This is a genomic window from Prosthecobacter gellanilyticus (assembly GCF_007992435.1).
Classification (GTDB): domain Bacteria; phylum Verrucomicrobiota; class Verrucomicrobiia; order Verrucomicrobiales; family Verrucomicrobiaceae; genus Prosthecobacter; species Prosthecobacter gellanilyticus.
Genome location: NZ_BKAG01000047.1, coordinates 1 through 57671 on the forward strand (window position 1 = coordinate 1; position 57671 = coordinate 57671).

Genomic DNA, 57671 nt, shown 5'->3' on the forward strand with positions numbered 1-57671 from the left:
ATTCGGACCCCAGGGACGCGGAGAGAGCAGAGTGGGCCTGCGGTAGAGGAGGGGGATCCGGGTGAATCCGACCGGATCGGGGTGGGGGGAGCGGGAGCCGTTGACGGTGGTTTACAGTCGTTGACGATGGTTGACGGTGGTTTCCAGAGAGATGGCCGATCAGCAGAAGACGCGGAGGGGAGTGAAGAAGCTATCTTGAGCGAGATGGAGGAGCCACGCATTCTGGCGAATGCTCCTACGTCTGAGGAGATGACGTTGTTTTAGGTTAGGCCAGGTGGTTGTGCGCTGGCTTCCAGCGTTCCTCCGGAACGCGTGCTTGAATGGAGATCCGTGTGGTTGGCGGACCGGCGGTTCTCGGTCGCTTCGCTACCTTCACCGCCGGCTACAGGCCAGCGAGCCTCCGGCTCGCGATGCAGGGGGTGGGTGATTTTGCGAATGGCTTGTTCAAGCTGGGGAGCTCATTCTGCGCAGGGAGTGTTTTGATCTTTGAAAGTATTTTGCGTGCGCGCACAGCGGTGTCGCGCTTGAGCGCTTCCCACCGCATTCCACGACGCTGCCGCGACTTTGAGAGAGTACTGGCTGGCTCAGTGCAGCGTTTTTCGAAACTGAGTTTTGAAAAGATTGACGCTCAATGCGCGGAGAATATTTGGTTATACGAGAGCGCGGTGTGCGCACGCTAGCGGTGTCGACGAGGCAAGGATTGCTCCTTGCCTCTCTGCCACCGCACTCCGGGACGCTTCGCGACTTCGGGGCTTATTCGGCTTCGCCGACGCGCATTTTTTGGAAGGGGGCGCTTTCGATGACGGCGAGGAGCATCTCCTGGAATTTGTAGTCGGCGGCTTTGGTGCGGCGGACGATCTCGTGGACCGCGGGTTTGTCGCTGTAGTTCAGGCCGCGGCCGAGGGCGTAGGTGAGGAGGTTTTCAGCGAGACTGCGGGTGAAGTCGTCCGCCATGTCGCGGGCGAGGATGACGCGGAGTTCGGCGAGGTCCTTGAAGGTCTGGCCGCGCACAAGCTGGCCGGAGGCATCAATCGGGTGCTTCTTCTCCTCGGTGCGGTAACGGCCGATGGCGTCAAAGTTCTCGAAGGCGAAGCCCATGGGGTCGAGGAAGGCATGGCAGCCGGCGCAGGAGGCATTGCTTCGATGCTCAGCGAGCTGCTCGCGCAGGGTGACATTGCCAAAGCGGGCCTTTTTCTCATCCAGCGGAGGCACGCCGCCAGGGGCTGGTGGCGGTGGGGTGCCGAGGATGTTTTCGAGGAGATACTTGCCACGCTTCACGGGCGAGGTGCGGGTTTGCTCGGAGGTCAGGGTGAGGATGCTGCCCTGGGTGAGGATGCCGCCGCGCGGGGTGCCCTGGAGGGAGACTTTCTGGAACTTGTCACCCTTCACGCCTCCGATGCCATAGTAATTGGCGAGCTTGGAGTCGAGGAAGGTGTAGTCGGCGTTGAGGAAGTCGATCACGGGGCGGTTCTCACGCAGGATGTGATCAAAGAAGGCCTGGCTCTCGCGCTTCATGGAGTAGCCGAGGCCGCCCTTCCATTCAGGGAAGCGCTTGCTGTCCGGAGAGACGATGTCCATGTCACGAAGCTGCAGCCACTGGCCGGCGAAGTCCTCTGTGATGGCATAGGCGTGCCAGTCACCAATGAGGCGCTTCATCTCAGCGGGGAGATTTTTGCGCAACTCTTTGTTCGCGGCGAGCTGGAGCAGGCGGTCGTCAGGCGGAGCAGACCAGAGGAAATAGGAGAGGCGGTTCGCGAGGCTGAACTCATCAATCTCGGCGATGCCGTCCTGCACGGCACCGGCAGGCTGCGGGGAGATGCGGAAGAGATAAGCAGGAGAGACGAGCATGCCCTCCAGCACATAGCGCAGCGCGCCAAGCGGAGTCTCGCCTTCTTTCATGGCCAGCTCGGCAAAGGCCTGCCACTTGGCTTTTTCATCGTCACGGATCGGGCGGCGGAAGAGGCGTGTGCCGAGCTTTTCCACCAGGGCAGGGACCTCGGCGACCTGGATGCCTCCGGCTCTGTTGAGCGGGCCTTCGATCTTTACCTGATGGACCCAGAGATTGCGGTCCTGCTTGCTCTTCTCATCGTAGAAATCGTTGGTGAACCAGACCTGCAGCTCATGCGCGCCGACGGGCAGGTCAGCCTCGACATTGAACCACTGGGCCGCTTGATTTTTCGCAGTGACGGAGAAGGCGCCGATGGTCTTGCCAGCGATGCGCAACTCGGTTTTGGCGGGTTCATCGCCAGCCTGCTGGGCGCCAGCCTTGAGGGTGAACTTGTATTTGCCTGGCTCGGTGATCTGGACGGCGCGCTTCACATAGCCGCTGCTGGCCAGCACGATGCCGCCGGTGTCTGGTGCGGCATCGCCCTCGCCCTTGTCGAAGTCCTCACCCGTGAGCAGCATGGTGGGCAGGCCCACAGGCTTGTCATTGAGCAGCCAGCGGAGGAATTTACTGCCGCGAGGGGAAAGCAGACCGGTGGGACCCTGCACGTCGATCTTGTCGAGGGCCACATTGCGGTCGCGCTTGTCAGGATCTGGGTTTGCGGGATCGGCGTGATCATTGAGGAAGGCCACGGAGATGGTGGAGTCACCGCCATTGAGCTGGACGGTCTTGATGATCTTCTGCCAGGGGCCTTTGTCGTCCTTCCAGCGGGTGGTGACATCAAAGGTGGAAACATCCTTGCCATTCACGCGGAGGGCGATCTTGGCGGGCTCATTGCCAGATTCCGTGGCGGCGATGTGCAGCGTGACGAGGTAATTGCCGCCTGCGGGTGCCTTGACCTTGGCGGAGGCTTCAGAGGGGCTGTAAAACCAGCGGATGCCGCTGTGCTCCTCAGTCTTGCCCTTGCTGTTCCACATCTTGCCAGCGCCGATTTCCACATCTGTGTGATCAGGGATGGAGACATCAAAGGCATCCTCGGCCACGGCGCGCGAGGCGCGCAGATACTTCTCCATCAGCATCGGCGAGAGGCTGAGCACATCAGCGATGTTGTCGAAGCCATAGCCAGTGTCATCCGGTGGGAACTCCTTGGCCGGACGGGTGTCCACGAAAAGCAGGTCGCGGATGGTGTTGTTATACTCGGTGCGGTTCAGGCGGCGGGCGGTGATGTGACCGGGATCGGGCTTGGAGGGATCAAACCAGAAGACGGCGTCGTCAATCCAGGCCACGAGCTCGTCACGCTGCACAAGGCTGGGCTTGTCCTTCTTCTCGGGAGGCATCACGTGGGTGATGAGCTGCTGGCGCACATGGTCCCACATCTTGAAGTCGGCGCGCATGGAGGCGTAGTCCTTGTGGTCGTCCATGAGGAAGTTGCCCTTGTCCACGCCATCGGAGTGGCAGTCATAGCAGTACTGCTCCAGGAGGGGCTTGATCTTCTGCTCGTAGACCGCCTGGCCACGCGTGGCCAGATTTTCCGCCGCCATGGAGGGCAGAGGCAAAAGGAGGGCTAGAGGGAGAAGCAGGCGGGGGGCAGTCATGTGGGGGGAAAAGAGTTACGCAGGAAGAGGTGGCAAGATTTCGCGGTAACGCAGGGGGAATGGGTGATCCTGGGCGGGGCAAGATGCAGCCTTTTTAGCGGTATGCCAGCGGGGGCTGGGGCGCAGCGGTTTCGGGGGGAAGGGTTATTTCCAGCAGATTCAGGCAGGCCAGCAGATTTTTGAAGAGGGTTTTAATAATCTGCTGGCCTCCCTGAGTCTGCTGGAGATGTGCGTGCCATCAGGTTTCTTTTGGGGGGTGCAAGTGTCAGGGTGGCTTCCGTGATTGCCAGGGCGGGGAGGTTTCGTTAGAACCCATCACCCGATGACCGCGAAAATCCTGTTTCTACTGCTCGCCGCTTCCTCCATCGCCCAGGCTCGTGAGCCGTGGACGACCTCGCGCATCCAGGGGGCGCCTGAGACGGCGAAGCCTTTTATTTCGGAGGAGATCTGGAAGCAGTATGAGGTGGACGATTTGCTGGAGATCGTGGCGCTGCCGGGAAAGGCTTTGATGGTGGAAAGACGAGGGGAGGTCTGGTGCATCCCCCGAGATTTCAAGTCCACGGGGAAGCGGCATCTGCTGGTGGCGATGAAGACCATTCACCCGGATCTGGATCACCTCTACGGGCTGGCTTTTCATCCCAAGTGGGAGACCAACAAGGAGGTCTATGTCACCTACACCACGGGGCAGAAGATCGCGGATGGCACGAAGCTCTCGCGCTTCAAGCTGAGTTCCATCGATCCCCCGACCATCGACCCCTATAGCGAGACTGTGCTGCTGACCTGGCTCTCGGGTGGTCACAACGGTGCGCACATCCAGTTCGGGCCGGACGGCATGTTGTACATCTCCACCGGAGATGCGGAGTCACCGGCACCGCCGGATCAACTCAGCACGGGGCAGGACAACACCGACTTCCTGAGCAGCATCCTGCGCATCGACGTGAACAAGCGGGACAAGGGCAAAAACTACGCCGTGCCGCCGGACAATCCTTTCATTGGCCGGAAGGATGCACGTCCGGAGATCTGGGCCTTTGGCTTTCGCAATCCTTGGAAGATCAGCTTTGATGACAAGGGCCGCCTGTGGTGCGGTGATGTGGGCTGGGAGATGTGGGAGATGATCCATCTGGTGGGCAGAGGCACGAACCATGGCTGGAGTGCCATGGAGGCCAGCCAGCCGATCCGTCCGGAGCGGCTGAGTCCGCTGGCACCCATCACGCCGCCAGTGGTGGCGCATCCGCACACGGAGGCGGCGAGCATCACGGGCGGGTATGTTTATCATGGCAAGGCTTTCCCCGAGCTGGATGGAGCTTATGTCTATGGTGACTACGAGACGGGCAAGATCTGGGCGCTGTGGCATGATGGGACGAAGATCACGCGGCATGAGGAGATCGCGGACACGCCGCACAAGATCTCCACTTTTGGTAGGCTGGATGATGGCGAGCTCGTGTATGCGCACTGGGGCAGGCCGGGGAGCGTGCATCATCTGGTGCGCAATCCGGCGGTGAACAAACCGTCCTCATTCCCACGCAAGCTGAGTGACACAGGCCTGTTTGCGGATGTGAAAAAGCAAACGCCGTCCGTCGGAGTGCATGAGTTCACGGTGAGTGAACCGATGTGGCAGGACCGGTTGGTGGGGAGGCGCTTCATTGGTCTTCCTGGAGATTCTAAAATCGAGGCGACAGTCAAAAAGAAGCCTGATGGGACGGTTGAATCCAGCGCTGTCGTATGGCCGAAGGATGCGGTGCTGGCGAAGACGCTGAGCACTCCTGGCGCCGAGGCGCGACTGGTGGAGACCCAGGTGCTGCACTTTGATGGCGAGAGCTGGAACGGCTACAGCTACCGCTGGAACGAGACGCAGACGGATGCTGACCTGGAGGTGGTGAATGGAGGCGAGCAGGAGATTGCGATTCCCGGTGCTGCGCCGATTCAGCATCGCTTTCATGCACGTGCGGAGTGTGTGCGCTGCCACACGCCGTGGACGGGCTTTTCGTTAGGCTTCCAGCCGCAGCAACTCGCGGGGATCAATGGAGAAGCTTCAGCCCGTGAGACCGCGCTCAAGCTCGGGCTGGTGAACGAAAGCTTCTTTGAGTCGAGCGCTGCGCGTCTGGTGGCCAGCCATGATGACAAGGCTGATCTGGAAATGCGTGCGCGCTCCTGGCTGCATGCGAACTGCGCGCACTGTCATCGTTTGCATGGTGGCGGGTCGGTGGCCCTGAAGGTGAACATGGAGCTCTCGCTTCTGGAAACGGAGATGATCGGTGAAAAGCCGCTGCGTGGTGACTTGGGCATCGAGGAGGCGCGGATCATCGCCCCGGGTGCGCCCTGGCGCAGTGCGCTGCTGGCACGCATCGGGCGCACGGGTTCGGGCCGGATGCCGGTGATTGGATCCCACGAGGTGGATGAGCATGCCTTTGAGCTGCTCTGGAAGTGGGTGGAGGATCTCGGCAAACGGACTCCTGCGGTGGTGGAAAAGGTTCCTGCCACTGAGGCAGCGAGGGCATTGGATGAGAAACTGGCAGCAGGCGTGGGCTTTTCGAAAGAGATGAAAACGGCTTCGGAGGTCCTGGCGGCGCTGCATGACCACAGCAAGACGGGCGCGGTGCCGGAGCCGGAAACCTGTCTCTCGCCTGACCCGAATATTGCGGGGCTTTTGGAGCGCTTCTTACCCCCGGATAAAAGGCGGAAAACCGTCGGGCCGGCTCCCGATGTGCAGCAACTGCTCAGTTTAAAAGGGAATGCGAAGCAGGGGGCGGCCCTGATTTCGCCATCAGGTGCCCTGGCCACCTGCCTGGCCTGCCACTTCGTGAACGGCACCGGGAGGGACTTCGGACCCGACCTTTCCAAGGTGGGTTCGCGCCTGACCAAACCGCAGCTTTTGGAGAGCCTGATCCATCCGTCGAAACAGATTGCCGAGGGGTATGGCGCCCAGGTGGCCGAGCTGGGGGACGGCACCCTGCAAATGGGCTTTCTCCTGAAGAAAACGAAGGCGGAGACGGTGCTGAAGCTGGCCACCGGGCAGTCCCTGGCGGTGCCTGCGAATGACCTGAAATCGCTCAAACCTCTGCCTGCCTCCCTGATGCCTGAGGGGCTGCTGCAATCCCTGACCAGCAGCGAGGTGGCGGACCTCCTGAGCTTTCTCAGTTCCTTGAAATAGAGGGAGTCATATACTCCTGTCGGGTCATTCATTACTTCGAAAGTATTTCTTGCCTAAAAATTAGGAGATTTGGCACTCTATGCGCCTTCCATGAAAAATTCATCTCTCGCCCTTTCTGCGCTGATGGCCTTTTCGGCCACGCTTTGGGCGGAGACTGCGCATGACTCGATCGCGGATGCGAGAGCACGGCTGGCACGGGGTGAGAATGCACGGGTGTGTGTCTCCGGCCGTGTGACGTTTAGCAACATGCGGTTAGGCATCGCCTTTGTGCAGGATGACACCGGCGGCATCGCCTATGATCCGCGCACTTCGCAGAAGCCGTTTCCGATCGCCGGGGATGTGGTGGAGGTTTCCGGTGTCCTGACACGGCGCCAGGGCATGGTCATGATCCTGCGTGACAAGGAACTCTTTGGCCCGCCGAAGGTGGACCGGCAGGAGAGCTCGCTGATGCGTGTGCGGCCAGTGACCTTTGAACTGGAGTCAGCGGCGGAGATGCGCATCGACGGTCTTCTCACACAGACCACGGGCGTCGTGCGGCGGGTGATCGTGCCAAAGGTGGACAATGTGCCCATGATTGCCGAGGTGAGCACGCCGAGTGGTTACGTGCTGGCGCGCCTGCCATGGCGGGTGGCGCAGGCAGAGATCGACACCTGGATCAACTCGCCCGTGCTGATCAACGCCGTGCTGGTGTGCCAGGGGCAGCCGCCGCTGCTGCCGCGTGATGCGGATGCGATGCTGTTTGTGCCAGGGAAGGGAGCCTGGACTCTCCAGACGCCTGCCTTGGAAGAAGTATTTCAGCGCCCGCCGGCCACACTCTCTCCCGAATTGATGGTGGCCAACCGCAGCACGCAGGACAAGCGCCTGCACATTCTGGGCATCGTCACCTCCTCACGTCCGCGCCAGTGGATCACGCTGCGCACCAGCACCGGGAGTGTGCAGGTGATGACACGTCAGGCGGACACTTTTGAGCCGGGTGACATCCTTTCCGTGGCCTGCTGGCCGCAAAACAACGGCGGGCGGCTGGTGATGCTGGATGGTGTGTGCCGCAAGCACTCCCGCGCCACGGCGCCTGAGCCGCTGGAGGTGGTTTCCAGCTTCATGCCGGCGTTGTATCACCCCATGGATCTGGTGAAGGCCACGGGGACGATCAAGGTGCAGCAGATTTCAGGTGGCGCGCCACGAGTCATGCTAAGGCTGCCGGGAGGTGAGACCTGCCTCGTTCAATGGGCCACTTTCCTGACCTCCAAGCAATCGGACGAGCTCATCGATGGCAGCACCATGTCGGTCACAGGCATCCTCTCCGCGCCCCGTGATCCAGCACTGCAAGAGTACGGCACCATCCATGCCATCCAGCCACGCAGCGTGGCGGACGTGAAGCTGATCAAAGGACCGTCTTGGTGGACCACCTCACGCCTGAAGGGGGCCATGGCGTGGATGTCGCTGCTGGCCTTCCTGGGCATCAGCACCACGCTGGTGTCACGCTGGCAGGTGAGGCGCCAGAGAAAGCTCATTCGCAGCATCGAGGCGCGGACGATTGCCGAAGAAGAGAGGAAGCGCATCTCGCGTGATTTCCATGATTCGCTGCAGCAGCAACTGGCCAGCGCGGCCCTGCATCTGGAGACACTCAAGGGTGCGGTGGAGGCAGCGCCCGACATGATGCCGAGCTTGATCGATGACACGGCGGCGATGATCCGGCATTGCCAGATCGAGGCGCGCCACTGCATCTGGGATCTGCGGAGCGAGGGCGGCGGCCGGGAAAACCTGGCCGAGACGCTGAAGGAATGGCTGCACATGCGCGCCAGCCAGCCGGGCAAAGGCGGTCCCGACCTGTATTTCGAGCAGCGGGGCGAGATGCCGCCTCTGGATGAGGACACCTGCTTCCAGATCCTGCGCATCGCCCAGGAGGCGGTGAACAATGCGCTGGCGCATGCCAATGCGCGCCGCGTGACCGTGATCCTCGAAGGCGCACCGGAACGTTTTTCCCTCCTCGTGGAGGACGATGGCAAAGGATTCGATGCCACCCAATCTCATCGCGGCCGGTTCGGACTGAACGGCCAGCGGGAGCGAGCGCACAAGATAGGTGCGCAGCTCCACTTTACCAGCCCCCCCGACAAAGGCACGCGTATGATCCTATGCCTGCCCACCCAAAAAACCAACCATGCACTCATCACATGACTGCTCGATTCGTGTCCTTGTCGTGGACGACCATTTTTTTACCCGTATCGGCCTGAGCGCCGCCCTGAATCTGGAAGCTGACATCGGTGTGGTCGCCGAGGCCACCTGTGGCCGCGAGGCCATTGACCTTTTCAATCAGGTGCAGCCAGACGTGGCCATCCTGGATGGTCATCTGCCTGACATGCACGGCACCGAGGTGGCAAAGCATATCCTCAGCCGTTTCGAGCATGCTCGTTTGCTGCTCTTTTCCGTCGATGAAACCGAGGAGGATATCCATCGCGCCGTGAGCGCCGGGGTCAGCGGCTACCTTCCCAAATCAGCGCCACGCCCGCAGGTGCTCTCCGGGGTGCGAGCCCTTGCCGCAGGCCGGCGCTTCTTCCCGGAGCCTATCCGTGAAAAGATCCAGCAACGCCGCTCTCACGCCACGCTCTCCGAACGCGAGGTCGAGGTCGTCAGCGGCATGGCACGCGGCTTGTCGAACAAACTCATCGCGGCTGAGCTGGGAGTATCTGCAGAGACGGTGAAGACTTTTGTGGCTCGCATTTTGGAGAAGCTGGGGGTCGAAGACCGTACACAGGCCGTGATCGCCGCGATGAACCGCGGACTACTGAAAGGGAAGTAAGAGAGCCCAGTATTGTGCCATTCGAGGAGTGCTTTGACCTCATCCTGCAAAAGGCCGGTGCCATCCGCGATCCGCTGGAGTGCTGTTTTTTCCTCATGGTGCAGATGCCCTATCTGCAACCGTTTGAGGATGGCAACAAACGCACCTCACGGCTCGCGGCGAACATTCCTCTCATCCGCGGGAACATGTCTCCGCTGTCCTTTGTGGACATGCCGGTGCGGGACTACACAGATGGCATCATCGCCATCTATGAGCTGAACCGCATCGAGCTGCTGCGGGATGTGTTTGCCCATGCGTATGAGCGCTCGGCAGGCCGTTATGCGGCCATCCGGGATGAGATCGGCGAGCCTGAGCCTTTGATGGTGCGCTACCGTCAGGAGATCAAGGACCGCATCCGGGACGTGGTGGTTCACGGCCTAACCAAACCTGATGCTGCCCACTATCTCCGCCGCTGGGTGACGCAAAACATCACCGCTCGTGATCGCGAGAAGTTCATCGAGATCGTCGAGGAGCGCCTGCTCGCCCTCAATGAAGGCAGCATCGCTCGCGTGAGAGTGCGCCCATCGGAGTTCGAGGCCTGGTGGCCGGTCTGGAACGGCAACGTGAAAGCCTGAAAACAACGTCGCCGCTGGATCGTGAGATGCGGCGGCGACGTTTCTTTTAGTTAGGCTATTCTTATGAGTCGCGGCGGAAGACGCCCGGAGTGCTCATCGCCGTCTTCTTGGGCTTCGGCGCGGCTTTGGGGTCCATGTTCTCACCGAGCTGGGCATCAGTCACCGTGGACTCCACACCGCCAGCAGGCACTTCGACCTTCGTGACCCAGAGCAGGGCATTGAGGACGGTTTTACGGAAGTCGGCATTGCCCCAGTTCTTGTGGAAGTGACCGCCAGTGAAGCCGAAGCCACGGCCGCCGTCTGTGCGCTCAATGCTCCACATGGTGGCTTCGGGTGCGCCCTTCTCGGCCTGGATGTGCGCATAGGGTCCCTTCGGGTAAACATACGGGCCGTCACGCGTGGCATCAGACGGGATGGCGACGAGGATGGGCACGAATTTCGCACCAGCATCTTCAGCGGCGACAATGCCGTCCTTGAAGGCAGGGCGGAAGCGCATGTTGAAATACCATTCGTCGTTGATCTGAAAAGGCTTCACGCCGCGAGTGATGGGATGCTCCGGGAAGCTGGTGAAGTTCGGCTCCCAAAGTGGATTGCAGGAAAAGGCATTCTCGTAGTGACCGCCGAGCCAGGACTGAAACTCCTTGCCGCCGAGTTCGGGCACCACCTCGACACCGTAGTGCATGCAGCCGAAGCCCACGCCTTTGTCGATGAGCTTCTGGAGTGTCTCCAGATGATTTGCCTGCACGGCGGGGTGGCCTTTGCCACCGTCCGCATAGATGACGACGGCATCAGCATCCGCAAAAGTGGCCTCGTCCTTCACCCAGCCCATCTCATGGCGGTCTACCACGAGGTTTGGCACGGAGGCCAGACACTTCTCCAGCAGCATGGAACCTGCGCGGAACTCATGCATTCCGGGCGGGTGGGAAGGTTTGCCGGCGATGAGGACAAGCTTGTGTTTGCCGTCTGGCGTGACTGCCTGGGCAGTCGCAGCGATCAAAAGGAGCGTGGTGATGGCGAAGCGCATGGTGATGGTGGGGAAATCAGGTGGGGACGGAGAACTCGGGTCAGGTGAGGTGAAAAGCAAATTCTCCCGTGCTTGGCAAGCCGCGAGTGGCGTTTCCCCCTTTGTCAGGCGCTCATCTTGCTATTGGACAGTTTTCTGTCCGCAGCCACGTTTGGACAAGATCACCATGAAACGTTTTTCCACTCTCTTCGCCGCTCTCGCTCTTCTGACCGGCATTCATGCCCAGGAGCCCAAGCAAGCAGCCGGGCAGGTTCCCCAGGAACTGATGCAGCGCCTTTTCAACCCGGGATCCACCGAACAGGAACTGACGGATGCCATCAAGGAGGCGAACAAGGCTGGGGTGCCGCGCCAGCAACTCATCGAGGCCAAGCTCATCTGGGGCCTGCGCACGCAAAACACCGCCTGGCTGGGCAAGATCCTCCCCGAGCTGGAAGTGCTGGCGGGAAATTTTGATTCGGCTCAGTCCGCAGGCATCAAGTCGGCAGACGACATCCGCTCCTTCGTCGAATACATCAAAGGCCTGCAGGCGCAGGAGAAGAAGGATGATGCGGGCTTCAAGAAGCACATGCAGGAGGCCTTCTGGCTGGCTCCATCGCAGGCGCAGCTCTACGCGCAGACGATCGACAAGCTCCGCCGTGAGTCCAAGATGGCCACGACCAAGATCGACCTGCAGCTGGTGCTGGCGACCTCAAACGGCGAGACCACGACTCTACAGGATCAGATGGCTGGCAAGAAGGCCGTGCTGATCGACTTCTGGGCCTCCTGGTGCGGTCCGTGCATGCAGTTGATGCCTGAGCTGAAAAAGAAGGCCGAGCACCTCAAGAAGCACGGCATCGTTGTCGCAGGCATGAACAAGGATGACGAAAAGGCCGAGATGGTGGCGGAAAAGGTCAGGGGAGAGCAGGGGATCGAGTTCCCCTGGTTGATCGAACCCACAGACCGGCCTTTCACCAAGATGCTGGAGATCGACAGCATCCCCCGCATGATCCTCATCGGTCCGGACGGCAAGGTCCTCTACAACGGCCATCCCCAGGACCCCGGCCTCTGGTCCGCCCTGAAGAAGATCGACCCCGAGATCAAAGAGCCCGAAGCTTGATCTCTTCTCTGGAAGGATTGGATTCGTCATTCCTTCCACCACCCCCACGAAAGTGAGGGGACGGAAAGCATGAAAAGGAGGCGGAGACGGCGTTTGTAGCATTAGCCATGAACCGCCGCTCCTTCCTCGCCCACACCGCCGCCCTCGGCGCTGCGCCGCTTTTCGCGAACAATACACCCGTCCACACCCCGAAGGGAAAGGCGGAGCACTGCATCTTCATCTGGCTCGGCGGTGGCATGGGCCAGATCGATACCTTTGACCCGAAGAAGCTGGGTAATAACAAGGACAAGCAGAAGGTCGCAGGGTCCCTTTACAAGGCCATCGACACCACCGTGCCCGGCGTGCAGCTGGTGGAACATCTCGGCCAGACCGCGAAGGTCATGGAGCATGTGACCGTGATGCGCACGGTGAATCATCAGGTCATCGATGAGCACGCCTTCGCCACGAACATCGTGCACACGGGCCGCATGATCTCGGGCAACACCATTTATCCGAGCATCGGCTCCATCATCTCCCACGAGAAGGGCGCGGCGGATAAGGAAGTGCCGCCTTATATCCTTATTGGTTATCCCAACGTGAGCCGTGGTCCGGGTTTCCTGGGGGCGAAGGCTGGTTATGTGTACCTGACGGACACGAACACCGGTCCTGCAGGTTTCACCCGTCCTGATTTTGTGGATGAGAAGCGCGCGCTGACCCGCGAACAACTTTTGCAACCTCTCATGGCCCGCGCTGAGAAGGGCTCGTCCATGGCCGACTACCGCACTGCCCAGGAGCAGGCGCTGAACCTTTCCGGGCCGCAGTTCATGAGGCACTTTGATCTCAAGCAAGAGCCTGAATCCCTGCGCAATGAATACGGTGGCGAGTTCGGCCAGCGCTGCCTGCTCTCACGTCGTCTCGTGCAGGCAGGCGTGCGCTTCATCGAGGTGTCTCACAACCTCAATTTCATGAACGGCACCGGCTGGGACATTCATAATGAAGGTTACCAGAACCAGCACCTGCTCATCCAGGAGCTGGACACGGCGCTCGCCGCGCTGATCCGTGATTTGAAGGACAAAAAGCTGCTCGACAAGACCCTCATCGTCGTAGGCACGGAATTCGGTCGTCCGCCGGAGTTTGATGGTCGTGGTGGCCGTGGTCACCAGGGCACTGCCTTCTCCATGGTGTTGGCCGGGGGCGGCCTGAAGCACTGCGGCGCTTATGGTGTCACGGATGAGCTGGCCAAGAAGCCGGTCGAGAACCCCGTGCCGCTCGTCGACTTCCACGCCACCATTCATGCGGCGATGGGGATTGATCCCGCCAAGGAACTCATGGACGGCACCCGTCCCGTGCCGATCACGGATGGGGGCAAGCCTGTGATGGCCCTTTTTGCCTAACCGAAAGCGTCAAAAAAAATCCCGTGCGGCGAAAGCCACACGGGATTTTTGTTTGGGGGAGAAGTCAGGTTATGGAACCACTTCAAAGATCGGGTTCAGCGTGAAGCCGCTGAGCTGGCCCTTGAGCTTCACATTCATGCCCTCGCGGTAGAGGATGCCGGTGATGGTGCGCTTCTTGCCATTCTGGTCATAGATGCTGCCAGTGACGAGGCCGTTGGCCTTGTTCAGAGCCAGCACAGGCTTGCGCTGCAGAGGGCTGGTGAATTTGAAGACGTTGTTGGTGCCGAGGGTGAGGTTCTCGGTGATGGCAGGAGTGATCTCCGGGTTCTGCATTGCGATGGTGAGCTTGCCTGCGCCCATGCTGCCGTCGAGGAAGCCAAGCGCCCTGGCATTGGCCATTGGCGGAATATAGGTGCTGCCAACGACGCTGAGGCTGGTGGAGATGCCTGCAGGGTAGAAGGTGGCGCCTTGTTTGGCTGGGCGCTTGTAGTAGGCAAGGGCATTTGACTGTGTCAGGGTGTCCGTCGCGCCTGCTTCCGTGATCTGAAGGTAGGAGTAGAAGAAGCCAGTGTTGGTGTGCAGCGGAGTGTAGGTGGGCACCAGGCAGGTGGTGGCCGTTTCTTTGCACAGGAATGAACCAAAGGTAGCCTTGGTACCGTCAAGCATCACGGCGGCTCCGTTCACAACACCGAGATTGGACACGTTGAGACTGAGTGTTCCGGCGCTGCTGACTGTGGCCGTGTAGAGACCCTTCATCGCCGAAGGCTGGATGGCCGTGAAGCGCTGCACCGTGCCGAGATTTCTCTCCATGTTGGCGGTGCCGGAGACCACGCCGAACATACCGTTTTGCGCTCCGTCAAGAATCAGTGTCAGGGGCGGCAGCGGTACGCTTCCGACCGGCACCTTCCGCTCAAATGAGATCGTAAAATAGCCGTCCAGACCGAACACCCCGTTGAAGGGATAAAGCTTGCCTGCCAGATTCAGCTTGGCTGAGAAGGCGTGGGTGGCGGTCCTGCTCAACTGGATGGAGCCGTTCATGCCGACGTCCGTTGATGAACCGAAAGTGCCGTAGCGGGTTTCGGGTGTGGCGGGCAGGTGGCGCAGGCGGAGTGATACCTTCTGGCTGTTTGCGGTGATCGAGCCGGCACTCCACCCGTCCACAGCGATGCTGTAGGTTGTGCCCTGGGTGGCATAGAAAGTGGTGCTTGAGTAAAAGTGGGCGGCGTTGTTGATGCTCAGGTGGTGGTCGTCATTCGCGGACACCCGGGTCAGGTTGTTGACAGCCGCACCGGTGTAAACGGCGATGATGGTGTCGGTCAGACTATCGACATAGTCTCCGCCAAAGGTGTCCACGGTGCAGAAACCAGCGGAGGGGGCGGTCCAGCGCCACCACGCTGTCTTTTGGGCACCTGTGCTACCACTGGCGAAGTGGCCGGGCTCACCGGCTTCCGCGTCATAGTTCAGGAGGACGGCGGAGCCGTTGCTCTGGTTGCTGTCCGTGATCACCGTCGCGTTGGCAAAGGTGTTGGCGTTGGCACGGGCTACTTGAGGAGCTGCCGCCAGCGCGAGGGCCAGCAGGCTGAGGAATGTGGTTTTGGTCGTGGTTTTCATGGGTGAGTTGTTGGGCTAGGTGTTTTGGGGGCCAGTAGCGCAGCGGCCGTTCTGGATGTCCTAGCCTTCACTCATTTCCCGAATGTGGGTATTGGACCTCGGTCCTACGACCTAGGTCGGATTTTTGAGGTGACGGAAAGGCTTCCATATCCGCCTTTCGTCGGATAGGCAGCCGGGGCCATGGGTGCCAGTATCGCTGCATGAAAGTGTCCCTAGCCATGAACTCTCCTTCCCAGCCGAGCCTTCCAGGCGTGGTGGATGTGCTGCGCGTGAACGAGCGCCTGATCATCGCTCTGGCCATGCTGGCGGGCCTGCCCTTCACGCTTGCGGTGGTTGGCGTCATGATGCGCGTTTGTGGAGCCTCTTTGAAGCCGGAGGTCTTCGCGGTGGGCGTGGCGGCCGCCTCGATCATCGCGGTTGTTGCACTTTTTGTTGCGCAGTGGGTGCGCGCCCGCATTCCCGTTCGTCCGGAGGAGCCGGGACCTGGGTTTGCCATCCAGGGCGGCAAGTTCGCGGATCGTGAGAAAGTCTTTGGTGCTGATGTGCCTGCCTTCCTCATCAGGGATGCGAAAGCGGTGATGCCCGGAGTCTTTGACGAGGCCGAGGTGGCTGAGTCTGGATTCACCGTGAATGTCGAGACGATGCTGGTCGCCCAGTTTCCCACCCCTCGCGAAGCCAGGAAGGCCGCCCTTGCCTATCATCGCGCCTTCTTCCTTCAAAATGTGACTGGAGACGAGGCGCTGGGCTGGAAGGCCAGGCGCAGCCTTCAGGGAGACTATGTGGAGATGGTCCGCCGTGGCCGGGTGCTCTTCGTGTGGGCCTGCCTGAGTCCGGAGGCCTGCACAGAGCGCCGGCAGCAGTGTGACATCGAATCTCTCCTGCCGGGCTGCTCCGTGGAGAAGTCCGCCCCTCATTTTTCCGCACTTCAGCCGGTCACCGAAACACTCAGCAGCCTCGGATGGCTGCTGGGCCGGAAAGAAGACCGGTCCATTGGTTGAGGGAATGGCCCGTTGGTGCCATTGCCAGCCAGTGTGAATCATTCATCAAATCGCTGTCATGAATCACAAGACCTCTTCAATCCTTCTGAGTTCAGTTATCCTTTTGGTTAGCGGGGCCGCGGCACAGGAGCCGAAACCTTTTGCCACCTTCATGGAGCTGCCCTGGCGTTATGTCATCGGCGGCAGTGCCGGAGGCAAATGGCTGAGCAGTGAGAACGCTGGAAAGCGGCTTGCCGCCAAGACCACCTACCGCGTCTTCACGCTGGAGGGCGAGAAGGCCAGGATCACCGCTGGCAAGGCCGCTCCTGAGGCGGACGTGTGCATGGATGTCTACATGCATGCCATCACGCCGCAGCCTGATCCCGAGTCCCCGGACGCCATCGGCGTGAATGCACCCTGGAATCCGCAACCGCGCCAGCCTGTGCCGCTGGACATCGATAAAGCCAGCCTGGAAAAAGCGCTGGGCGACCTGCTGAATGGCAAAGGCATCAAGAAGCCCAAGGTAAAACTCACCCAGACCCTTCGCGTGGATCTGGATGGTGATGGCAAGCTCGAGACGCTGCTCACCGGGCAGCACTTTGATGATGAGGTTGAGCACCTCTCCGTGAAGGCCGGTGACTACAGCCTCGTCTTCATGCGCCGGCTTGTGGAGGGACAGATCAAAACCCAGCTCCTGGCGGGCGAGGCCTATCCAAAAGCAGATCCAGAGAATGCTCCCAGCACCTATGAGCTCGCTGGCGTGCTGGATCTGGATGGTGATGGCAAGCTCGAGGTGCTGGTGCGCACGGGCTACTACGAGGGTGGAGGCATGCAGGTCTGGCAGCTCAAGGGCGACCGCCTTGTCAAGGTGCTCGAAATGGAGTGCGGAGTGTAGTTTTTCCCTGGGAAAAGGGGTCTGAAGTCGAGGTCGTAGGCCATTCGTCGGATACCCGGTTTTTCAAATTCGTGACAAGTTGATGACGAAACAAAAAACTATGTTCAAACACGTCATGAAACCCCTGGCCCCTCTTCTGGCGCTCACCCTGGCCTATGCGGCCTTTACCACAGGCCGTAGCCCTGAGGAGCGCCTGGCACCGATCAGCGATGCCGCGAAGACATTTTACACCACCCTGCGCGCTGAACGCATCAGCGGACTGCCCTCTGAAGAGCAGATGAAAAAGCTGTCCGGCCTCCTCACTCCTGGTCTGCATGCCGCCATCCTGAAAGCCCGTGCAGAGCAGCAGGAGCAGATCAAAAAGCATCCGGATGACAAGCCGAACTGGATCGAGGGAGACCTCTTCGGCAGCCTCTTTGAAGGCGTGACCCAGTGGGAGCTTGGCAGCGCCTTTTTTGCCCCGGGTGTGGACGGCACCGTGAAGGTGAATCTGACCTACCAGGAGGCCACCGAAAAACCCACGAAGTGGACAGACATCCTCGTCTTCAAGCAGCGTGAGGAGAAGTGGCTGCTGGATGACATCCGCATGGGGGGCGAGTGGGCCTTCAAGTCGGCTGATTCTCTCCGCGGCCGTCTCCCCGGCGGCTGGCAGGCCCGTGAGGACCATGACTCACCGGATGAAAAATGGCATGTGACCTTTCAGCGGGATGGCGAGGTCGTCTCCAACATCTCCATCCAGGCGGCGGACAAGTCAGGCCTGCCACACCTTTTGTTCGGCGCTGAATCGAGCCCGGCAGGCGGGGTTCCCAGCTGGGTGCTTTGGAATCCGGACAGCGACCTGCTCGCCGTCCGCCTGGGGGACAGCCCGCGCTTCACCCGCACCCTGATCTTCCGCCTGGTCGGCCATGAGTGGAAAAAAGTGGAGATGCCGGTCTTCTATGCCGAGGAAAAAAAGACCATGGCCGGGAACGGCTTCCGTGAGACCGACAGCCTCATCGACGCGGATCACTGGTATGACGCGAACACCCTGGTGGTGAAGTATTTCAGCAGCTGGGCCAACGGTGATGATGGTGATGGCTACTCCAAATACATCAGCGTGCAGATCAGCGCGGATGGCAAGGCCAGCGTCACGGAAGCGGTGGACACTCCCGGAAAAGATTGATCAGGTTTTGCGCTATCCTTTCAATGCCAAACCATCTTTGTGTCCACGGGCTTGCGCACGCTGCGCGGCCAGTTGAGGTCCGGTCTCGGCCAGCCGAGGTAGATGAGTCCCACGCAACGGTCTTCGGCACGAATGCCCAGCCACGTCCGGAAACCGGGCGCATCCAGCACGAGCCCGGATGACCAGTAGCAGCCAAGGCCGGCTGCGGTGGCGCTGAGCTGGAGATTCTGCAGGGCACAGGCCACGGCTTCGATCTCCTCGATCTCCGGGATCTTGGTGCCGCCGTTCCTCTCCATCACACAGGCGATGACCACGGGGGCCAGGAGCGGGTTCTCTCCCATCTTCCTCAGCTTGTCCTCGCGGAACTCCGCAGGCGGGGTGCTTTCACGGTAGGCCTCCTGCATCTGCGCGGCCAGTTGCTGGCGGGACTCGGCGGTGAAGAGATGAAACTTCCAGGGCTCCGTCATGCCATGGCTCGGTGCCCAGGTAGCATCCTCCAAAATTTGTGAGAGCAGGCTGCGGTCCACATCCCGTGAATGATCCAGGTCCACCGGCTTGATGGAACGACGGTGGCGCAGCAGGGCTGAGAGCTGGGAATGGCTGGGAAGCATGAAAGGGGAGGGGATCAATTGTCGATCTGCGCGCCGGGGTAGAGCCGCACCAGCACGCAGCTAAGGCAATCGTAGATCAGCGCATGGGCGGCCTTTGAAACTGCGTCAGGCAGGGCATTCGCCTCCACGCCGGACTTCCACACCCGGGTGATGCCGTCCGCATGCTCATCGATGATCTGTCCGCAGATGCTGTTCCAGTGCGCGGGCTCAGCGCTTTCCTGCCATTCGCCACGGCCACGGCCGAAGTGGGAGATCGCCAGATAGGTCAGCATGGCCAGGCGCACCTGCTCGCGGAAATGCTCGCAGGACCAGTGCAGGCGGTGGTCGCTGCCACGCACGAGATTGTAGCTCTTGATGAGCGCGTAGGCACCGATGCCAGCGGCGATGCCACCCACCAGTGCTCCTCCGCCGAAAGTCATGCCACCCATCTTCAGGTCGGCGATCAATCCACCCATCGCTCCTCCGGCCACGCTGCCGACGACACTCCAGATGGTCTCGGAAACCTTCACAGGCACATGAAACTGGTCCTGCGCCAGCTGGCCCAGCCTCCGTGCGGCCTCACCCTCCAGCCCATGCAGTTCGATCAGACGGTTTGTGGAGCTGAGAAGCCGGTCAGCCAGACGGGTGGCCAGTTGCTCACGCGCATCCCCATACTCTTTGTTCAGGTCACTGCGGCCGATGCCGATGCGCTCCCACAGCGTCTCACTGCGGACCTCGATGCCGTCCACGACAGCGGCGGTGAGCAGCTCGGAAAGCACCCGGCTGGAATCATGGAAGACATCCTGGTTGCGTTGATGCCAGGCACGCTTGAGCTGCTTGAAGGCCTCCGCCTTCGTCTCGCTCATCAGCGGGCTCAGCGCATGCATCAGCCGGTCTTCCTGCACCCAGCAGCGGGCAAAGGCATCCAGGCAGATCACATCGCGGATGATGGGCCAGGCCTTCAGGTGATCCCGCCAGGCCTGCACCTCGGCCTCCTCCACGCTGGCCTCCTGCGCAGGGCCGGTCTGGTTCAGCAGCACTAGCACAGGCTTGCCCACCCAGCCCAGGATCTCCATTTCAGGCGCGATGTAGGCGGCCACCTCGGGCGGCTCCGTGGCATTCACGAGGTAAAGCACCACGTCCGCCTCCTCCCTCACATTTTTCAGCGCCTGCTGGCTGCACCAGAGCGGCTTGTCCGTCAGGCGGTCCCAGGTCTGGGAGATGAGCCAGAAGATGGGGTTCCGCTCGCGCTTCAGGCGCTTCAGCAGGCGGGCGCTGTCGCCAAACCCCGGCGTGTCCCACAGGCGCAACAGACGGGCATCATGCTCCAGCAGCGGGTAGGACTGGTTGTACAGCGTCACATGCGCCGCGTCCCGGACCTCTCCCACATCCTGGCGCAGGAGCGTGCGTGCCAGAGTCGTTTTCCCCGCATTGGTGTGGGAGATGAGACTGAGGGTGACGATGTCCGATGCGGGTGGCTGGATGCCCGGGGGAGGCGGCATGCCCTAGACTTAAGAGAGCGTGGCGGCGGCGCAAGGAAGGAAAGCGAAATGACTGACAAGACTCTTCCTTGATCCTTCCCTGGCGCTGACTTAGGGACACCCTGTGAAACTTTCCAAGAAGGCCGAATACGCGATGCGCGCCCTGCTCTGCATGGCGCGTGACACGGAGACGTCGACCTTCGCCATTCAGGACATCTCCACGCGTGAGCGCATCCCGCTGAAGTTTCTGGAGCAGATCCTTCTCGCGCTGAAGAATGGCGGCCTCCTGCGTAGCAAGCGCGGCGTTGGTGGCGGCTATCAGTTTCACAAGGCACCCTCCCGCATCACGCTCGGAGAGGTCGTCACTCTCATTGACGGTCCGTTTGAGCCCATCGCCTGCGCCTCGCCTGAGAAGCATGGCGGCAGCTGTGAATGCGGAGTCAGCGGTGCCTGTGGTCTGGGGCAGACCTTCTCCCTGCTGAAGCAGCAGGTGGACGGCTGGCTGAATGCCACCACCCTGGCTCAAGTGCTGGAACGAGAGCGCCGTGAGACGGTCAGCTTCGACATTTAAGTGAGCTGGGCTTACCTAGCCAAAAGTGTGAATTTCTCCGCCGGGTTGTGAAAAACTCCCTTGCACTCTGGAGGGGTGAGGGCATTGATGGAGGCCGAACACTGTTCGTTTGCTGAGCAATGAGTATGGAAATGCAGCGCCACCCCTGTGGCATCATCTACACCCGTCAGTTCGCCGACTTTCTGCGCACGAAGCAGCAGGCCGAAGGCGAACGGCATCCGGGTGAGCTGCTCTCGCTGGAGTACACCCACTGTGCAGAGGGAGAGAAGGCCGGATCCTCCTGGTGGAACCTGGAATGGATCTCCCTGTTCTCCGTTCCTGCGGATGAGAAGTTCGACATTGGCGAGACCCCGGTCTTCATCCACAAGCAGACCCGGCGCGGTTTGAAGAACCGCCTGCTGCATTTTGTGAACGGACAGGTGCTGGTGAAGAACTAATGCATTCCCTCCAGCGGGGGCTTTGCCCTCCTGAATAATTCATTTCAAACCTGTTCCCATTTCAGGGTCGAGGGAGTAAAATGACCCTCCCCAACCCCCCACTGTCAGCGCGCCTTGCTTACCAGTCAGAACATTGATCCCTCCCAGGCCGGCAAACCGAAGCCCTTCATCCTGCTGCGCCCGTTCATCGCGGCCTGGCAGTGGCTGGTGCCACCCACGCAGGCGCATCGGGACCGCCAGTCCACCACCGCGCGCATCGTCGCCATCAGCCTGCTCGTGGGCATCTGCGGCACCGCCATCGTCCTCGGCTTCATCTATGCCAGGCCCATGCATGACAAGTACCAGGACTGGCAGGCTAACAAACTTTATGACGAAGCTCGCGAGCTCGTGAATGACGGCCAGGGCATGCAGGCCTTCCAGAAGGTGCAGCAGGCGGTGAAGCTCTCGCCGGAGAATGCCAGGGTCGTGCGCATGAACGCGGAGATCCTGACCCTGGCCAAGAGGCCCGAGGCGCTGCACTACCTGGACCAGCTCGACCGCATCGGTGCCACGAAAGTGGACGACAAAGTCCTCCGTGTGCATGCGCTGATGAACCTGCAGCGCCCGAAGGAAGCCTCGGAATTGCTGGAGGACATGCTGAACAAGCAGATGCCGACGGACATGATGATGAAGCTGGCGGAGAATGTCTGGGGCAAAAGCCAGAAGGACGAGATGCTCGCCAAGTCCATGCGGAATTACGCCGCGAGCCACCCCGAGGATCGCGAGCATGCGCTGCGCCTCGCTCGAGTGGAGATTCTCTCTGGCAAGACGCTCGAACATTCCAGCGGCCTGCGCCGCGCCTGGTCCGTGGCAGAAGGGCAGGATGACGAGCTCAGCCTGCGCGCCTTGGAATTGCTCGACTCCGCGCCCGACATGCCGCCGGATGAGACCAAGAAGCTCATCGATCGCCTGCGCACCCACCCGAAGGGAGACGGCTGGCATCTGGTGGCTGCTTTGCGCCGTCAGGTGAAGCTGGAGCCGCTGCGTCGTGACGAGCTCATTCTGGAAGCCGTGCAGACCGCCAGAGGCCGCAAACGCGAGGACTTGGTGCCCATCATCCGCTGGCTTGTCGAGCCTCCTCAGAACGAGTCTCTCAAAGTCCTGGCTCTCGTCCCTGAGTCGGAAGCCGTGGCCTACAAGCCGCTGCTGGACAACTACCTCACCGCACTCACCGTCCTGCAGCGTCATGCCGATCTCGAGCGCCTGGTGGAGTCACCGCAGGTCAGCGGCATCCTCAGCCACACGGAACTTTCCTTCTACCGGGCTCACCTCGCCTATGTGACGGAGAAATCTCCGGAAGAGACCCGCAGCACCTTGATCGTCGCGAAGAGTGCCTGTGACGTGGAGCATCGCTCGGATCTCCTTCAGCGCATCGCTCGTTATGCCGAGGAGCGCGGGCACTTTGACATCGCCGAGGAGGCCTTCCGCTCAGTCTCACGGGATCCGAAACAGGAGCGCGTGGGCTATGACGGCCTCATTCGCATGACCCGCTCCAATGGCAACACTGAGGGCCTCATCGCCGCCTCAGCCGAGGCCGTCCGCCGCTGGCCGGACGACAGCCAGTACCAGGAGGATTTCTTGTATGCGAATCTGCTCGCCGGACGTGACATCGAACTCGCACTGAATCAGGTGCACAAGCTGTATGAGATGCAGCCCAAGGACTACCAGCGTCGTCTCATGGTGGCGCTCGCCTGCTGGCGCCTGAAGGACATGAACACCGCCACGCTCTTCCTGAATGAGATGGACCTGAGTAACAACCATCTCACTCCAGGACAGCAGGCCGTCTACGCCGCGATCGCGCGCGACAGCACCGCTGAGAACGCCTCCGACGTCGCCAAGATCGTCCTCAAAGACATCGACCCTCGCGCCCGCATGCTCCCCGAGGAGCGCGCCTGTTATACCAAAGCCGCCCGCTGATTCAGCGCACGAGAAGTACGTCGTTCACGCTTCAGCGTGTCAGGCTGTGCATCCGCCCCACAAGGCCGAATGCCCAACTCCGACCGCCGACCTCAAAACTCCGAACTTATCCGAGCGCCGTGACCAGCTTCCCATGAATCCCGTCAAAGCCGCCATTGCTGAAGATGATGATCACGTCCCCGGACTTCGTTTCACTCTTCAGGCGTGAGATGATCGCATCGGTATTCGCTTCATGGAAACAAGGGTGTCCGCTGGCAGCCACAGCCGCCGCCACCACACCCACATCCAGCCGCTGATCCGCCGCCACCTTCTCAGGATTCGCCACGGCTGCGACCACGCTGCCATCTGCTTCCTTCAAGGCTTCGATAAGCTCGTTTTGCAGCACATTGCGACGGCTCGTGTTCGAGCGCGGCTCAAACACGGCCCACAAACGGCGGCCCGGATACTTCTGACGGAAACCGCGCAGCGTCTCGCGGATGGCCGTGGGGTGATGACCGAAGTCATCAATGATCGTGATGCCATTCACCTCGCCACGAATCGTCTGGCGGCGGCGCACACCCCGGAAACTTTCCAGGCCGGCGCGGATCTCATCATCGGTTAGGCCGGCATGACGAGCCGCGCACACGCACATGGCGGCATTGCGCGCATTGAACTCACCGATCATCGGGACGGTGAAGGACTCGCCATTGATCGTGAAGGTGGTGCTCTCCGGATCCGCGGAGGTGATGACGATGCGTTCGCTGCAGCTCTCACCCAGGCCCACGGTCTTCACTGGCGCATAACTCTTCAGGGAGAGGCAGTTTTTGTCATCGCCATTCAATAGCACCACACCATTGCGCGGCACGCTGTTCAGCAGGCGCTGGAAGGTCAGCTTGATATCATCCAGCGTCGGGAAAATGTCCGCGTGGTCGAACTCGATGTTGTTCACGATCGCGCACTCCGGCAGGTAGTGCAGGAACTTGCTGCGCTTGTCGAAATAAGCGGTGTCATACTCATCGCCTTCGATGACGAAGAGATCGCTGTGATTGAAGCGCGCACCGCTGCTCAGGTTCTCCGGCACACCGCCGATCATGTAACCTGGATTGCGTCCCGCGTTCTCAAAGATCCACGCCAGCATGGTCGTGGTGGTCGTCTTGCCATGCGTGCCGCTGACCACAAAGCTGCGCTTGCCCTGGATCACCTCGCGCCGCAGCATCTCCGCCATGCTGATGTAAGGCAGACGGCGCTCCAGCATGCTCTCCAGCTCCTCATTGCCACGGCTGATCGCATTGCCCACCACGAAGACCTCCGCCTCTGCGGGCAGGTTCGCCGCCTTGTAACCTTCCGTCACCGTGATGCCTGCATCACGCAGCACATCCGACATCGGCGGATACACCTTTTCGTCCGAACCGGAGATCGTGTAACCAAGCTGGCGCATGGCCACCGCCGTGGAGCCCATGGCGGTGCCGCAGATGCCGATGAAGTGAAGGTGTTTGGACATGGAGCTGAAGTGCTAAGATGGAAAAGCGTTAATCTGATCTGGAAAGGACTGTGTAGATGGCCTCATAGGGACTGTAGCTGAGTTGCTCTGTCAGGTCTCGTTTTGGAGCAGGCAACCCCAACCATTGTACTCAAGACCGAATAGTTCAGCAAGGCAGACGAAAAGCCCATTCAATGAGCAAATGACATGTTTGGTCGCGGGGGTGTGGATGACGGTGATGACACGCCAGATGGTTTCGCCATTCTCAAGATCCACACGCTGAAACGACGGCCTGCCATAATGGTTGTCGACGATAAAACTGCACATGAGAGACGCTTTCCCCTCGGTTTTAGCCTCAAGAACGAAATCCACATCACGAGGAACTTCAGAATGATCGCCCTTTTGCTCGTTGCTTGCGATTAACTCCACGTCACTTGCCGACGAATTGAGCAGTGCGTCGACAAGTGACATGGAAAGTGAGAAAGCGTGAGATGAATTAAAACTTGTTAGCCTGAATCACATCCGCCTCGCCCTTGAGGTAGTTCACAAGATTCAAGGTGGCGCGCATGGCCTGACGGGGCACGCTTTCATAGGTGCGGCTGCCGATGTGCGGCGTGATGAGCGCCTTCGGATGCTTCAGCAGCGGATGATCAGCCGGTGGCGGCTCTTCATCGAGCACATCCGTTCCGTAGCCACCGACAGCGCCGGAGTTCAGCGCCTCGATCATGTCCGGCATGTGCACCAGTTCCGCACGGGAGGTGTTGACGACCAGCAGGCCCTTCTTCGCGAGGGCGATGCGATCCGCGCGGACGAGGTGCTTCGTGCTCTCGCTGAGGTTCGCATGCAGGCTCAGCACATCCACCTGGGCGATGAGGCTCTCGATGTTGTTGTGACGGGTCACACCGTTATCAGCAGCGAACTTTTCCGGCCAGTAGATGTCCATGCCATGCACTTCCATGCCGAAGGCCAGCGCGCGCTTCGCCACTTCCTGACCGATGCGGCCGAGACCCACGATGCCGATCTTCTTGTTCCAAATTTCGTTACCCGTCACGCGCTTCCATTTGCCCTCACGAACGGAGTTGGCGCTGTCCACCAGATTGCGCACCAGTGCGAGCAGCAGGCAGAAGGTGTGCTCCGCCACGGTCGTGTGGTTCACGCCAGGAGTGAAGAGCACGGGCAGCTTGCGCACGGTGCACTCTTCCACGTTAATCTTGTCCAGGCCGATGCCGTACTTGCTGATCACGCGGAGGCGGGGCAGGGCCTTGTCCAGCACGGCCTTGGTGATCTCGTCATCACCGCAGAGGAAGGCATCAAAATCACCGGCCAGCTCCAGCATGCGGCTTTCGGGCAGGGGGCCGCGCTCGCGATGGATGTCAAAGCCCTGGGCTTCCAGGAGGGCATGATGATCGCCGGGGGTGTCTTGGTAGGAGGTGGTGGTGAGCAGGACGCGCATGGGGTCGCGAGAATGGACGGGAGACCCCAGGCAGCAAGGGGAAGATGGGGCAGGGAATGACGAATCCCGAAATCCGAATGATGAAACCTCCCCCCCTGCTCAGGGACATCTGCGCCCATCTGTGCCATCTGCGGTTAAAATCCCCTCAGACCGGCTCCAACTGATCCGCACATTCTTCGGCCGGGTAGGTCCAGATCTCGCTCAGGGTCGGGTGGTAGTGCGGGATGAGCATGAATTCCTGCACCTTCGACCGGTAGTGCATGGCGATGACCACCTCGTGGATCAGTTCCGTGGCATGCGGCCCCACGCAGGTCGCGCCCAGGATCTCGCCCGTCTCCTTGTGGGCCAGCATCTTCACAAACCCCTCCGTTTCGCCCATGACAATGCTCTTGCCATGGTCATTGAAAGGGTAGCTTGCCGAGACAAACGGCACGCCTTTCTCCTCCAGCTCCTTCTCCCCGGCTCCTACCGCCGCCACCTGCGGATGTGAAAACACCCCGAAGAGCAGCAGCCGGTAGTCCATCTGCTCGCTGGCTACCTCTCCCCGTGAAAGCCGGGCCGCATTGCGCGCCGCGATTTCCGCCTGCTGGATGGCCACGTGCACCACATCCAGCGGGCTGCACACATCTCCCGCCGCAAAGATATGCGCCTGGCTGGACTGCATGGTCGGCGTGACGCTGATCTTCTTCCCGCTCAAGCCCACATGCGCGTGGTGCAGATCAAGTCCCTCCGTGGCCGCGTATCGTCCCATCGCGACGAGGATCTGATCCACCGTCACACTCGTCTCCTTGCCCGCGTGCGTGTATTCCAGATGCTTGCGCCCGTTCACCAAGGTCACGCGATGGATCTTCGTGTCCAGATGGCAGGTGATTCCACGATGCGTGTAAGCCTGTTCGACCACCTTGCTGCACTCTGGATCCATACCCGTGAGGAACTGTGCGCTCCTCTGAATCAGCGTGACCTTCCGGCCGATGCCTTCCAGATAATGCGCCATCTCCAGCGCAATCGCACCGCCCCCGAGCACCGCAAAACTTTCAGGCAGCTGCTCTGCATCCAAAATCTCATCGCTCGTCCAGTAACCCGCTTCCGCGAGACCTGGAATCGGCGGCACCTGCGCCACGGAACCCGTGGCGATGCAGAAGTAGCGCGAGGTCACACTGAAGCTCGCGGTGCCATCACGAGGAGTGACCTCCACCGTGTGCGCATCCGTGAAGCGAGCATGCCCGCGATAGAGCACAAAGCGCCCGTCCTCGAGCTGTCCCTGCCGATACCCCGCAAAGTCTGCGATGAGCACCCGCTTGCGATCTCGGATGGCCTTCACATCCACGCCCAGCGGCTGCGCCTTCAGCCCAAACTCCGCCGCCCGCCGCACACTGATGTAGCGGTCTGCGGACTCGATCAGCGTCTTGCTCGGCATGCACCCGCGCAGAATGCACAGCCCGCCGAGTTCAGCGGCTCCATCAATCACCGCCACGCGCAAGCCTTCGCCGTGTGCCGTGCGTGCCGCCGCGTATCCAGCACTGCCGCCGCCGATGACAATGAAATCAAAATGAGTGTCGCTCATGGCTGTGACTCCAATACGAGTCAGGTCGTGACGCAAGGTGAAGTTGCTTTTCTCATCGGAAGCCTAGTTCCGCCAAGTTGGAGTCAAGCCTTTAGGTGATCTGGACTCTGGGGGGAGCGCGGCTTCATTGATCGGCTAAAGCCTAGACTCCAACAAAAGCTGCGCAGCCACTCGTTGGAGTGAAGCCTTTAGGCGATCAATGGCGCTGCGCACCCCCCACGTCTCAGCCACCCCAACTTCATCTTGACGCGAGATCACGCATTTTGTTTCCTGCGCTCATGTATCGCTGGCGGAGGCTCGACGATGATGAACGCCGCCACGTGCTCGCCTGGCGGCAACGGATGCAGCGACCGCTGCACAGCCCGCGTCATGTGGACAGCGGGCAGAGGCACTATCTAATCACTGCCACCTGTTTTGAGCACTCGGTACACATCGGCTATTCGTTGGAGCGAATGAATGCATTTACAGAGGAATGGCTGCAATGCCTGGAGGCAAACTCAATGCGCGTTGCCGCCTGGGTGGTGCTGCCCAACCACTACCACGCGCTTGTGGCCTCGAATGAAGTCGTAGTGCTTCTCCAAGCTCTCGGCAGGCTGCATGGTCGGACCTCCTTTGAATGGAATGGTCTGGAACAAACGCGTGGCCGACAAGTGTGGTGCAATGCGGTCGAAACAGTGATGAAAAGCTCTGATCACCACGCAGCCACCCTCAACTACATCCATCACAATCCCGTAAAACACGACTATGTGCTGAAATGGACTGACTGGCCTTGGTCAAGCGCCACCGAGTATCTGTCTGAAGTAGGTCGCGATGAAGCCGAACGTCTTTGGAAGCTGCATCCCATCGAGCGCTACGGTGCAGGTTGGGACGACCCAGAGCACTAATAAGCAAATCAAAGCCACGCAATCTCACGTTGGAGTATAGCCTTTAGGCGATTCTGGGGCACGCGGGAGTTCGAAAGAATCCTTCACTTCAACTCCGCCAATCTGCCACGCAGCTCCTTCAGCACCTCGGCATGCTTCGGATCATTCGCCAAGTTCGTGTACTCATGCGGATCGGCGTCGTGGTCATACAGCTCGATCCCGTTCTTCCCCGCGTCCCACTCGGTGCAGCGCCAGCGGGCGGTGCGGATGGTGCGGCCCCAGAACTCAGCATCCTTGCCACGGCGTGCCTGAGTGAAGGCCGCATCGTGAACGACAACAGAAGTGTCATTGAGCTGCGGACGGATGCTCTTGCCCTGTAACTGCGCAGGCGCAGGCACTCCGCTAAGGTCACACAGCGTCGGAAACACATCGATCAACTCAATGAGGCCGGCGCTCTGCTGACCACCCGTCTTCATGCCGGGCATGGACATGATGAAAGGCACGCGAGCGCTCTCCTCAAACAGGCTACGCTTATGCCACAATCCATGCTCACCGAGATGCCAGCCGTGGTCAGCGGTGAAGATGATGATGGTGTTGTCATCGAGACCCATCTCCTTGATCGAAGCGAGCAGACGTCCCACCTGCGCATCCACATAACTCACGCAGGCGAGATAAGCACGGATGGCCGCGCGACGTTGCTCAGGAGTTGAAGAGACCGCGTATCCAGGCACCGCACCATTGCGCGCAGGCTCCGGGACATCCGCCTCATCATTCTCCGGAGCCTCTGGCAGGGTGATGCTCTCAAAGGGATGCAGATCAAAATACTTTGCCGGTGCCACCAGCGGCATGTGGGGGCGATGGAAGCCCACCGCTAGGAAGAAGGGTTTTTCTTTATCGCGCTTGCCCAGCCACTCGATGGCCGTTTTGGCAAAGTTTCCGTCCACCAGCTGGTCATCACTCCCCGGGATCTCCTGCCAGGTCAGCCCCTGCTTCTTGCCGGTCTTCACCTTCACCACACTTTCCTGTTTTGGCGGATAGGGCAGCTCATTCTTGAACTCGGTGCCAAAGTCCCAGGCCTTCGGGTCATCCATGCTCTCCAGACCGCTGGGTACACCGAGGTGGAAAATCTTCCCGCAGCGTGCTGTGGCATAACCATGATTGCGGAAGTGATGCGGCAGTGTCAGCACATCCGGGATGTTCGTGTAGAGGTTGTCCTCGTTGTTCGTCACCTTCGTCGTGCCAGGACGCAGTCCGCTCATCATGGAGGAGCGGGAGGGATTGCAGTGCGGGAACTGGCAATAAGCCCGGCTGAAGAGCACACCGCGCTTCGCCAGCGCATCCAGGTTCGGCGTCTTCGCCTGCGGAAACCCATAGCAGCTCAAAGTCGCCGCTAGGTCATCCGCCATCATCAAGAGGACATTCGGGCGCTTCGTCTCAGCCGAGAAAGCTGACCACGGAAAACACAGAAGGAGGATGAGGAGAGCTTTCATCGTGGGATGCGGATCGTGATGGATGAGTCGGCGGATTACTTCTTCTTGCCTCTCTTGCCTTTGCCCTTTTGCATGGCGCTTTCCGCAGGTTGCTTGAACTCCTGCACGGGGAATTTCTCCCGCAAACGCTTGCTCAGCGCTTCGATCACCTGCGCATGTTCGGGCTTCGCGGCGACGTTCTGATTGTTCTGCGGATCATGGACCATGTTGTAGAGTTCGCGCTGCGTTTCCGCGCCGGTTTTGGTCCATTCGACATAGCGCCATTTGTCCGTGCGCATCGCCACGCCGAGATAGCCTTGGCCTTTGGGATACCAGCTGAAGGCTGCGTCATTCACATGCGCGGTGGGTTCTTCGAGCACAGGCTTCAGGCTGCGACCTTGAAAGCCGCTGTTCTCGGGCAGGCCGCAGAGCTCGGTGAGTGTGGGCGCGAGGTCCACGGACTGCGCCAGCGCATCCGTCTTCTCGCCCGCATGCTTCATACCGGGTTGGGAGAGGATGAGGCAGTTGCGCGTGGCGCCCTCGTAGTTGTTATGCTTGGCGCCCCACCAGGTGTGCTCGCCCATGTAGTAGCCGTGATCACTCCAGAAGACGATGATGGTGTTTTTTGCCAGACCGGTTTGCTCCAGCGCGGCCATCAGGCGGCCCACCTGCGCATCCACATAGCTGATCGCGGCATAGTAGCCGTGCAGGCACTCGCGGGCGAAAGGCTCCGGCAGTTCGCCCTCAGGCACACCGGCATACCAGCGGAAGTCAGCGCCGGAGGTCGCGGCGAATTCAGGTGCATCTTTGGGCAAAAAGTTGTTAGGCGCGAGCGTGAACTTCGACCGATCGTAGAGATCCCAATACTTCTTCGGAGAGATCCAGGGCACGTGCGGATTGGCAAAGCCCACCGCCAGGAAGAAAGGCTTGTCGGGAGTCTTCGCATGCTCCTGAAGCTGCTGGATGGCATTCGCGGCGGTGTCACCATCCAGCAGATCGTCATCACCACAGTCCACGGATTCAAAGGCGGGCACGGCCGCATTGCGGCTGCCTTTGCCCTTCTGCGGCAGCGTGATGCCCTTCGCCTTGGCATCGCCCAAATACTTCTGCACCGCAGCCTGCGTGGCAGGGCTGATGCGCGGCTTGCTGCTGTGCCAGGCGGGAACAGTCCATGAGGCATCATCATCAATGCCCACATGGTAGATCTTGCCCAGGCTGCGGGTGTGGTAGCCGTTGTCTTTAAAGTGCTGCGGCATCGTGGTGATGTCCGGCATGGTGGTGCGCAGGGTGCGACCGATCTCAAAGATCTCCGTCGTGGCGGGATACCGGCCCGTGAGCATGGAGATGCGCGAGGGCGAGCACAGCGCCTGCTGCACGTAGCTGCGCTGAAACACCATGCCGCGCTTCGCCAGTGCATCGATATTCGGCGTCTTCACCGTCGTGTCCCCATAGCAGCCGAGCTGCGGGCGCATGTCGTCACTGGCGATGAAGAGCACGTTGGGGCGCGTCTCCGCGGCCAATGACGAAACCAGAATGACGAATGACGAAAGGCAGGGAAGGAGAGTCCAGCGCATGGCGGGCTGCTAAACGAAGCGCGCGGCCACAAGTTTCAGGGAGAAGCTGAATGGAGGGACGACAATGGCCTTGCCGACCGGCGGGTCCTAGGATGGAATATGCGGATGCTCCCCCCAGCCGCCCGCTCCGTTCTGCTCACCCTTGCCTGCCTGCTCATGGCGGTCTCCTGTCGACGTCAGGAAGCGGAAAAGCCGCAGCAGTGGTCTTTCAGCGAGGAAGGGGTGACCTTCAGTGCCGACTTCCCCAGGGCTCGCCTCACGGAATGCAAGCGCCTCGCCCAAGGCGAATACGACCTGGCCGTGCGCCCGGAAGACCTGCCGGTGAACAACAGCCCCTGGTTTGCCTTCAAGGTCACCGCCACCAAGGAAACCTCCATCGTGGCGCATCTCCGCTGTATCGGCGGCACCTTACGCTATCGCCCAAAAATCAGCACAGATGGCAATCAGTGGGTCATGCTTCCCGAGGAAGCCTTCACCGAAGGTCCGCAGGAACACGAGTGCACTCTCAAACTCGAAGTCGGCCCGAACCCCTTGTGGGTCGCCGCCCAGGAGCCGGTTTCCACGGCTGAGATGAAAGCCTGGGGCCGCACACTGGAGCGCCTGCCCTTTGTGACGATGAGTGAATTCGGCAAGTCTATCCGTGGCACGGCTCTGTGGAAGCTGGACATCGGCAAAGCGGACGCGAAGCGCCATGTCTCTATCATTGGCCGCCAGCATCCGCCCGAGACCACAGGCTCATTGGCGCTCATGCGCTTCATTGAGGAGCTCGCCGGTGATTCAGAAATGGCGCGCAAGTTTCGCGACGAGTTCCATGTGCTTGTGATCCCTCTCATGAATCCGGATGGCGTGGATGCCGGCCACTGGCGGCATAACCTGGGGCATGTGGATCTGAACCGCGACTGGGGTCCCTTTGTGCAGCCGGAAACGAAGGCGGCGTCGGAGCAAATCAGCGCGCTGAAGGACAAGGGCCGCATCTTTCTGCACCTCGATTTCCACTCCACCTTCAACGATGTGTTTTACACGCCTCCTGATGATGCTCCTGCGAATCCTCCCATGTTCGCTGCGACCTGGCTGGATCGCCTGCAAAAGCGCGTACCGACCTACAAGGTGAATCGCGAAGCCTCACACACCCCCAAGACCGTCACCTCCGCCTACTGGGCCCACAAAACCTTCGTCATTCCCGGGATCACTTATGAGATCGGTGACAACACCGACCGCGCCACGCTGAAGCTCGTGGCATCTGCAGCCGCGCAGGAGATGATGGCTTTGCTGATGGAACTGAAGGACACGCCTTGAGCTTTACTCACGAGTTACGACTTTCGAGTGAGTCCGGAACAGAGGTGCAGCCGCGTAGCGGCGACTCGGTCAATAGCCGTGGGAGAGCGCAGCGAGCCCACGGAAAAAAGCAACGCACGCAGCCTCCAATCGGAGCCACGTAGTGGCGACACCTGTGGACACGATGGCGTCGGCCTATTGGGGGAGTACGAATCTGGTCAGAGGTCGCCGCTACGCGGCTGATATCCAGAAGGTGGACGTTGGTGTGATGGTCCGTGGGCTCGCTAAGGCTCGCACACGGCTATCCACCGGTCGCCGCTACGCGGCTAAGAGAAGGCGCTTGGGGGCAACGGCCATCACTATGGTGATGAGCTGCACTGTCACGTTGTAGACCAAGCTCAGTCACTGGCCCGCTGTCTGCAAAAGCAGCAGGGCATCACGCCCGCTCATGCCCTCGGTCACACCGGCTTCACGAGCGCGATCACTGAGCCGGACGATGGGGGCCGCGAGCAGGTCATCAATGGTCTTCACGCCTGTGACGATGGCCACGGCATCTCCCACACGATTCGCCACCGCGATGTCAAAGTAGCCGCAGCCGACAAAGCCGCCTGCCGCTTTAACTAACAGGATGTTGGTTCTTTCCGTCGGGACATGGACGGATTCAAAGGTGGCGCCGTCGAGGTTCAGTGTTGCCATGGAAGTTTGTCGAGGTCGAGGTTTCCGCCCGTGAGAATGAGACCGACATGACGCCCAGCGAAGCGTTCGCGATGCGCCAGGACCATGGCCAAAGGAACTGCGCCTGATGGCTCAACCACGATCTTCAGGTAGCGCCAGATGAGCTTCATGGCCTCGATGATGGTTTCTTCGTCCACCGTCAGGATGTTTGTCACGCGCGAGCGAATGATGTCAAATGTGCGGGGGCACAGCGCCGCGCGCAAACCATCGGCGATGGTGTTTGAATGCAGCAACGGCTGAATGCTGCCCGCGCGGATGGAGCGGTAAGCATCGTCTGCATTCACCGGCTCTGCTCCCACGACCCGGATGGCTGGCCGTAGCGAGGTGGCGGCGATGGCCGTGCCGGAGAGCAATCCTCCGCCACTGACCGGCGCTGAGACGATCTCCAGCCCGGTGATCTCCTCCACCAGTTCCAGGGCTGCTGTGCCTTGTCCCGCGATGACATCATTGTTGTCATAGGGATGCACCATGGCGGCACCGGTACGCTCCTGAATGTCATCCACCATTTCCTGGCGCGCTTCCAGGGTCGGCTTGCAAAGGCTGATCACACCACCAAAGCCAGCCGCCGTGTCGATCTTGGCCTGTGGTGCGTTTTCAGGCACCACGATGAAGGAAGGCACACCACGATGCCGGGCCGCGCAGGCCACCGCAGAGGCATGATTGCCCGAGGAATGGGTGACCACACCGCACGCCGCCTGCTCATCCGTCAGGCTCATGATGGCATTGCTGGCCCCACGGATCTTGAAGGAACCAGTGCGCTGGAAGTTCTCGCACTTGAAAAAGATCCTCGCACCGCAGAGCACGTCCAAGCTGGTGCTGGTGAGCACGGGTGTGCGATGAACCAGAGGCGCAATGCGAACCGCTGCGGCGCGGATGTCAGCCAGTGTCGGGACCGGGGTGGAGGCGGGAGCAGTCACGAGCCGGAGGCTAGCGAGTGTCCAAAAGCGTGGCAAGCCACACCTGCTACTACTTCAGTTCCTTGATCCGCACATTCCGATACCAGATCGGCAGCGCCTCGTCCTGGAAGGCGATGTAACCTTCGTTAGGCCGGTCGGCCATCTTGATGTCATCGAGAGAGGCATCGATGACCTTCTCGCCATTGAAGACGACCGTGACCTGACGGCCTTTGACGGTGATCGTGTAGCGGTTCCACTCGCCTGCGGGTTTCACCATGTTCTTGGACGGGCCAGTGCCATGCACAATGCCGCCGCAGTCATGATGCCCGGGCTTCTCCAGGCCATAGGTGTCCAGCACCTGCACCTCAAAGCCGCTCTTCACATGATCCTTCAGATCACCCACGCGCATGAAGACACCGGAGTTCCCCTTGGCATTGATCTTGAATTCCAGGTCGAGCACGAAGTCACCATACTTCTTCACGGTGGAAAGGTAGGCGCTGTAGCGCTGCCAGCCCTTTTCGCCCTCACGCGGATGCAGCGTGATGCTGCCATCGGTATCGACGACCCAGTTCCCGGTGGTCTGCCAGCCGGTGAGATCCTTGCCATTGAAAAGCGGCACAAAGCCCGCCGCATCCGCTGCCGGATGCAGATCCTCCGCAGACAAGGTCAAGGTCGTGGCGAGAAGGGAGAGCAGAAAAGCAAAGCGGCGCATGGTGATCAAACAAACGGCTCTTGGGCAGCCTTCTCGCACACAATGCCATTTCCAATCACCAAACCTCTTTAACCGCTGATAGGACGCTGATTGAACGCTAATACCCAAACCAAAATGGTTTTTTATTAGCGTCCTATCAGCGTCTCATGCGGTTAATCATCCCCCGTTCCCCAAACGCAAAACCGGCGAACCCTTTCGAGTTCGCCGGTCATGTTGAATGAGTCAGTTCAAGGCAGGATCAAGCATCCAGCTTGGTCCAGGCCGCATTCTTCTTGGAGGAAGCGACGACGGCTTCGATGAAGGCCATGCCACGCACACCATCTTCGATTTTCGGGAAGTCGTTCGCGGGATCGTCCTTGGCCAGCTTGGTCTTGCTGATGCGGGCGCGGATGGCGTTGGCGAAGTTCTTGTAGATGTTCGCGAAGGCCTCGAGGTAACCTTCTGGATGCGCCGGAGGTGTGCGGCCTGCGGCCAGGGCGCTCTTGCTGAGGTAGCCATTGGCGGTGCGGTAGACCTGCATCGGCTGGTCTAGCCATTTCACGAGCAGGGTGTTTGGCTCCTTCTGGTGCCACTCGATGCCGCCGATCTCGCCATACACGCGGATGTTGAGGTTGTTCTCCTCACCCACACTGATCTGGGAGCTGTGCAGCACGCCCTTGGCACCGCCCTGGAAGCGGAGGAGCACGTTGGCATCGTCATCAAGCTTGCGGCCTTTCACGAAGGCGGTGATGTCCGCGGCGAGTTCCTTGATCTTCAGACCGGTGATGTACTCGGCCAGGTTCTCGGCATGCGTGCCGATATCACCCACGCAGCCACCGGCGCCGCTTTTCTTCGGATCGGTGCGCCAGGCAGCCTGCTTCTGGCCGCTCTCCTCGAGACGTGTGGCCAGCCAGCCCTGAGGGTATTCCACCACCACCTTGCGGATCTTGCCCAGCTTGCCTTCCTTGATCATGTCGCGTGCCTGCTTCACCATCGGATAGCCGGTGTAGTTATGCGTCAGGCCGTAGATGAGGCCGGTCTTCTTCACGATGGCGGCCAGTTCTTTGGACTCCTTCAGATTCAGAGTGGCGGGCTTGTCGCTCAGCACGTGGAAGCCATGCTCCAGGGCCATCTTAGCCGGCGGGAAGTGCATGTGGTTCGGCGTGACGATGGCGATGAAGTCCATGCGCTGGTCGGCTGGCAGGGCGGCCTCGGCCTTGATCATCTCCTCAAAGCTGCCGTAGCAGCGGTCCGGAGGCAGGAAGAAATCCGCGCCGCTGGCTTTCGACTTCTCGGGGTCGGAGGAGAAGGCGCCGCAGACGAGTTCGATCTGCTGATCAATCGCGGCCGCGATGCGATGCACAGCGCCGATGAAAGCGCCACGTCCGCCGCCGACCATGCCATAACGAATTTTCCGGCTCATAGACAAAAGGGGGTCTGGGTTGGTTTGGGGTTCGGGTTGTGTTGAGGAACGAGCGGCGAGTCTGGCGCAGGGGTGGCGGGCGGGTCAAGGGCCGAGGCGGCATCCTGCATGTGAAATTCCGAGGCTGTCTTTGACTTTATGGCTGGCGGCGGCATGACATCCGCTCTCATCTCCCCCATGCCTAAAGCTCCTGAGAAAAAATACTGGGTCGTCCGCGGCTCCGCCATTCACAACCGCGGCATCTTCGCCCGTGTGGACGTCCCGAACGATGTGCCCATCATTCAGTACGTTGGCGAAAAGATCACCAAGGGCGAGAGCAAGCGCCGTGGTCTGGCCCTCGAAGAGAAGGCCAAGAAGACCGGCTGCGCCGCTGTCTACATCTTCACGCTGAACAGCCGTCATGACATCGATGGTGGCTTCCCAGGCAATCCGGCCCGCCTCATCAATCATTCCTGCAATGCCAACTGCGAGGCCTACATCATCAAAGGTGAGATCTGGATCTACTCGCTGCGCGAGATCAAAAAGGGCGAGGAACTGACCTACAACTACGGCTTCGATCTCGAAACCTGGGAAGACCATCCCTGCCGCTGCGGCAATTCCAACTGCGTCGGTTACATCGTCGACCGCAAGCATTGGAAGAAGCTCGGCCGCATCCTCGAGAAGCGGAAGGAGAAGGAAAAGAAGATCGCCGAGCTCGAAGCGCGCGCCAAGATCCTGCAGAAAGAACTGAAGGAACTCGACAAGCCCGTGAAGGCCAAGAAGGTCGTCAAGAAGGCGAAGAAAGCGGCGTGATTTTTGGAATGGCCTGAGTTCAGGCACCTCTCCAATCTTCGTGGATGCTTCAGAGTTTCATTGAGTGGTGGGCCGACATGAGTCGGCGCTCCAAGTATTTGTTATCTTTGGGTATTCTGACCCTAGATCTGATCCTGCTCCTTAATGGACGAGTTTGGATTGCTGGCTGGGCTATCGGCGCAGTTCTGCTCTTCTGCACGTTCTTCAGAGTAGCTGAGAACTGGGACTGAGACTCTTTGATATGGCACGCACAAAGTCGCGGTAGCGTCCCGGAGTGCGGGGGCAGAGATGCAAGGGCACCCTTGCATCGTCGACACCGCTCCCGTGCGCACGCCTCGCCATCTAACAACAATGACATTTCTGCGCACACAGCGGTGTCGCGCTTGAGCGCTTCCCACTGCACTCCACGACGCTTCGCGACTTCGGGGCTGGTTAGCCCAACAGCGCCTCCAGCCTTTTGATGCTCACGGGCTGCGCGGTGCCGAGTTCCTGGGCGAAGATGGAGACGCGATACTCTTCATATGCCCAGCGGAAGACCTCGTGATTGGCTTCGCTGACTTCACGCTGCCAGTCGGCAAAGTCGGAAACGGCGAGTGCTTTGTCCTTGTCCTTGGTGGCGTTCAGCGTGGCGCGCTCAGCACGCACTTGAATGGCTTTCAAGTAACGTGGCAGGTGCTGAAGCTGTGCATGTGGCGTGACCAGCAGCACATTCGGTGGCAGCAGACGAGCGAGATCCTGATCCAGGCCTGGATAACGATGCTTCGCGGCGATGATCTTGGTTTTCAGATCCTCGCAGCTTTTCAGCAGATCACGTACACGATGCGCTAGCAGCGGGAAATCACGCTTCGCATTCTCACACATCGTGTTGAAACGCTTTTGGTTCAGCGGCAGCACGGGATCCAGGCGCAGGGCATGGGCCAAAATATGTTCATGGGCCTGTTGGGAGAGAGGCGGAACCGTGCCTGCTGGCGCTGGTTTGGTGGCGATGGCATCCAGAGCGGAGAAACCTTTGATCGCAGGGATCACTCGGCCATTGTCCATGCCCCGCAGCTCCTTCTCCAGCCAGGCGATGTCCTTCCCGAGCGCCATCTCGGCAAGTTTCCGGATGGCAGCCGGTGAGGCGCGCAGGGCTTCATCAGGTGTGCGGTAAAGGCGCACATCGACCTCGCGACCTTCGCGCAAACTCAAACCTGGGTAGGCCAGCACTGGGGCTCCGGCGATTTCCTCAACAATGAGTGTCTGCGGCAGGTCGCCAAAGGTCCAGCCGGTGACACCATAGCGCTCATGCTGTTGCACGGCCTTGGCCCAGGCATTGGACTTAGGGGCCTCCTTCTTGATCTTGCTCTGCACCTCGTTCAGGTCACGGCTGGAGAGCATGGCCTTGTTGTCCTTGGCCATGACTTCTAATCGCGGACGAAGATGCGGGGGGATGCAGTCGGCGGGCCAGTCGCTGACTTTGATGTCGGCGCGGAAGATGAACTGCAGGTGCTCGGCGAGAGCGTCGAGGAAGTTGCCACGCTTCGGCTTGAACTCGCGGATGATCCTCTTGGCCGAGTTTTCCAGCGGCATGAAGACCGTGCGCTTCTGCTTCGGCAAAGCGCGTAGCAGCGTGATGATCAGTTCTTCGCGCAGCCCGGGCACGAGCCACAGTACTTCCGCATCCGTGATCTGGCTGGCGACGGGCAGGGGAACCTGCACGGTCACGCCATCATCTTCCTGGCCGGGCTTGTAGGCGTAGGCGATCGGTAGCACGCTGTTTTGCACCTGGGCCTGATCCGGGAACTGCTGAAGGTCCGCGCTGAGGTCATCACCTCCGGTGAGATCTTCCTCACGGGCGACGAGGAAGTTTGGCTCCGTCTTGATGCGCTCGTTCACCAGTTTGTTCAGGTCATGAACTGAGGAGAGTGAGAGCCCGTGAAGCTTCACGCGATAAAACTCGAAGAGCTTTTCCTCGATGGCATACACGCGTGAGCTGCGTACACGGGTCAGCGCGGCCTCGAGCCGAGCACGAAGCTTTTGGTTAAGCTCAAAGAAGCGCTGCGGCACATAGGCGCCTTCTTCCAAAAGGGCTCCACGAATAAAGATATGCGTGGCACCGAGAGGATCGATTTTCCCGAAGTCGATCTTCCGGCGCATGATCTCCAGCCCATGGAGAATGAGGCGCTCATTGACGAGCACGCGGCCTGCCTTCGCACTCCAGTGCGGCTCGGCGTATTTGCGCTCGAGCAGATGCTCACCCAGTTCTACGGCCCATTCGGGATTGATGCCCGCGACCGTGCGCGCGAAGAGTTGCGAAGTCTGCACGATTTCCGCCGCCACCATCCAAAGAGGCTGGCGTGTCTTTTCCTGGCCAGGCTTCGCGTTCTTGTCCCGGCGCTCATAGAGCTGCGAGCCTGGGAAAATCGTCACCTCACGATTGCCGGCCGCCTTGTACATATTGCGCTCCTGACGCAGCGCGATCTGACCGAGATGACCGGCGAGGATGGACTTGTGGAGCAAATCTGAACCGTTCGACCTCTCTGGCTTGGATGCAGCGGCGGACTTGGCCTCAATGACCATCGAAGCATTCAAATCGGCCAGGCCACGAACTGCATTCGGAGCCTTGCCAGTGTTTGGAGCTTCTTTGGTCATTGGCGGCCTTGGACCTTGATCCTTCTGGCCGCGTCTCGTTTCTCCAAACGTGTCCCTCAACTGCGCCCAGACATCCCGCCACTCCGTCATGCGGGTGAAGGACATGAAGTTTTCGCGGCAGAATTTTCTCAGCGCATTCTTGCCGTTGCCCTGTGGATCGGGAGAGGCGTTCCAGATCTTCAGGAGCGTCATGAAGTCGCTCTCGGGACTGGCGAACCTTTTGTGCGCGGCGTTGGCGAGCTCTTTCTTCTCCTCTGGGCGGTCACGTGGATCAGGAATGCTGAGTCCAGCGGCGAGAATGAGCATGTCATCCAGGCAGCCTTCATGGCGGGCCTGCAGCAGCATGCGGCCCAGCGTGGGATCCAGAGGGAGGGCGGCGAGCTCGTGCCCGCGTTCGGTCATCTGATGCGTGTCTGTGAGGGCACCGAGCTCATGCAGCAGATCATAACCGGCACGCACAGATGAGCTGCTAGGCGGTTGAAGGAAAGGGAAGTCCTCGATCTCGCCTAACTTAAAGGCTTTCATGCGCAGGATAACCTCGGCGAGGTTGCTGCGCTGAATCTCGGGCTGGGTGAATTTCGGGCGCTTGTTGAAGTCATCCTCGGCGAAGAGCCGGATGCACAAGCCATCGCGCACACGACCTGCGCGACCCGCGCGCTGGTTGGCACTGCTTTGGGAGATGTCCTCCACCGGCAGGCGCTTCGTGCGGGTGCGTGGATTGTAGCGGCTGAGACGGGCGAGACCCGTGTCCACCACGGCCGCAATACGCGGCACGGTGATGGAGGTTTCTGCGACGTTTGTGGCGATGATCACGCGGCGTTTCGGTCCGGGTGAAAAGATGCGCTGCTGCTCATTCGAGGCCATGCGGCCAAAAAGCGCCAGCACTTCAAAGCTGTTACCGAGACGGCCCTGGAGGGCGTCGCGGCATTCGCGGATGTCGCGCTCCGTCGGCATGAAGACGAGCACGTCACCGTCCGGTGTTTCGATCAGCGCATCTTCCGTGGCGCGGATGGCAGCATCGAGATGCGTCGGATCTTCATCATCCTCGCCGACAGCGCGATAACGAATCTCCACCGGATAAAGACGGCCTGAGACCTCAATGATTGGAGCTCCGTCGAAATGACGGCTAAAAAGCTCGGTATCGATGGTCGCCGAGGTGACGACCAGTTTCAGATCCGGGCGCTTCGGCAAAAGCGTCTTCAGGTAGCCTAACAAAAAGTCAATGTTCAGCGAGCGCTCATGGGCTTCATCGAGGATGAGCATCGAGTAGTTCCGCAGCAGCGGATCACTCTGGATCTCCGCCAGCAGGATGCCGTCCGTCATGAACTTCACCTTGGTTTCCTGGCTGGTGTCATCTGCAAAGCGCATCTTGCAGCCCACCAAGCCGCCCCAGCGCACATTTAGTTCTTCGGCGACTCGCTTGGAGACTGACATGGCGGCGACTCGGCGGGGCTGGGTGCAGCCGATCTGGCCAAGGCGGGGGGAGGACCCTGAGAGTTCTTGAAGAACCTCCAGGCACATTTTCGGGAGCTGCGTGGTCTTTCCGGATCCAGTTTCACCCGCCAGAACCATCACCTGATGCCCGCGGATGGCCGCGAGGATGTCTTCACGGCGGGCGGTGATGGGCAGGTCGGCGGGGTAGCGGATCGTAAACACGGGCAGGGGAGGGCGTCTTTGCCGGAAGGGAAGGGGCTGTTCAAGTGGCGTGTTCCTGATTCGCAGGTGAGGCCCGACGAGGAAGAGAAGAAAAAGGTTGCTCAAGATCATATATGATCTATGACTTGCGCTCGTTGGCCTCTGTGGCCTAGTCGCGTCTTAACCTTTTCCAACCTTATGACCATCCAGCGCATCGGCATCATTCTCAACGGCGTCACGGGACGCATGGGCACGAACCAGCACCTCGTTCGCTCCATTCTGGCGATCATTCGTCAGGGCGGCATCCGCATCTCCGATGATCTGACGCTCATGCCGGACCCGATTTTGACGGGCCGCAATGCGAACAAGCTCCAGGAGCTGGCTGCCAAGCATAGCTGCGCCAAGACCGGCCCGCTGAAGACCAGCACGGATCTCGATGCGGTGCTGAAGGACCCAAACTATCCGATCTTCTTTGATGCCTCGGGCACGCTCTATCGCGCGAAGTTTGTGGAGATGGCCGCAGCAGCAGGGAAGGCGATCTATTGTGAGAAGCCGACGGCTGTGGAAACCGTCGAGGCGCTGCGTCTCGCGGATGTGTGCGAGAAGGCCGGTGTGAAGAATGGCGTGGTGCAGGACAAGCTCTGGCTGCCTGGCATCCGGAAGTTCTCGCTGCTGAAGTCCCAGGGCTTTTTTGGCCGCATTCTGAGTGTGCGCGGCGAGTTCGGTTACTGGGTCTTCACCGGCGAGCACGAAGGCCAGCCTGCGCAGCGTCCTTCCTGGAACTACCGCAAGCAGGACGGCGGCGGCATCATCGTGGACATGCTCTGCCACTGGCGCTACGTGATTGATAATTTGTTCGGCGAAGTCACTGGCGTGAGCTGCCTCGGCGCCACGCACATCCCGCAGCGTGTGGATGAAAAAGGCCAGACCTATAACTGTGACACGGACGACTCCTGCTACGCCACCTTTGAAACGAAGGACAACGTGATCTGCCAGTTCAACAGCTCCTGGACCGTGCGCGTGCGTCGTGACGACCTCTTCACCATGCAGGTGGACGGCACGCATGGCTCCGCCCTCGTTGGCCTGCGCAAATGCTGGTTCCAGTCGAGCGCTGGCACGCCGAAGCCCGTGTGGAATCCAGACATCGATTCCCCGATCAATCACTACGCGCACTGGCAGGAAGTGCCGGACACCGCCGAGTACGACAATGCCTTCAAGGTGCAGTGGGAGATGTTCATCAAGCACGTCGCGCTTGGCACGCCCTTCCGCTGGACCCTGCGTGAAGGTGCCAAAGGCGTGCAGCTCGCCGAGCTCGGTCTGCAGAGCTGGGCCGAGCGCCGCTGGCTGGATGTGCCAGCGCTCTAAGAGTGGCCAGCACAGTGGTAGTGACAGTTGCCCCTCCACCCTGGAGAGGATGACACCTGCATTGCGGGCGAAGGGTCTAGGAGCCAGATCTGGAGCCTACGCCCCTTGGCGCGGCCCAGTCTTTCCAAGAGCTGGCCACGGTCGAATTGTCGTCAACACGGGGAGTGGAGACTGTTGTCGAATCAGCTGGACATTGCCCCACTATGCAAGGATGGGAAGGCTAGCTGCGGGTTTCCATTCCGTGTGACACCGCAGCGCTGCATTGAGGGGCAGGGTTGAGATTCGCAGCAACATCGCATCAAGAACGCGATCACGAATCCACTCTATGAGAAACCTGTCCTCCGTTGGCACGCTGGCTTTTGCCGCACTGCTGTCCTCCGCTGCTCTTCACGCGGCAACGCCTGAGACCCCTCCCGCCATCATTCCTTGGAATGAAATTGGGGCCAAGGCCGGAGCGCAATATCATGGGAAGTCGTTGAGCGTCACGGCGGAGGGCGAGGGCGCGCGTTTGACCTGCGGATTTCAGAAGATGGAGGGCAGGGCCACCCCCGAGGGACTCTGGCTCACTTCGAGCGCGGACGGGTCACCCGGGGAACGATTTCGAGTCGCCGCCACCGGGCTGGGACGCGGTAAGATGCCGGGATCCGCGTTGACCTTGACGGGCTCGGTACGCGTCCTGGACTCGGTGGTGCGGTGGGAGCGCGCTGTACTTGCGGAGGAATATTCCGTGAGCATCGACGGCGTGCGTCAGGATTTCGTTGTCGCCCAGCGCCCCGCGGGTGAGGGCCCGTTGCGGGTGGATCTGGCTCTGACTGGCGCGCAGGCGGAGACTGCTCCGTATGGGGCGAAGCTCACGCTGCAGGGATCAAATCGCGCACTGGCCTACAGCCGGTTGCGCGTGGTGGATGCGAATGGCAAGGAACTCACCGCCACGATGCAAGTGCTGGCCCCGGACCGCCTGGCGATTTGCGTGGAAGATGCGGACGCTGCCTACCCGGTGCGCATTGATCCCACGGTTAGCGATGCCAACTGGGTGAGCATCGACCTCGCCAGCATACCGGGCGTCGGAGGTCGCGTGTATGCGGCTGTCATGGACAGCAGTGGCAATCTCTACATCGCCGGTCAATTCGGCATCGTCACCTCGGTGTTTGCCACCAACATCGCGAAATGGAACGGCAGCTCGTGGTCGGCCCTCGGCTCAGGGTTGAGCAACCCGGTGTTTAACACCGAAGTCACTTCTCTGGCCGTGAGCGGCACGACGCTGTACGCCGGGGGAAATTTCAGCATGGCGGGCGGTGTGCCGGTCAACGGAATGGCGAAATGGGACGGCAGCGCGTGGTCGTCTCTCGGGGCGGGGACGTTGAACGGCTACATCAATGCGCTGGCGGTGAATGGCACGACGCTCTACGCTGCGGGAAATGCCTCTCAGACGGGCGGGTTGCCGGGGATCACCGGTTTCATCGCGCAAATGGACATCGCCACCGGCACTTGGTCGGGCCTCGGCACGCCGGGACCCACGGGTAGCAGGGGGGTGAACCTCCCGATCCGTGCGCTGGCGTTGCGAGGCACAAAGCTCTACGTCGGGGGGTATTTCACCAAAGTGCTCGCGGGTGCTGAGATACCAGCAAGCAGCATCGCGCTATGGGACACCAGCACCAGCACTTGGTCCGCCCTCGGCTCTGGGATCAACAATCAGAACCTCGGCGTAGCAGCGCTTGCTGTGAACGACACGACGGTCTATGCCGGGGGAGTTTTCGGCACAGCGGGCGGGATCTTCGCCGGCAACGTCGCGCAGTGGGACATCGCCACCAGCACTTGGTCGGCGATGGGCTCGCAGATGGCCACGGGCAACGGAGTCAAAGCACTGGCGCTGAGCGGCACGACGCTCTACGCGGGGGGAAATGGCCCGTCGGCGGTCCACCGCATCGCGAAATGGGACGCCAGCACCGGCACTTGGTCGGCCCTCGGCTCGGGCACGGCGGGCAACAGCCCGAATGTCAATGCGTTGGCGGTCAGTGGCACGGCGCTTTACGTCGGGGGAGAATTCACCTCGGCAGGAGGGATTGAGTCCCGCGGCCTCGCGAAATGGGAAGATAGCACCGGCACTTGGTCGGGGTTCGGGGCAGGGATAAACGCCCAAGTCACGGCGCTGGCGGTGAGCGACACGAAGCTCTACGCCGGGGGTGCTTTCACTGCGGCGGGCTCGGTGTCGGCCAGTGCCATCGCGCAATGGGACGGGACCGGCTGGTCGGCGCTCGGCTCGGGGATCTACGGTCAGGTCCTCGCGCTGGCGATTGACGGCACGACGCTTTACGCCGGGGGAATCATCACCACGGCGGGGGGGGCGTCGGCGAGCCACATTGCGCGATGGGACATCAGCACCGGCACTTGGTCGGCCCTCGGCTCGGGGATGAACGCCCAAGTCAATGCGCTGGCCATGAGCGGCAGCACGCTCTACGCCGGGGGGCCTTTTACCACGGCAGGCGGGATCACCGTCAACCGCATCGCGAAATGGGACGGCAGTGCCTGGTCGGCCCTCGGCGCGGGCCTCGGCACAGGCCCGGTCGACTACGGCATGCAAGTCAATGCGCTGGCGGTCAGCGGCACCACTCTCTACGCTGGGGGATGGTTCGGCACGCAGTTCTCGGTGCCGGCCGGCTCCGTCGCGAAATGGGACGGCAGCACCTGGACGGCCCTCGGCTCGGGAATGGACCGCCATGTCGATGCGCTGGCGGTGATCGGCACGACACTCTACGCCGCGGGATATTTCACCACGGCCAATGGTGTGCCGGCCAACTACATCGCCCAATGGAACGGCAGTACCTGGGCGCCCCTCGGCCAGGGGATGAATGATCAAGTCTGGGCGCTGGCGGTGAGCGGCACGACACTTTACGCGGCGGGAAATTTCACCACGGCGGGTGGGGCTCCTGCCAACCGCATCGCGAAATGGGAGGGCAGTGCCTGGTCGGCCCTGGGCTCGGGGACGAACTCCCGCGTCCATGCACTGGCATTGAGCGGCTCGATGCTCTATGCCGGGGGAGGGTTTGGCTTTGTGGGAGCCAACACCTTTGCACCTTACCTCGCGGCCTTGGACCTTGCGCCCCCCACCGTCACCGCCAGCACCGCAAACCTGGCGGTCACCGCCACTAGCATGGTCATCCATGGCACAGGCTTCGACTGGCAGGGCAGCCACAATACGGTGGCCTTCACCCCGTCAGGTTCAGGCGTGGTCACCTTGGCCACCTCCACCTCGCTCACTGTCACCGGGCTCACCGGCCTGACGGTTGGCCCCTTGAACGCCGTGGTCAGCACGGACGGCTGGACCAGCGGCGTCGCTGTACAAGTCGCCACCGTCATTGCCGTGGCTCCGGTGGTGACCACTCCCACCAGTGCCGACATCACTTCCACGAGCGCCACCCTCGGCGGCAGGGTCATCACCAATGGCGGGGCCACAGTCACGGCGCTCGGCGTGGTGTACTCGGTGACTTCGACCAATGCCAGCCCTCAGATTGGCGGCACCGGCGTGACCAATGTCACCGGAACCGGCACTTCCGGCGTGTTCACGGTGGATGCCACCGGATTGGCTCCTCATGTTCAGTATTCCTTTGCCGCCTACGCGACCAATAGTGTGGGCACCACTTACACCAGCCCGGCTTCGACCTTCACCACTCTCAACAATGTGGCCACGCTCTCCAGTCTCGTGTTGAGCAGCGGCACTCTGAGTCCTGTCTTCGCCAGCGGTACCCTGGAATACACCGCGAATGTCACCAGTTCGGCGAACCCCATCACCGTCACCCCCACGACGACGGACAGCAATGCCTCCGGATGGATCAGTTGGGGTATTGAAGATTATGATCGGCTGACCTCCGGAAACGCGAGCCCAGAAATCTACGTCTATCCCGGCAGCAACACCATCACCCTCGACGTGATCGCGCAGGACGGCATCACCATGCAGACCTACAGAGTGACCGTGACCCAACTGGCTGGACTCCCCGATTGGCGTCTCACCCATTTCGGAACCCTTGCGACCAGCGGAAACATGGCAGACACCGCCTCCTATGCTGGGGACGGAATCCCGAACCTCATGAAGTATGCGCTTGGCCTCAATCCGCTCGTGGCCGCGAATCCCCCTGCTCTGACGGGGGCCGTGATGGGTTCGACCGATCCCTTGCTCAATGACCGTCTGGCGATCCGTTTCACCCTCCCCAAGCCGGTGCCCGGTGATGTGACTTATACCGTGCAAGCCAGCTCCAACCTGACCACTTGGACCGACGTGGCGACGAACGTGCACGCCGGCGGATGGACATGGGTGGCGGATGAAGGATTGTCCCAATCCCACATCGTGCAAAGCGATGGCGGCAGCACTTCCACCCTCCAGGTGGGCGATCTCGTGCCCTCGATCGGCAACTCTCCGCGGATGATGCGTCTGCAGGTGACTGTACCTTAGAGCGTGGCGAGGTCACCATCGGCAAATTCGGTGGTCTGGCAGTGTTCAATCGTGCGCTGAGCGACGTCGAGCTGAAGGCCCTGCACGCCAGCGCGGGCGTGGAGAAACTGAAATGAGGGTCAAAGAGGAGCTTTTGCCCTCAAATCTCCCTGGAAATACCCGAATCAGGCTCTAACCTCACGATCCCCGAAGGTCTGGGCGTGTCGTGATCACGCCTGGGCACGGTTCTTTCCCAGCCTCCCCCATGCCAGCCAAGAAATCCCACGTTTGCCATCCTGCGGAAGCGATCATCGCGGACATTGGCGCCGGAAAAATGGTGATCGTGACGGATGACGAGGACCGCGAGAACGAGGGCGACCTCATCTGTGCCGCAGAGAAGGCCACACCTGAGATGGTGAACTTCATGGTCCGCGAAGGCGGCGGCATGCTCTGCGTGCCGGTCAGCCTGCAGATCGCCCAGCAGCTGAATCTGGAAAGCATGGTGCCGGAGAACCGCGAGGCTTTTCGCACGGACTTCACGGTGACCGTGGATGCCGCGGAAGGCATCACCACCGGCATCAGCGCGGCAGATCGTGCGCGCACCATCAACCTGCTCGCTGACCCGAAGAGCACCTCGGCGGACTTCGTTCAGCCGGGGCATATCAATCCCCTGGTGGCCAAGCCCGGTGGCGTGCTGCGTCGTGCCGGTCACACGGAGGCCTCGGTGGATCTCTGCCGTCTGGCTGGACTGCGCGAGGCTGGTGTGCTGATCGAGATCATGAATCCGGACGGCACCATGGCCCGGATGCCCGACCTCAAAAAGTTCGCCAAGAAGCACAACCTCAAGATCGGCTCCATCGCCGATCTCATCGAGTATCGCCGCCGCAGTGAAAGGCTGGTGGAGAAGCTCGAGGTCGTGGACATGCCGACGGACTTTGGTGAGTTCAAGCTGCACCTCTACCGCAGCAGCTTGGACGGCGTGCATCACATCGCCCTTGTGATGGGCGAGATCGATCCGAAGAAGCCTACGCTCGTGCGTGTGCATAGCGAATGCCTCACAGGCGACATCTTTACTTCCCGCCGCTGTGACTGCGGCAGCCAGCTCCATGCTGCCATGCGCAAGGTCTCGGAGGAGGGGCGCGGTATCATCATCTACATGCGCGGCCATGAGGGGCGCGGCATCGGCCTGCATGGCAAGATTCAGGCCTACAAGCTCCAGGAGGAAGGTCTCGATACCGTGGAAGCCAACCTGAAGCTCGGCTTCGGCATGGACCTGCGGGACTACGGCATCGGCGCGCAGATCATCTACGATCTCGGCGTGCGGCAGATCCGCCTCATCACCAACAACCCCCGCAAGATTGTGGGCCTCGACGGCCACAAGCTGGAGATCGTGGAGCAGGTGCCCATCATCTCCGAGCCGAATCCGCATAACCAAAAGTATCTCGAAACCAAGAAGAAGAAACTCGGACATAAGTTATGACCCGTTCGCCGTTCCCGGTTCACAGTTCGCAGTTGAACCAACCGGGAACCGGGAACAATGAACCGAGAACTACCACCCCCCCAATGTCCCAGCACTCCCCCACCCGCCCCCGGCCCATCCAGGACCAGGTGTCCATCGCCATCGTGGCGAGCCTTTATAACAATCAGTTTGTCCAGGGCTTGCTGGATGCCGCTCGCGAGGAGCTCGAGACGCTGGCGCCAAATGCCGCGCTCACCGTGTACCGGGTACCGGGTGCTTTTGAGATCCCGGTGTGCGCTGAGCTGGTGCTGAAGAGCACGAAGCCGGATGTGCTGGTGGCCTTTGGAGTGATCATTCGCGGCTCCACGGAGCACGCGGATCTCGTGGGTGCTTCCGTGACGGATGCGCTGCAGCAGATGGCCGTGCGCCATGTGACACCGGTCATTCATGAAGTGCTGCTCGTGAACAGCGAGGAGCAGGCCGAGGAGCGCTGCCTGGGCGTGACGATCAACCGTGGCACCGAGGCCGCTCAGACGGCGGTGAACATGCTCAGCCTCTTCCGCAAGATGCGGGCGAGCTTCGCCGGAACCCCCGACCTGGAGAACGCCTGATCTCATGGGAAAACGACGTGAAGGACGCGAAGCCGCGGTACAGTTCCTCTTTGCTCATGAACTCCATAGCGAGCACAGCACGGAGGAGCAGGCTGGTTTCTGGGAGATCCACAGTGCCAAGCCCAATGTGCGCGCCTATGCCGAGGAGCTGATCCGCGGCGTGCTGGCGCATCTGACGGAGATCGATGCCATCATCTCGCCGATCGTGGAGAACTTTCGCATCGAGCGTCTCGCCAATGTGGACCGCAACATCCTGCGCGTGGCCGTGCATGAGCTCCTGCATGTGCCGGATGTGCCCGCTCCGGTGATCATGAATGAGGCCATCGAAGTGGCAAAGAGTCTCGGTGGCACTGAATCCGGCGCCTTTGTGAATGGCGTGCTGCACAAGATCGCCAGCAGCATCCGGCCGAAGCCGAAGAAGGCGGAATAGACCATCGCGCGGGGATCCTTCCCCCATGGTCGGGAGGCGGATGCTGGCAAGAAGCCCCGCTCCGGGTCGTATCCACCCGGCACATGCTTCGCCGTCGTCTCCTCCTTCTGCCTTGTCTCACCGCGCTGACTGCCAGCGCGGAGACGCGGCTTGATTTCAACCGGGACATCCGCCCGATCCTCAGCGACAACTGCTTCGCCTGCCATGGCTTCGATGCCAAGAAGCGGAAGGCCGATCTGCGGCTGGACACACCTGAGGGTGCTTTTGAAATCAAAGACGGTGTCCAGGCCATCAAGCCGGGGGATGTGAAAGCCAGCAGCATCATCGAGCGCATGGTCACCACGGACCCTGACGAGCTCATGCCGCCGCCGGAGTCGCACAAGAAGATCACGCCAAAGCAGCTCGAGACCCTGAAGCAATGGATCAGCCAGGGCGCGGTGTACAAGAAGCACTGGGCCTTTGAAAAGCCTGTGAAATCCGTGGTGCCCCAAGTGGCCGCCGCGCAGGTGCGCAATCCGGTGGATAGCTTTATTCAGGCTCGCCTGAAGCAGGAAGGCCTCACCCCTGCCTCTGAAGCTTCCAAGGAAACACTGATCCGCCGAGTGACGATGGACCTCACCGGCCTGCCGCCGACGGTTGCGGAGGTTGATGCCTTCCTCGCAGATGCGAATCCCGATGCCTATGAGAAGCTCGTGGAGCGCCTGATGAAGTCCGAGCGCTATGGCGAGCACATGGGACGTTATTGGTTAGACGTGGCGCGCTATGCGGACACACATGGCCTGCATCTGGACAATGAGCGCAGCATGTGGCCGTATCGCGACTGGGTCGTGCGGGCCTTCAATGACAACCTGCCCTATGACCAGTTCACCCGCTGGCAGCTCGCCGGCGACCTCCTGCCAAACGCCACGCTGGACCAGCAGATCGCCTCCGGCTTCAACCGCTGCAACGTGACCACCAGCGAGGGCGGCTCCATCAATGAAGAATTCATTTTTCGTTATGCCGTGGACCGCACGGACACCACCGTGGCTGTGTGGATGGGCCTCACCGCTGGCTGCGCCGTGTGTCATGACCACAAGTTTGATCCGATCACGCAGAAGGAGTTTTATTCGCTCTACGCTTTCTTCAACAGCACGGCCGATCCGGCCATGGATGGCAACATCCTCCTGACACCGCCGATCCTGCGTCTCTCCAACGACGAGCAGAAGAAGCAGATCGCCAGTTACGACCAGCAGATCACGGCCGCGCAGACGAAGATCCGCGAAGCCATCGCCAGGATCGAATACACCGACCCTGCCACACTCACCCCACCACCACCCGTGCAGACGAGCGAGGAGGTGTGGTTTGAGGATGCCTTTCCCGCCGCTGCGGATGTCGGCTCCGCAGGTGCGCCCACGGAGATCATCGGCAAAGACAAAGGCCAGGTCTTCAGCGGCAATGCTGCGCTTCGTCGCAAGGCCAAAGGCGTGGCGCAGGATTACTTCACGAAGGGCGAGACCTATGACATTCCCGCCAATGGCAAGCTGAGCGTGCAGTGCTTCTTGGACCGGCAGGATCCACCGAAGGCCGTCATGCTGCAGTTCCATGTCGGCGGCTGGAACCACCGTGCTGTGTGGGGCGAGGAAGGCGCCATTCCTTTTGGCAAAGTTCGTACACCCGAGCGCGTGTTGATGGGCAAGCTGCCCGAACTCGGAGCCTGGACCAAGCTCGAAATCCCCGTGGAAAAGCTCGGCCTGAAGCCCGGCATGAAGGTCACCGGCTTCGCCTTCACACAGTTCAATGGCACGGTCACCTGGGATCGTCTCGCCGTGAGTTCTCGTGTCGATCCTGCCAAGGATCCGCAGTGGTCCTGGAAGGTCTGGTCGGAGAAAAACCAGGGCAAGCGTGTGGCCGAACTACCCTATGATTTGCAGACGCTTGTGCGCGGCAAGAAAGCTGCCGAGTGGACCGAAGCCGAGTCGAAGAAGGTCAAAGACTGGTGGTATGAAAACGAATACCAAGGTGCCCGCGAGATCGTGCATGGCGCACGCGCGGAGAAGCTCGCGCTGGAGGCTAAGCGCAAGACTTTCGAGGACGTCATCCCCGCCAGCTATATCATGGCGGACCTTCCGCAGCCGCGTGAGAGCTTCGTCATGAGTCGCGGGCAGTATGACCAGCCCGGCGAGAAGGTCACTCGCGGCACGCCCGCCATCTTCCCGCCGCTGCCGAAGAAGGACATGCCATCGCGTCTCGATCTCGCGGACTGGCTGCTCTCTCCCGAGCATCCGCTGACAGCCCGTGTGCAGGTAAACCGCTTCTGGCAGCAGTTCTTCGGCACCGGTCTCGTGAAGACCAGCAACGATTTTGGCTCCCAGGGCGAGCCGCCCACGCATCCCGAACTGCTCGACTGGCTCGCCGTGACCTTCCGTGAGAGCGGCTGGGACATGAAGGCCTTCGTGAAGATGCTCGTGACCTCGCATGCGTATCGGCAAGATTGTAAAACGAGTTTTCCAACTCGTTCAGGCAAAGGTTCAGACAACGGGTTGGAAAACCCGTTCTACGCGGATCCCGAAAACCGCCTGCTCGCACGTGGCCCGCGCTTCCGTCTGGATGCGGAGGTGGTGCGTGATTCCGCACTCTTTGTTAGCGGTTTGCTGAGTCCGAAGATCGGCGGCAAGGGCGTGCGTCCTTACCAGCCCGAGAACATCTGGGAACCTGTGGCCTTTGGTGGCAGCAACACGCGCAACTACCTTCAGGACAAGGGCGAGTCCCTCTATCGCCGCAGTCTCTACACCTTCTGGAAGCGCACCGCCCCGCCGCCCTCCATGACGACTTTTGATGCGCCTAACCGAGAGTCTTACTGCCTCCGCCGCGAGCGCAGCAACACCCCGCTGCAGGCCCTGAACCTCATGAACGACGTGCAGTACTTCGAGGCCGCGCGAAACTTCGCCCAGCAGCTCCTGCAGAAGCACACCGGCACCGATGCCCGCATCACTGCCGCCTTCCGCTCCGTCACCAGCCGCTTCCCCAACGCCCAGGAAGCCGAGATCATCCGCACCACGCTCGATCAGCACCTCACCGCCTACCGCGCCAAGCCCGAGTCCGCCAAGCAAGCCATCACCTTCGGCGAATCCAAACCCGACGACAAACTCGACCCCGTCGAACTCGCCGCCTGGACCATGGTCACCAACCTCCTGCTGAACCTCGACGAAATGGTGAGCCGCGGGTAGTCCTGGTAGACGGACGCGAAAACACATAGGCTCGGCAGCGCCCCAAACCCTCGGTAGGGCTCTGCTGTGTCGGAAGCCATTTGTCCGTGGGCGGAGGCGGCGCGGAGCTTCAATGGACAGCCCAGATACTTCCTCAAGCCTAACCATCATTCAAAAGCCCACACTCACATCTTAGGTCGGGATATGAGTGGACTGTGTCGCAAGAGATCACGTGATCGGGCTTTATGAAATATTGGTATCCACTTGCCTTCCAAATTATTCTTCAAATTGTAGCTGCCTTGCGACGCTCCCTTGAGAAGCTCAAGATATGACACCAGAAAAGATTAACGCGATGATCGAAGGCGTTGCCACAGGCCTAGTGGGAGCTCTAGCCCTTGGCGTCTTCTCAATATCCAAAAATAGCATCAAATCTTGGTTTCTTCGTCGCCAGATCCTTCGTCGCGTTCGCAATATGGGCGCGGGATATGGTGTAAATGATATTACCCTAACAATAAGTAATTACATGGGGGTTGTTCTTCGCGTTAGAGAGGTCAAATTGGTTACCAATGGCGATCGAAACGTGAGATGTGAGATGCAGTTCTGTGGCGAAGTTAAGTCATGCAGAAAGATTTCCCGTAAGGAGCAGAAGAAGATGATTCAACGAGTAAAGAAGGGCGAGGACGTACTCGTGGAGTCGGTTCTCAGCAGTCCCAAGCCAACTGCCGAGCCGGTCTCCTTGGATGAATCCGGCTGGGTTCTATTAAGACCGTTCATGGCTGCAACCTTTCGAGTTCCTATTCAGGTCCTAATTAAATACAACATGGTTCCGGTGTCTGCGATTGTGTTGGTTGAATACACGAATTGTTCCAACGTGGTAGAGCTGTTGGAAGTGGAAGCTAACAATAACACCGGAGACAGTCTAAAGCGGTATCATGAGAAGAATCTAGAAGAACTTCAAAGCGGAAGGTTGAATGAAGTCCGTAAACAGTTTGGTCTTCCTCCAATTGAGGTGCCTTCTGCAAAGGAGACCGCCGGAAGTGCAAAGCAGGCTGTCAATTGAGTACTCCTTTAGGCGGATCTGGCTAATGGTGCTGGGCATGCCTATTCGCCGTGATCCACTCGTTGATACGGCCTGCGAGAAACGGTAGTTCGTTGGTAGGTGTGTCAAAAAGGGCCAGTTGACCAGCTTTGCCAATAAATGCGGGCTCGGATAACCAAGGGTGTCGATGACTGGAGCAGAAAGTCATCCAGCAAACTCCAGCAAATATCGTTCGATACACATGTTGACCGGTTTCACCCCAGCGGATTCTATGCGGCGCAAGGCTAATGCCCTCAATGGGCTGGCCGCCTATTTTCAATCGGAGCCAAATCGATGAATATTGCCATGGTTCGCCAGGATCTGACGCGAGCAACATGCTTCGCAGGCAGTCGGTATGATGATCTCCAAGGTTAACCGCTGAATAGTAGGGGTATGACGATATGCCCATCGCAAACAAGTTGAACATTGTGAAGAGCTTCACCCGCTGATAACACAAGCCATCAATGAGTTGATGTCCAGATGATGTCCTCCGGATGATCGCCTCATATTCATAGAGGACGCCTGACATGTAGGTTTCCAACTTGTTGCGCTTATCCTCACAATCTGGGCAGAACAGCGCTTCTGTAATACCAGCTCTTTGATTCCGCTTTATCAATCTAGGGTCGTCCTTTATAACGAGATCATAGCCCTTATTGTCCTTGCGGTGTGCTAGTCCACTTTGCTTCCATAAAAAGCGAGAGAGAACATGAGACTTTTTGATCGCAGGAGCCTTTTGGCACAACCTGCAGAATGCTGAATTGGCCATGTTCTTTTGTGGTTCTAACAATTGATAGGTCATATACACAAATGCGGCGGGCCGAAAGACCCGCCGCTTACAACTTCAAAAAGGGAGCTGAGCTCACCTCACTGGCAAGCCTCGCAAGTCCCGCCATTCCGCATCGCCTCGATTGAGCAGGCCACGACCTCCTCAGTCGTGTACTCACGCTTGGCGGTGTCCTTCTGGCCCACGATTCCGCGCATCTCCTTCTCCACTTCGGCGGTGCTCTTCTCGATGTTCGAGGCACTGCGCGTGCGGAGGTAATACGTGGTCTTCAGGCCTTTGCGCCAGGCACCGCGATACATGTGGCTCAGGATGCTCATCTCGCTGCCGCCGAAGAACAGGTTCACGCTCTGGCTCTGGTCGATCCACTTCTGGCGGCGCGCGGCGGCGTCCACCAGCCAGGCCCAGTCAATGCTGAACGCGGTGGCGTAGCGGCGCTTCAGGTCCACCGGGATTTCCTCGATGGCCTCGATCTCGCCGTCCATGTACTTCAGCTTGTTCTGGATCTCGTCCGTCCACAGGCCGCGCTTCTTCAGGTCGCGGATCAGATACGGATTCAGCACCATGAAGTCACCTGAGAGGTTGGACTTCACCAGCATGTTGCTCATCAGCGGCTCGATGCACGGTGAGGAGCCCATGATGTTGGAAATCGTGGCCGTCGGGGCGATGGCGATCACGTTGCTGTTGCGCATTCCTTGTTTGGCGATCTTCGCACGCAGCGCGGACCAGTCCATCTTGCCACCGCGTGGCACTTCCACCGGCACTCCGCGCTCCTTCTCCAGAAGGTCCACCGTGTCCTGCGGCAGCAGACCACGATCCCACTTGCTGCCTTTATACGTGGAGTAGGCGCCGCGCTCACCCGCCAGATCACTGGAGGCCTCATAGGCGTAGTAGGCGATCGCTTCCATCATCTCGTCGTTGAACTCCACCGCCTCTTTGGAGGCAAACGGAATGCCCTTGCGATACAGCGCATACTGCAGGCCCATGACACCGAGGCCGATGGGGCGATGACGCGTGTTGGACGTGCGCGCCGCCTCGGTCGGGTAGTAGTTGATGTCGATCACGTTATCCAGAGCACGCACCGCGCTGCGGATCGTTTCACGAAGACGCGCATGGTCGATGTTGCCACTGTCATCCAGATGGTTGTCGATCAGCACGGAGCCCAGGTTGCACACGGCCGTTTCATCAGCAGACGTGTTCAGCGTGATCTCAGTGCAAAGATTCGAGCTATGGATCACACCCACATGATCCTGCGGGCTGCGCACGTTGCACGGATCCTTGAAGGTGATCCATGGGTGACCGGTTTCAAAGATGGACTTCAGCATCTTCTTCCACAGATCAATGGCCGCGATCTCACGTCCAAAAATCTTGCCAGTCTTCGCCAGCGCTTCGTACTCTTCATAGCGCTTCTCAAAGGCGCTGCCGTAGAGTTCATGCAGATCCGGCACTTCATTGGCGCGGAAAAGCGTCCACGTGCCGCGGGACTCCATGCGCTTCATGAAGAGGTCGGGAATCCAGTTCGCCGTGTTCAGGTCATGCGTGCGGCGGCGTTCATCACCCGTGTTCACACGCAGCTGCAGGAAGTCCTCGATGTCGTTATGCCACACTTCCAGGTAGGCGCAGCCAGAGCCACGGCGCTTGCCGCCCTGGTTCACCGCGATCAGCTGGTCATTATGCAGCTTCAGGAAAGGAATCACACCCTGGGATTCACCGTTCGTGCCCTTGATGTAGCCGCCGGTGCCGCGCACCGCCGTCCAGGAACCACCCAGACCACCCGCCCACTTGGAGAGGAAGGCATTCTCCGCGATGCCGCGGTACATGATGGACTCGATGCTGTCGTCCACCTTGTACAGATAGCAGGAGCTCAGCTGGCTGTGCAGCGTGCCGCTGTTGAAAAGCGTCGGCGTGCTGGAGCAGAAACGTCGGCCCTTGTACATGCGGTAGATGCCGATGATCTTGTCCTCGGGGTTGCCATCACGCTCACCCACATTCAGGCCCATGGCCACACGCATCCAGAAGAGCTGCGGAGTTTCGAGGCGCTTGCTTGGCTTCACCTTCTTGTCCACGATCAGGTAGCGATCATAGAGCGTCTGGATGCCCAGGAAGTCGAAGTCCATGTCCGCTGAAGGATCGATGGCGTCGGAGAGCTTGTTCAGGTCAAACTCAAGCAGCTTCGGATTGTAGCGGTCGATCTCCACGCCACGGCTCAGATTGCGGCGGAAGGCACGGCGATGGTATTCCTTCAGCTGGTCGATGCCATCACGCACGATGTCCCAGCCCAGCACTTCCTCATAGATGTACGTCAGCAGGATGCGGCCGGCAAATTTGCCGAAGTCAGCGTCGCGCTGCATCAGCGTCTTCGCGTTCAGGATGACCGTCTTCTTCAGGTCCTCCACCTTGATGTCGCTGTTCAGTGAGCGGCGCAGCTCCATCTCGATCTCGTTGCGCGGCATGCAGAGTTCCAGGCCGATCATCGCGTAGTCGATCCGTTTCTTCAGATCCGTGCCATCCCAGAAGAAGGAGCTGCCGTCGACCTGCTTCACCACGATCAGCGCCTGCTGCTGCTCGCTCTCGATCTCTGCGTTGATCGCAGCCTGCTCTTCATCGCTCTCGCGCATCTTGTTGCGCAGCGCACGGTACTGGATGTAGGCGCGGGCCACC

General features: G+C 60.3%; 40 protein-coding genes (1 of these 40 running past the window's edge). 22 read left to right on the forward strand and 18 right to left on the reverse strand.

The genetic code is table 11. The features are described from left to right. Positions 1-753: 753 nt before the first annotated feature. The gene (locus BGE01nite_RS22995; protein ID WP_146854132.1) at positions 754-3480 is read right to left on the reverse strand and encodes a DUF1592 domain-containing protein; all 2727 of its coding nucleotides are present in this window, start codon (positions 3478-3480) and stop codon (positions 754-756) included. Positions 3481-3802: 322 nt separating this feature from the next. On the opposite strand from BGE01nite_RS22995, the gene BGE01nite_RS23000 reads away from it, so the two are divergent. The 4 genes from BGE01nite_RS23000 to BGE01nite_RS23015 all read left to right on the forward strand — a co-directional run bounded on the left by BGE01nite_RS23000 (position 3803) and on the right by BGE01nite_RS23015 (position 10042). Continuing rightward, positions 3803-6631, forward strand: a complete 2829-nt coding sequence (locus tag BGE01nite_RS23000) for a PQQ-dependent sugar dehydrogenase (RefSeq protein WP_146854134.1) — start codon at positions 3803-3805, stop codon at positions 6629-6631. A gap of 90 nt (positions 6632-6721) precedes the next feature. Then, a complete protein-coding gene (locus tag BGE01nite_RS23005; protein ID WP_146854136.1) occupies positions 6722-8806 on the forward strand; it encodes a histidine kinase in 2085 nt (694 codons plus the stop codon). Next, on the forward strand, positions 8790-9428 hold the full coding sequence (locus BGE01nite_RS23010) for a response regulator transcription factor (RefSeq protein WP_146854138.1): 639 nt from the start codon (positions 8790-8792) through the stop codon (positions 9426-9428). Before BGE01nite_RS23005 ends, BGE01nite_RS23010 begins: the two co-directional genes overlap by 17 nt. Before the next feature lie 14 nt (positions 9429-9442). Next, positions 9443-10042 carry a Fic family protein gene (locus tag BGE01nite_RS23015; protein WP_246145785.1) on the forward strand — a complete coding sequence of 200 codons (600 nt, stop codon included), beginning with the start codon at positions 9443-9445 and terminating at the stop codon, positions 10040-10042. A 61-nt stretch (positions 10043-10103) separates the two neighbouring features. Here the strand turns inward: BGE01nite_RS23015 and BGE01nite_RS23020 are convergent, their stop codons facing one another. Next, positions 10104-11066, reverse strand: a complete 963-nt coding sequence (locus BGE01nite_RS23020) for a ThuA domain-containing protein (protein WP_146854142.1) — start codon at positions 11064-11066, stop codon at positions 10104-10106. A gap of 166 nt (positions 11067-11232) precedes the next feature. On the opposite strand from BGE01nite_RS23020, the gene BGE01nite_RS23025 reads away from it, so the two are divergent. Then, positions 11233-12162 carry a peroxiredoxin family protein gene (locus BGE01nite_RS23025; protein WP_170266997.1) on the forward strand — a complete coding sequence of 310 codons (930 nt, stop codon included), beginning with the start codon at positions 11233-11235 and terminating at the stop codon, positions 12160-12162. 107 nt (positions 12163-12269) lie between these two features. Then, on the forward strand, positions 12270-13535 hold the full coding sequence (locus tag BGE01nite_RS23030; RefSeq protein ID WP_146854146.1) for a DUF1501 domain-containing protein: 1266 nt from the start codon (positions 12270-12272) through the stop codon (positions 13533-13535). 69 nt (positions 13536-13604) lie between these two features. Here the strand turns inward: BGE01nite_RS23030 and BGE01nite_RS23035 are convergent, their stop codons facing one another. Next, a complete protein-coding gene (locus tag BGE01nite_RS23035; protein ID WP_146854148.1) occupies positions 13605-15146 on the reverse strand; it encodes a hypothetical protein in 1542 nt (513 codons plus the stop codon). Positions 15147-15364: 218 nt separating this feature from the next. Here BGE01nite_RS23035 and BGE01nite_RS23040 point away from each other — a divergent pair, with 218 nt between their 5' ends. The 3 genes from BGE01nite_RS23040 (at position 15365) to BGE01nite_RS23050 (ending at position 18180) form a co-directional block, all read left to right on the forward strand. Further along, positions 15365-16144 (forward strand): hypothetical protein, encoded by a 780-nt coding sequence (locus BGE01nite_RS23040; RefSeq protein WP_146854150.1) that lies wholly within the window; start codon positions 15365-15367, stop codon positions 16142-16144. A gap of 58 nt (positions 16145-16202) precedes the next feature. Further along, the gene (locus BGE01nite_RS23045; protein ID WP_146854152.1) at positions 16203-17018 is read left to right on the forward strand and encodes a hypothetical protein; all 816 of its coding nucleotides are present in this window, start codon (positions 16203-16205) and stop codon (positions 17016-17018) included. Positions 17019-17133: 115 nt separating this feature from the next. Continuing rightward, on the forward strand, positions 17134-18180 hold the full coding sequence (locus BGE01nite_RS23050; RefSeq protein ID WP_146854154.1) for a hypothetical protein: 1047 nt from the start codon (positions 17134-17136) through the stop codon (positions 18178-18180). 20 nt (positions 18181-18200) lie between these two features. On the opposite strand, the gene BGE01nite_RS23055 is transcribed toward BGE01nite_RS23050, so the two are convergent. Both BGE01nite_RS23055 and BGE01nite_RS23060 read right to left on the reverse strand, forming a co-directional pair. Next, entirely contained in the window at positions 18201-18791 is a 591-nt protein-coding gene (locus BGE01nite_RS23055) for a nitroreductase family protein (RefSeq protein WP_146854156.1), read from the reverse strand. A gap of 14 nt (positions 18792-18805) precedes the next feature. Then, positions 18806-20272: a DUF3482 domain-containing protein gene (locus tag BGE01nite_RS23060; protein ID WP_146854158.1), complete on the reverse strand. Its 1467-nt coding sequence runs from the start codon at positions 20270-20272 to the stop codon at positions 18806-18808. A 103-nt stretch (positions 20273-20375) separates the two neighbouring features. Between BGE01nite_RS23060 and BGE01nite_RS23065 the strand changes: the two genes are divergently transcribed. The 3 genes from BGE01nite_RS23065 (at position 20376) to BGE01nite_RS23075 (ending at position 23215) form a co-directional block, all read left to right on the forward strand. Beyond that, positions 20376-20822, forward strand: coding sequence for an RrF2 family transcriptional regulator (locus BGE01nite_RS23065; RefSeq protein ID WP_146854160.1), 447 nt, complete (start codon positions 20376-20378; stop codon positions 20820-20822). 131 nt (positions 20823-20953) lie between these two features. After that, on the forward strand, positions 20954-21259 hold the full coding sequence (locus BGE01nite_RS23070; protein WP_146854162.1) for a hypothetical protein: 306 nt from the start codon (positions 20954-20956) through the stop codon (positions 21257-21259). A 114-nt stretch (positions 21260-21373) separates the two neighbouring features. After that, positions 21374-23215 carry a tetratricopeptide repeat protein gene (locus BGE01nite_RS23075; RefSeq protein WP_146854164.1) on the forward strand — a complete coding sequence of 614 codons (1842 nt, stop codon included), beginning with the start codon at positions 21374-21376 and terminating at the stop codon, positions 23213-23215. A gap of 106 nt (positions 23216-23321) precedes the next feature. On the opposite strand, the gene mpl is transcribed toward BGE01nite_RS23075, so the two are convergent. The 4 genes from mpl to BGE01nite_RS23095 form a co-directional block, all read right to left on the reverse strand. Further along, complete coding sequence (mpl, locus tag BGE01nite_RS23080; protein ID WP_146854166.1) at positions 23322-24695, reverse strand: UDP-N-acetylmuramate:L-alanyl-gamma-D-glutamyl-meso-diaminopimelate ligase; 1374 nt, start codon at positions 24693-24695, stop codon at positions 23322-23324. A gap of 90 nt (positions 24696-24785) precedes the next feature. Beyond that, the gene (locus BGE01nite_RS23085) at positions 24786-25145 is read right to left on the reverse strand and encodes a ribonuclease E inhibitor RraB (RefSeq protein ID WP_146854168.1); all 360 of its coding nucleotides are present in this window, start codon (positions 25143-25145) and stop codon (positions 24786-24788) included. Positions 25146-25170: 25 nt separating this feature from the next. Then, positions 25171-26127, reverse strand: coding sequence for a phosphoglycerate dehydrogenase (locus tag BGE01nite_RS23090; protein ID WP_146854170.1), 957 nt, complete (start codon positions 26125-26127; stop codon positions 25171-25173). Between the two features lie 145 nt (positions 26128-26272). Next, the gene (locus BGE01nite_RS23095) at positions 26273-27691 is read right to left on the reverse strand and encodes a dihydrolipoyl dehydrogenase family protein (protein ID WP_146854172.1); all 1419 of its coding nucleotides are present in this window, start codon (positions 27689-27691) and stop codon (positions 26273-26275) included. A 278-nt stretch (positions 27692-27969) separates the two neighbouring features. On the opposite strand from BGE01nite_RS23095, the gene BGE01nite_RS23100 reads away from it, so the two are divergent. Beyond that, positions 27970-28575 carry a transposase gene (locus tag BGE01nite_RS23100; RefSeq protein ID WP_146854173.1) on the forward strand — a complete coding sequence of 202 codons (606 nt, stop codon included), beginning with the start codon at positions 27970-27972 and terminating at the stop codon, positions 28573-28575. A gap of 83 nt (positions 28576-28658) precedes the next feature. Here BGE01nite_RS23100 and BGE01nite_RS23105 read toward each other — a convergent pair whose 3' ends face one another. Beyond that, on the reverse strand, positions 28659-30044 hold the full coding sequence (locus BGE01nite_RS23105) for a sulfatase (protein WP_146854174.1): 1386 nt from the start codon (positions 30042-30044) through the stop codon (positions 28659-28661). A gap of 35 nt (positions 30045-30079) precedes the next feature. Further along, positions 30080-31597, reverse strand: a complete 1518-nt coding sequence (locus BGE01nite_RS23110; RefSeq protein WP_146854176.1) for a sulfatase — start codon at positions 31595-31597, stop codon at positions 30080-30082. A 105-nt stretch (positions 31598-31702) separates the two neighbouring features. On the opposite strand from BGE01nite_RS23110, the gene BGE01nite_RS23115 reads away from it, so the two are divergent. Continuing rightward, positions 31703-32893, forward strand: coding sequence for a M14 family metallopeptidase (locus tag BGE01nite_RS23115; protein WP_170266998.1), 1191 nt, complete (start codon positions 31703-31705; stop codon positions 32891-32893). Between the two features lie 381 nt (positions 32894-33274). On the opposite strand, the gene BGE01nite_RS23120 is transcribed toward BGE01nite_RS23115, so the two are convergent. The 4 genes from BGE01nite_RS23120 to BGE01nite_RS23135 form a co-directional block, all read right to left on the reverse strand. Next, positions 33275-33568 (reverse strand): YunC family protein, encoded by a 294-nt coding sequence (locus tag BGE01nite_RS23120; protein WP_146854180.1) that lies wholly within the window; start codon positions 33566-33568, stop codon positions 33275-33277. After that, a complete protein-coding gene (locus tag BGE01nite_RS23125) occupies positions 33556-34524 on the reverse strand; it encodes a pyridoxal-phosphate dependent enzyme (protein ID WP_146854182.1) in 969 nt (322 codons plus the stop codon). Before BGE01nite_RS23125 ends, BGE01nite_RS23120 begins: the two co-directional genes overlap by 13 nt. A gap of 49 nt (positions 34525-34573) precedes the next feature. Continuing rightward, positions 34574-35215 (reverse strand): 3-keto-disaccharide hydrolase, encoded by a 642-nt coding sequence (locus BGE01nite_RS23130; RefSeq protein ID WP_146854184.1) that lies wholly within the window; start codon positions 35213-35215, stop codon positions 34574-34576. Between the two features lie 238 nt (positions 35216-35453). Continuing rightward, positions 35454-36617: a Gfo/Idh/MocA family protein gene (locus tag BGE01nite_RS23135; RefSeq protein ID WP_218033076.1), complete on the reverse strand. Its 1164-nt coding sequence runs from the start codon at positions 36615-36617 to the stop codon at positions 35454-35456. A gap of 153 nt (positions 36618-36770) precedes the next feature. On the opposite strand from BGE01nite_RS23135, the gene BGE01nite_RS23140 reads away from it, so the two are divergent. After that, on the forward strand, positions 36771-37409 hold the full coding sequence (locus BGE01nite_RS23140) for an SET domain-containing protein (protein ID WP_218033077.1): 639 nt from the start codon (positions 36771-36773) through the stop codon (positions 37407-37409). Positions 37410-37841: 432 nt separating this feature from the next. Here the strand turns inward: BGE01nite_RS23140 and hrpA are convergent, their stop codons facing one another. Continuing rightward, positions 37842-41696 carry an ATP-dependent RNA helicase HrpA gene (gene hrpA / locus BGE01nite_RS23145; RefSeq protein WP_146854186.1) on the reverse strand — a complete coding sequence of 1285 codons (3855 nt, stop codon included), beginning with the start codon at positions 41694-41696 and terminating at the stop codon, positions 37842-37844. A 177-nt stretch (positions 41697-41873) separates the two neighbouring features. Here hrpA and BGE01nite_RS23150 point away from each other — a divergent pair, with 177 nt between their 5' ends. From BGE01nite_RS23150 to BGE01nite_RS23180, 7 genes are all read left to right on the forward strand, one after another. After that, positions 41874-43040 (forward strand): Gfo/Idh/MocA family protein, encoded by a 1167-nt coding sequence (locus BGE01nite_RS23150; protein WP_146854188.1) that lies wholly within the window; start codon positions 41874-41876, stop codon positions 43038-43040. 325 nt (positions 43041-43365) lie between these two features. Beyond that, complete coding sequence (locus tag BGE01nite_RS23155; protein WP_146854190.1) at positions 43366-47487, forward strand: beta strand repeat-containing protein; 4122 nt, start codon at positions 43366-43368, stop codon at positions 47485-47487. A 244-nt stretch (positions 47488-47731) separates the two neighbouring features. Then, the gene (locus BGE01nite_RS23160; protein ID WP_146854192.1) at positions 47732-48946 is read left to right on the forward strand and encodes a bifunctional 3,4-dihydroxy-2-butanone-4-phosphate synthase/GTP cyclohydrolase II; all 1215 of its coding nucleotides are present in this window, start codon (positions 47732-47734) and stop codon (positions 48944-48946) included. A gap of 83 nt (positions 48947-49029) precedes the next feature. Next, positions 49030-49536: a 6,7-dimethyl-8-ribityllumazine synthase gene (gene ribH, locus BGE01nite_RS23165; protein WP_146854194.1), complete on the forward strand. Its 507-nt coding sequence runs from the start codon at positions 49030-49032 to the stop codon at positions 49534-49536. Between the two features lie 4 nt (positions 49537-49540). Then, the gene (nusB, locus tag BGE01nite_RS23170) at positions 49541-49966 is read left to right on the forward strand and encodes a transcription antitermination factor NusB (RefSeq protein ID WP_146854196.1); all 426 of its coding nucleotides are present in this window, start codon (positions 49541-49543) and stop codon (positions 49964-49966) included. Positions 49967-50049: 83 nt separating this feature from the next. Next, a complete protein-coding gene (locus BGE01nite_RS23175) occupies positions 50050-53172 on the forward strand; it encodes a PSD1 and planctomycete cytochrome C domain-containing protein (protein WP_146854198.1) in 3123 nt (1040 codons plus the stop codon). Between the two features lie 307 nt (positions 53173-53479). Then, positions 53480-54211 (forward strand): hypothetical protein, encoded by a 732-nt coding sequence (locus BGE01nite_RS23180; protein ID WP_146854200.1) that lies wholly within the window; start codon positions 53480-53482, stop codon positions 54209-54211. Positions 54212-54233: 22 nt separating this feature from the next. Here BGE01nite_RS23180 and BGE01nite_RS23185 read toward each other — a convergent pair whose 3' ends face one another. Then, the gene (locus BGE01nite_RS23185; protein ID WP_146854202.1) at positions 54234-55028 is read right to left on the reverse strand and encodes a hypothetical protein; all 795 of its coding nucleotides are present in this window, start codon (positions 55026-55028) and stop codon (positions 54234-54236) included. Between the two features lie 65 nt (positions 55029-55093). Beyond that, a protein-coding gene (locus BGE01nite_RS23190; protein ID WP_146854204.1) for a ribonucleoside-diphosphate reductase subunit alpha crosses the window boundary here: on the reverse strand, positions 55094-57671 show its 3' portion. 713 nt of this gene lie beyond the right edge of the window; the window shows 2578 of its 3291 coding nt (coding positions 714-3291); its start codon lies off the right edge, out of view; the stop codon is at positions 55094-55096.

What these genes read in the sequence shown, in the direction of transcription:
- BGE01nite_RS22995 (WP_146854132.1), bottom strand. Translation starts at nt 3,480, where the DNA reads ATGACTGCCCCCCGCCTGCTTCTCCCTCTAGCCCTCCTTTTGCCTCTG.
- BGE01nite_RS23000 (WP_146854134.1), top strand. Translation starts at nt 3,803, where the DNA reads ATGACCGCGAAAATCCTGTTTCTACTGCTCGCCGCTTCCTCCATCGCC.
- BGE01nite_RS23005 (WP_146854136.1), top strand. Translation starts at nt 6,722, where the DNA reads ATGAAAAATTCATCTCTCGCCCTTTCTGCGCTGATGGCCTTTTCGGCC.
- BGE01nite_RS23010 (WP_146854138.1), top strand. Translation starts at nt 8,790, where the DNA reads ATGCACTCATCACATGACTGCTCGATTCGTGTCCTTGTCGTGGACGAC.
- BGE01nite_RS23020 (WP_146854142.1), bottom strand. Translation starts at nt 11,066, where the DNA reads ATGCGCTTCGCCATCACCACGCTCCTTTTGATCGCTGCGACTGCCCAG.
- BGE01nite_RS23025 (WP_170266997.1), top strand. Translation starts at nt 11,233, where the DNA reads ATGAAACGTTTTTCCACTCTCTTCGCCGCTCTCGCTCTTCTGACCGGC.
- BGE01nite_RS23030 (WP_146854146.1), top strand. Translation starts at nt 12,270, where the DNA reads ATGAACCGCCGCTCCTTCCTCGCCCACACCGCCGCCCTCGGCGCTGCG.
- BGE01nite_RS23035 (WP_146854148.1), bottom strand. Translation starts at nt 15,146, where the DNA reads ATGAAAACCACGACCAAAACCACATTCCTCAGCCTGCTGGCCCTCGCG.
- BGE01nite_RS23040 (WP_146854150.1), top strand. Translation starts at nt 15,365, where the DNA reads ATGAACTCTCCTTCCCAGCCGAGCCTTCCAGGCGTGGTGGATGTGCTG.
- BGE01nite_RS23045 (WP_146854152.1), top strand. Translation starts at nt 16,203, where the DNA reads ATGAATCACAAGACCTCTTCAATCCTTCTGAGTTCAGTTATCCTTTTG.
- BGE01nite_RS23050 (WP_146854154.1), top strand. Translation starts at nt 17,134, where the DNA reads ATGAAACCCCTGGCCCCTCTTCTGGCGCTCACCCTGGCCTATGCGGCC.
- BGE01nite_RS23055 (WP_146854156.1), bottom strand. Translation starts at nt 18,791, where the DNA reads ATGCTTCCCAGCCATTCCCAGCTCTCAGCCCTGCTGCGCCACCGTCGT.
- BGE01nite_RS23060 (WP_146854158.1), bottom strand. Translation starts at nt 20,272, where the DNA reads ATGCCGCCTCCCCCGGGCATCCAGCCACCCGCATCGGACATCGTCACC.
- BGE01nite_RS23070 (WP_146854162.1), top strand. Translation starts at nt 20,954, where the DNA reads ATGCAGCGCCACCCCTGTGGCATCATCTACACCCGTCAGTTCGCCGAC.
- mpl (WP_146854166.1), bottom strand. Translation starts at nt 24,695, where the DNA reads ATGTCCAAACACCTTCACTTCATCGGCATCTGCGGCACCGCCATGGGC.
- BGE01nite_RS23085 (WP_146854168.1), bottom strand. Translation starts at nt 25,145, where the DNA reads ATGTCACTTGTCGACGCACTGCTCAATTCGTCGGCAAGTGACGTGGAG.
- BGE01nite_RS23090 (WP_146854170.1), bottom strand. Translation starts at nt 26,127, where the DNA reads ATGCGCGTCCTGCTCACCACCACCTCCTACCAAGACACCCCCGGCGAT.
- BGE01nite_RS23095 (WP_146854172.1), bottom strand. Translation starts at nt 27,691, where the DNA reads ATGAGCGACACTCATTTTGATTTCATTGTCATCGGCGGCGGCAGTGCT.
- BGE01nite_RS23100 (WP_146854173.1), top strand. Translation starts at nt 27,970, where the DNA reads ATGTATCGCTGGCGGAGGCTCGACGATGATGAACGCCGCCACGTGCTC.
- BGE01nite_RS23105 (WP_146854174.1), bottom strand. Translation starts at nt 30,044, where the DNA reads ATGAAAGCTCTCCTCATCCTCCTTCTGTGTTTTCCGTGGTCAGCTTTC.
- BGE01nite_RS23110 (WP_146854176.1), bottom strand. Translation starts at nt 31,597, where the DNA reads ATGCGCTGGACTCTCCTTCCCTGCCTTTCGTCATTCGTCATTCTGGTT.
- BGE01nite_RS23115 (WP_170266998.1), top strand. Translation starts at nt 31,703, where the DNA reads ATGCTCCCCCCAGCCGCCCGCTCCGTTCTGCTCACCCTTGCCTGCCTG.
- BGE01nite_RS23120 (WP_146854180.1), bottom strand. Translation starts at nt 33,568, where the DNA reads ATGGCAACACTGAACCTCGACGGCGCCACCTTTGAATCCGTCCATGTC.
- BGE01nite_RS23130 (WP_146854184.1), bottom strand. Translation starts at nt 35,215, where the DNA reads ATGCGCCGCTTTGCTTTTCTGCTCTCCCTTCTCGCCACGACCTTGACC.
- BGE01nite_RS23135 (WP_218033076.1), bottom strand. Translation starts at nt 36,617, where the DNA reads ATGAGCCGGAAAATTCGTTATGGCATGGTCGGCGGCGGACGTGGCGCT.
- BGE01nite_RS23140 (WP_218033077.1), top strand. Translation starts at nt 36,771, where the DNA reads ATGACATCCGCTCTCATCTCCCCCATGCCTAAAGCTCCTGAGAAAAAA.
- BGE01nite_RS23150 (WP_146854188.1), top strand. Translation starts at nt 41,874, where the DNA reads ATGACCATCCAGCGCATCGGCATCATTCTCAACGGCGTCACGGGACGC.
- BGE01nite_RS23155 (WP_146854190.1), top strand. Translation starts at nt 43,366, where the DNA reads ATGAGAAACCTGTCCTCCGTTGGCACGCTGGCTTTTGCCGCACTGCTG.
- BGE01nite_RS23160 (WP_146854192.1), top strand. Translation starts at nt 47,732, where the DNA reads ATGCCAGCCAAGAAATCCCACGTTTGCCATCCTGCGGAAGCGATCATC.
- ribH (WP_146854194.1), top strand. Translation starts at nt 49,030, where the DNA reads ATGTCCCAGCACTCCCCCACCCGCCCCCGGCCCATCCAGGACCAGGTG.
- nusB (WP_146854196.1), top strand. Translation starts at nt 49,541, where the DNA reads ATGGGAAAACGACGTGAAGGACGCGAAGCCGCGGTACAGTTCCTCTTT.
- BGE01nite_RS23175 (WP_146854198.1), top strand. Translation starts at nt 50,050, where the DNA reads ATGCTTCGCCGTCGTCTCCTCCTTCTGCCTTGTCTCACCGCGCTGACT.
- BGE01nite_RS23180 (WP_146854200.1), top strand. Translation starts at nt 53,480, where the DNA reads ATGACACCAGAAAAGATTAACGCGATGATCGAAGGCGTTGCCACAGGC.
- BGE01nite_RS23185 (WP_146854202.1), bottom strand. Translation starts at nt 55,028, where the DNA reads ATGACCTATCAATTGTTAGAACCACAAAAGAACATGGCCAATTCAGCA.